Below are 57671 nucleotides of genomic sequence, written 5' to 3'. Positions count from 1 at the left end.
TGGATTCAAAGCGATACAGTGAAAATGAAATCCACAGTGGTAACACTTGCGGGATCACGCCATAAACAATCTCTTCAAGCTTGTTAGCGCCCGTTGCTCGCACCCCTTCAACTTGGCCGGGGTCGATGGCTTCAACGGCTTCGGAGTACAATTTTGCCAGTACCCCGGTGGTGTGAATAAATAACGCCATTACACCGGCAAATGGTCCCAGTCCCACGGTGACGACAAACAACATGGCAAAGACCATTTCGTTAATGGCACGCGCCGCGTCCATCAGTCGGCGGGTAGGCTGATAAACCCAAGCTGGCACCATATTTTCAGCGCACATTAAGCCTAGGGGCACAGACAAAATAATAGAAAATAACGTACCCCATAGTGCGATATGCAGGGTGATCAACATTTCTTCGAGGTAATAAGAAATGTTTTTAAAGTCAGGTGGAAAAAAGTCAGCAGCAAGCTCGGCCATGTTGCCGGCGTCTTTGACTATTTTCATTGGTGCAATTTCTGCCCCTTGCCATGACCAAGATAATACGGCGATAACGAGTGCCCACATGATCAAGGTAAACCAAGACGTACGTGGCGGTGATAAAGGGTCTGCGGCTGCTGAATTCATGATAACTGCCTTACTTGTCTAGATAACTTAAAGTCTAAAAAAGCCGAGCTGACGCTCAGCTTTTGGTTTGGCGATGGACTACTGCGCCATTGCCGTTAGTGCATTTTGTTGACGTGTTAGCTCTGCTAACTCGGTGTCGATAACGGCCAATTGAGTGGCTTTTTTCGCTTCATCAATCTCAGTATCGTTTGAGATTTGGATGCGGTTTTTGAACAACACTAATTGACGAATAGGCAGCAGTTGTAGGTCGCTAGAGGCTTTGAACGGTGCCCACTGCAGCGCTTTAAGAATGGCTAACTCTTTGGCATCACCTGTAGTGCCATAGCTCATGAAGAAGTCATAAACCTTGTCTTTGACGTTTTCAGGTAAGTTTTTACGCCATACGATAGGATCTGAAGGAATTAGCGGTGATTTCCAGATAACTTTCAGCTGAGCAAATTTGTCTGGCGCCGTCTCTTTAAGGCGATCCATGTTTTCAGTGTTGCCTGTGGCTACATCCACTTGCTTAGCCGCGGCGGCCAGTGCGTTAGCTTCGTGGCTTGAGTTCATTGAGCGTTTAAATTCTGAAACAGAGACATTGTTTTTTGCGAAAACATAGTAAGAAGGCACTAAGAAGCCAGAGGTAGAGTTTGGATCGCCGTTACCAAAAATGAGGTCTTGGCGATTGGCTAACACGTCAGCGAGGTTGTTTAATTTGCTGTCTTTATGGGTAACGAGCACGCTCCAGTAACCAGGGTTACCTGTTACATCAACTGTTTGCGCAAAAATTTCACCGCCAGCGCGGTCTACCGCTTCCATCGCTGATTTGTTGCCATACCAAGCCACATCCACTTTGTTAAAGCGCATGCCTTGGATGATGCCTGCATAATCGGGAGCAAAAAAAGCTTTTACCTTATAACCGGTCTTTTGCTCCATCGCTTCTAAAAACGGCTGCCATGAGGTTTTTAGGTTTTGCTGCGATTCAGTCGAAATGATACCGAAGTTGATGGTGTCCATTTGCTCTTGAGCATATACGCCAGTAGTTGTCGCAGCGCTTGCAATCAAGGTGGTGGCAATAGCGGTTTTTTTGATCAGCTTTAACATGTCTAACATTTCCTTTTTATTTTTAATTAGGCTGTTTGAGCCCAGAGTCGTGGTACAGGTTGGTTTGTTTCGATGCTTTTGGTTGGCGTGACTTTGGATCCATAGAGGGCGGCAAGGGTGCTTTGGTCGAGCTGCTCACTAGGCCCATCAAAAAACACTTCGCCTTTTTTTAACGCCACTACGCGAGGGCAATAGCGAACGGCGTAGTCAACTTGGTGTAAGGTCACCACTACCGCTATGCCTTCTTTTTTATTGATGTCACTGAGAATGTCCATCACGATGCGAGATGATTCAGGGTCTAGGGAAGCAATGGGCTCGTCAGCGAGAATGATTTTGGCTTGTTGCATTAACGCGCGGGCAATAGCGACGCGTTGCTGCTGGCCGCCTGATAGGTTAGAAACCCGTTGTGAGGCAAAATCAGCGAGGCCAACGCGTTCAAGGGCGTTCATGGCTTGTTGTTTTTGCGCTAAGGTGAAGCGTCCGGTTAAGCTACGCCATAGAGGTGTGCTGTTTAAGCCGCCAATTAGCACATTTTGTAGCACGCTTAGGCGGGTAACGAGGTTGAATTGCTGAAAAATGTAGCCAGTTTGACAGCGACTGGCGCGCACGGTGTTACAAAATTTTCCGTTTTTCTGTACTGGCACACCTAGCACTTCAATATAACCGTTACTTGGTTTGTCATTGAGGGTTTTGTCGCCGCAAACTAAGCCGTTTAAATGACGTAAAAGGGTCGACTTACCGGAGCCAGATGGGCCTAAAAGTGCAACCATTTCCCCTTGTTCAACACTTAAGTCCACATTTTTTAAGGCATGGTTGTTGGCAAAATGCTTGTTCAGTTGTTGTACTGAGATGACCTGCTTATTCATAACTCAATTCCGTCTTGGGTTTGGTTATAAACTAAGGGGGAAATATGACAGTGAGCTTATCTAGATAAGTCAGTTTGGTTAACGTTTTGTGGTGATTTGATGAAGGGAGCAGACTAAGCCAAAACTAACGTTTTGGCTGTAACAACCATGTGCAGGTTACATAATATGTATTTTTTTGGCCAACGCGGATGCGAATGCTTGATAGCCTTGGCTATTTAAATGCACCGCATCGGATTTCATTGCTTTGTTATCCAGCAAGTCACTTAATACATTAAGCTCTGCGACTAACTGATGGCGTTTGGCCAGCTCTTCATATAAAGGGACGGGCTCTAAAAAAATCGCTGGTTTAGGCACACCCACTAAGATGATGTCAGCTTGATAAGATTTGATCAGGTTAATCATTTGCTCTAAGTTGCGCGCTAAGGCGGACAAAGGCAATTTACGTAATAGATCGTTACCGCCATAGCAAAGGATCACTAAATCGGGCGCTGTCTCGTCAAGGATACTTTGCAAACGGGCTAAGCCTTGCGCACTGGTTTCACCTGAAATTCCTTTGTTGATAACCGTAATGCCGAGTTGCTGACTGAGTATACTTGGATAACTTTCACTGGTACTGGCGCCAACCCCTTGGGTTAAGCTATCACCGAAAGCCACAACAACACTGTCTCGGGTTAAGTTAATTTGCTGACCGCTATCAGAGCAGGCTGCAATAAAACAGCAAAGGCTAAGGATTAAATAGCGCCAAGTACTTAAGGTAAATCGAGTCATTTAGGCTCCGTCTGATTATTCTGCTTTAGCATGTAGCCATAATAACGCGGTGCGCTCGTCATGAAATGTTTTAATTTCACCGGAAATAAACCAGCTTCCAACTTTAGCTGCCAAGTCTTGCCAGTCTTTATGTCCAACAATGGCTATTTTACTAAATTGCGCTCCATGTTTGAGGCCAAGCTTAAAATCGTCCCATGCCGCTCTTAGCTCCCAGCCCTGAAACTGACTGATATCGGCCAGCACTTTAACATCGGCATTGGGCACTTGTTTTATCGCTGCCTCGAGCATGGGAGTGATCAACTCATAATCTTGGTGGGTTAATTTACCCGTGGCGGTTAAGGTCATAAATATTTGTTGGTCGATACGATCAATACCGATGGCTAGACCATGTTTTTGGGTTGGTTTGTTACTCATAGGGACCTCGTTTTACTGGTAGTTTAATGTTAAGCATAGTGCGCTTTGAGTGTTTGGCGCTGTGATTTAGTGTTGTTGTATTTGTGACATTTTAGCTCGTAGCGCTGTTCAGTAACTATACTAAGCAATATGACTAGAGGGGAAGTGACAGTGAAAAACGACACCGTACTCAGTGCGTTACAGGTTAAGCAAGCGGAACAAGCATGGGCAAACCAGCGTGGCGGCGAGACCTGGCCGCTAATGGTTTGTGCCAGTGAAAGCTTTGTGCGCCACTTTTTCCCCTCTATTTATCAACAAGGGAAACACAGCCCCTTACCTAAGATAACTATAGTGGTGGGTTGCGGCAATAACGGTGGTGATGGTTATTACATTGGTAAGCTGTTATTGGACGCAGGTGTTAATGTTAGCTTGATTGCCCCATTTGGTGCGCCCAAGGCTGGGATTGATGCAGAGCGTGCGGCGCAATGTTTTCGCGATGCAGGTGGCAGGGTGCTGTCTGAATTGCCTGAAACCTTAGATGATAACTCAGAGCATGTCGCCATTGACGCCTTGTTTGGCAGTGGCCTATCAAGCACCTTAAGTTCACAGTGTATTCATTGGGTGCAACAGATAAATAGCCAGTTTGCGACCATTTATTCGGTTGATGTTCCCAGTGGGTTAGATGCTGATACGGGACAAGCCATGCCCGTTGCTGTTAATGCGAGTGCCACTCGTAGCTTTATTGCTTGGAAGCCTGGTTTACTTACTGGTGATGGGCCTGCTTATTGTGGTCAGCTAACACTCGATAATTTAGGCATCACATCGACAGGTGACTGGAAGAGAAATTCTGCCGTAGTGCTACCAAATCGTTTTGGTAACACTTACAAGAGTAAATATGGCGAGGTCAGCGTTGTAGGTGGTCATCAGAATATGGCCGGAGCTGCGTTGATAGCCACTCAAGCCGCATTGAATGCTGGGGCGGGCAGAGTGTATATCCATTGTGACCCTCGTTATTTTGCTGCTAGCGTATCGCATCGACCAGAAATTATGTTGTTAGATCATATCGATCTTCATGACAGTCAATCCGTTTGGGTAATAGGTCCCGGTTTAGGGCGTGATTTAAATGCCACTCAAGTACTGAAACCTTTTGTGTACCCCGATCACCATTCAACAACTTGGCGTGGGGTGCTTGACGCAGATGCACTTAGATATATCGCAAAGGTAGCTAATTTTAATGCAACCAATTGGGTGTTAACGCCCCATGAAGGTGAAGCAGCTGATTTACTCGACTGGTCGATTGACTGCGTGCAACAAGATAGGGCAGCAGCGGCATTGGCGTTAAGCTTAAAGTATCAAACTGTGGTGGTGCTAAAAGGCGCGGGCACATTAGTATGTAAGGGGAAAAAGCTAATATTCTGCCACGTCGGTTCACCAGCCATGGCCACCGCAGGTATGGGCGATTGCTTAGCGGGAATAATAGGCGCTTTAATGGCGCAAGGCTTATCTGCGTTTGATGCAGCAGTTGCTGGGGTGAATTGGCACGCGAGTCTTGGTTTCGCCCTTGCCAAAACACAACGAGTGGTGCTTGCGAGCGATATTGTAGCAAAGCTTAAAAATAAGGTTTAACGGGTAAAGCTAGCAGAGAGTCAGTGCACGACTTATGCACAAATGGTTTAGCGGTACTCCTCATGATGGTGCAGCCTTGTCTGTGATTTTTTAAAAATCTATATAAATCAAAAGGTAGTATTTTGGCTTAAATATTGCTCCATGTTCTAAATATGGCTAATTTTTGTTGCACTATATTTGGGAGAGAACAGATGCAAGATACGCTAACAGTGGTTTTAGCTGGTGGAATGGGTTCGAGACTGAGCCCATTGACCGATGATCGTGCCAAACCCGCAGTGCCATTCGGCGGTAAATACCGGATTATTGATTTTACTCTGACCAACTGTTTGCATTCTGGCTTGCGCCGAATTTTGGTGTTGACCCAGTACAAATCACATTCATTGCAAAAACACTTACGCGACGCTTGGTCTATTTTTAATCCTGAACTGGGTGAATACATTACCGTGGTCCCGCCGCAAATGCGTAAAGGTGGTAAATGGTATGAAGGCACAGCCGATGCCATTTATCATAACTTGTGGTTGCTTTCACGCAGTGGTGCTAAGTATGTGGTGGTGCTGTCTGGCGATCATATCTACCGAATGGATTACGCGCCAATGCTTGAAGAGCACAAAGCGAATAACGCAGAGTTGACCATTGCCTGTATGGAGGTTGCAAAAGAAGAAGCAAAAGAGTTTGGCGTGATGGCGATAGATAACCAGCAGCGCATCGTGTCATTTGTTGAGAAACCTAGCAATCCACCGACCATGCCCAACGATCCCGATCGTAGCCTTGCATCAATGGGAGTTTATATTTTTAACATCAGCACGTTAACTCAAGCTTTGATAGAAGATGCAGAGAATCATCATTCTAGCCATGATTTTGGCAAAGATATCATTCCAAAACTGATTGATCGAGAGAGTGTTTATGCTTATCAATTTGGCAATGATAAAGGCAGGGTCGCGAAAGATTGTTATTGGCGTGATGTTGGAACCATAGATTCATTTTATGAAGCCAATATGGACTTACTTGAGCCCGTGCCCCCCTTGAACTTATATCAACCCGACTGGCCTGTACGCACCTTTGAAGTGCAATTTCCGCCAGCGCGAACGGTTTCTTCTGATACGGGTAACGAAGGTATTTTTATTAACTCAATTATCGCCAATGGCGTGGTTAATTCAGGAGCTTCAGTGCAACGGTCGGTTATTTCAACCAACGTTAGGATCAACGATGGTGCAACCATAGTAGACAGTATTCTATTTGATGGGGTGCGGGTAGGTAAGGGGTGTCAGCTTGCGAATTGTATTATCGATAAGCATGTTGATATTCCCGCCAACACTCAAATTGGTATTAATAAAGCGGAAGACGCTAAGCGGTTTAACATTTCAGAAAAAGGGGTGGTGGTGGTACCAGAAAGCTATCAGTTTGAAGAAGTTTAGCTATTTTAACAAAGGTGAAACTGTTGCAGCCTTTTTTCGTCAAGGCAACTTGTGCGGGTAGGGCTGTAAACCCAGTGCGCTTAACAAAACGACTGCGTTTTAGAAACCTTTAAGCAACATACCCGCAAACAACTTAGTTATGTTCTAAAACATTCTCGTTCATACGGCTGAGCGTGAGTGTGATGAATGCTTCAACTTATTGACTTTTATATATTTTAGATTTTATTGCCCGGTGGGTCACAGACTTATTTCGCTAAAAACGTCATGATGTTTTTTGTGGGTATTCTATCAGGGGGTAAGAAATGAAATGTAAACTGATGCTGTTAAGTAGTGCCATCGTGTTAGCTGCATGTGGTGGCGGTGGAGGAGGGAATGCGACCTCTACGCTCACAGAAATTGCTGGTCTAGAATACAGTGAGATTACCAGCACGCAAATGAGTTCAGACAATACCGATATAAAGCCTATTATCGATCGCGTTAAAGATTATGATTTAGTGAGCTTAGGCGAGCCATCTCATAATGGCTCTGTCGTGCATTTTATTAAAAGTCGAATTTTGCAAGGGTTGCATCAGGAAGGAAAACTCGATCTTGTTGTATTTGAGGCGGGTTTTTATGATGGACTGGTGGCTTGGGAGCAATACTTAACGGGCAAACAACCTTTAATTGAAGCCATCACAGGGCCTCATGCAAACTTTATGTATATGCAGCGGCATAGTAAAGGTGTATCGCAAATTGTTAATTATATTAACGATCTTGACCAAGTGAATTCACCGTTGATACTGGCGGGGTTTGATTCAAGAATAAACAGTGATCCTGCTTGCCTCGTTAAAGAAGGTGACGTAACTAGTATTATGTTACAAGAGCTTGACCAGTATTTGACGGACAGCAGCTTATCAGTAGACAACTTAATGGATGTTTACACTATTGCGCCAGTGATGATGTGCTCATGGCACAACCCGGATGTGACCTACAACCATAATCAAGCTTTACATCAACAACTCATGTCTGCCCTAGTCGCCCTTGAAAAGGTACTTGAACAACAAGCTAAACTGGAAGTCATCCCGGAGTATGATCCGACAACACCAAGAAATTTTCGCCAATATGCCAGTTTTTGGCTGCAAGTCGTTAAAGGTATGCAAGGGCACGCCCAAATGCAGGTCAATGATTTAGATTATGCTAAGGCTGATGTTCGCTCTGCAGATAACTTACGTTGGCTTCGAGATGTCTGGTTTAAGACTCGCGGACAGACTGCTATCTGGTCGCACAACATTCATATTACTAAAGTTGAGCATACGGTGCCGCAAGCACTGGTAAAACAGCAACCTGAAATGACTAGTTATGTAATGGGCGTGATAGATAATGGCGGCATGTATGCGCCTTACGTTCCGCAATATGAAACTTGGGCAGAGGATGCATTTGCTATAAGTCGTGATAAAGACACGGTCAACTATTTGCTAGGCTCTGCAGGGATCCCCAATGCGTTCATAGACTTCAATGAAACGAACAGTTCAAACCTGATATTTTCTGGCAAGTTTAAATTAGCTTTTCACGGTGGCGCTGCGCAATATGTTACACCTGCGGAGATCATGGATGGCATGCTCTTTATTCCAGTAGAAGAAGCAACCGTTTCTCGTTATTGAAGTGGGGCACAGCGAGGTAAAGTAATAAAGTAGCGCCCAACAGGGCGCCACTTTGGGTTAAATTAAATGCGTTATTTATTCAAATTCAACCAGTTTTTTCTCAAAATCGGCATGTTGCGCTTTAACCACTTCGTTAGGCTCAGCAGTGGCTAAACTTACGCCAATAATGGCCAGTGTTGAAAAGATAACCCCAGGAACAATCTCGTATACGTCAAACCAACCACCAGTAAGTTGTTTCCATATCACGATCGTTACCCCGCCAATGATGATCCCTGCCAACGCACCATTACGGTTCATGCGACGCCAGTACAAACTTAACACCAGTGCAGGACCAAATGCCGCGCCAAAACCTGCCCAAGCATAAGAGACTAAACCTAATACTGAACTATCGGGAGACATGGCTAAAGCCAGTGCAATTAAAGAGATAAGGATCACCGCGAAGCGGCCAACTTTAACAATCTCTTCAGTAGACGCATTTTGTTTAACCACTTGTTTGTAAAAGTCTTCAGCCAATGCAGAAGAAGAAACCAGTAATTGTGAATCCGCGGTACTCATGATGGCCGCTAAAATTGCGGCGAGTAAAATGCCTGCAATCACCGGATGGAACATGGCGTTAACCAGTATCATGAATATTTTTTCGCCATCGGCTAGCTCAATGGTGCCTGAATTAACATACACCAAGCCCACTAGTCCCACGAGCATCGCGCCGGTCATTGAAAGGGCTGTCCAAATCACCGCAATACGACGTGCCACAACAAGATCTTTGTTAGTGCGGGTGGCTTGGAAACGCGCCAAAATATGCGGTTGACCAAAATAACCTAAGCCCCAAGCTGCCAAAGAGATGATAGCAATGGCACTGAGAGGTTCGCCTTTGACGTCATTCCACAAAGTGAGCAATTCTGGATTGATGGCGGACAAGTCATTGGATAGTTGGCCAAAGCCCCCATCTAATGCAGCAATGGGGACAATAAGTAGTGCTGCTGACATCAACAAGCCTTGCACTAAATCGGTCCAAGATACGGCTAAAAAGCCACCAAACAAGGTATAGGACACCACGCAAGCCGTGCCAATAATGACGGCAATGCTGTAATCTAAACCGAAAACGGTTTCAAACAATTTCCCACCTGCTACTAAGCCTGAACTGGTGTAGAACAAGAAAAACAGCAATATGAAAAAAGCAGAAATGGTTTGAATCAGCTTCGATGTGTCATTAAAACGACGTGATAAAAACTCAGGCAACGTGATTGAATCAGTTGTAATGCTGTAAGTGCGCAAGCGTTTAGCATTAACCAGCCAGTTAGCCCATGTGCCGAGTAACAGACCACCTGCTAGCCAAAATGCTTCAACACCGGCGGCATAGGCGTAACCGGGTAAGCCCAGTAACAGCCAGCCACTCATGTCAGACGCACCAGCAGAGAGCGCGGCAGGCCAAGGGCCTAAACTGCGGCCGCCTAAGAAGTAATCACTTGAGTTTGATGTGCGCATATAGGCTATTGCACCTATGGCTAGCATCATTATCAGGTAGGCGATAAAGGTTGCCGTGATTGCAAAACTATTTTCTATCATTCGATAGTCCTCATTATGGTTAGTTGCTTTCCGTGCCCCAAGAACTCAATTTCAAACAGCTTGGTGTAAACCTCTGTTTTAAAAATCATACTTGGGCATTTACTCAGGCAGTTTAATTACGCCCAAGTAACCAAGAAAACTAGTGGGCAGCGCTACCAAGCTCAAGCAAGGTTGCATTGCCGCCCACCGCGGTTATGTTGATAGTGCGCGTGCGCTCAGTAATAAAGCGTAGCGCCAAGAGTGGATCGTGAGCGAGGGACATCGCTGGCAGATCCGTTTCGGATACTAAGCCGACGATAACACCGTCGCGCTTAGCCAGTTGCAAGTTGAGGCTTAATTCAACCTGTGATGATCCTATGTAACCCGCACTGCGAATATCACAACCTAGTAAAACCGGATAGGCGTCGAAAGCGATAATGTGCAGTAAATGCGCAGGTAATTGAGCTTGCTGCATGGCATTGTTAACAGCGTTATTAAATGTAATATCGTCACTGCATAGCAGTACAGCATTGCCAGCCAACAGGGCAGCACTGAGCATCGCCATCATACTTTGCTGAGCTTGCTGGCAATGGTCGGTATTGTCTAAAATGAGCAGGGCAACACCGCGCCCAGCGGTATAGAGTTCATTGGTTTCACCCGTTGGGCCGATTAAGCGATGAGGCTGGGCTAACCATTTTTTACCTTGTTCAAGGTGAAATTGACAAACCTTAGCCAAGGTTGCGTTACCTTGCTGTAAAGCCGCACTAAAAGCCTGTAATTGCGACAACTTATGGTCAAATGGGGCTAAGTTCCATTGTTCCCAAGCTTGCTGGGCATCGGTAAAACGTGTCACGTGATTGATCATGATATTGCTCCTGATGCCTTGGCTTCGCTAATGATTTGCTGCTCGGTTATGTGCTGTTCCGTGAAACGATACAAGTAATGCGGGCCTCCGGCTTTGGGCCCTGTACCCGATAGGCCTTGCCCACCGAAAGGCTGTACCCCAACTACCGCGCCTACTTGATCGCGGTTGATGTAACAGTTGCCGACTCGTGCGTGTTGCTCAATCCAGCGGTAGGTGGTTTCGTTACGGCTGTGTATCCCCATGGTTAAACCAAAGCCTGTTTGATTGATTCGTTCAACCACTTGGGCTAGCTCGCTGGCTTTAAAGCGTACTATGTGCAGTATTGGGCCAAAATGCTCTTGGGTTAAGCAACTGATATCGTCAATTTCAAAGGCCGTTGGTGGCACAAAATCACCTTCAGTGCAGGCATTATTCAATGGTAGTTGGGCTACTTTACGCTGGGTTTGGCTCATGTGCTCAATGTGAGTAAGCAGTTTTTGTTTGGCGTTGCTATCAATCACTGGGCCTACGTCAGTTTGATGTAAATAGGGTAGGCCGACGTTGAGTTCTTCCATCGCTCCTTTGATCAGCGCAATCACGCGCTCGGCAATGTCTTGCTGGATAAATAGTACGCGCAGCGCGGAGCAACGTTGACCAGCGGAAGCAAATGCACTGCGAATAACATCGCGTACCACTTGTTCAGGCAGCGCGGTACTGTCGACGATCATGGCATTTTGGCCACCCGTTTCAGCAATAAATGGCACTGGCTTAGCGACACGACTGGCAAGAGAGATATTAATGCGCTGGGCGGTGGGGGTAGAGCCAGTAAATGCCACACCAGCAATAGCGGGGTGACTCGTAAGGGCATGACCGATATCTGTACCGCGCCCCGGTAGGTATTGAATGACGCCAGCAGGAAAGCCAGCCTCGGCCATTAAGTCAACAGCGCGCGCGGCAATTAAACTGGTTTGCTCGGCAGGTTTAGCAACCACTGTATTACCCGCTACTAATGCCGCACTGATTTGACCAAGGAAGATAGCCAAAGGGAAGTTCCATGGGCTAATACAGACAAATACCCCGCGACCTTGACGGGTGCTGGTACGGGTAACGCCATCAAAACTCGTTAAGGTTTGCGGTGTTAGCTGCTGAGCTTGTTTGGCGTAGTAGCGGCAAAAATCCACGGCTTCACGTACTTCATCAATGCTGTCGTGAATGGTTTTACCGGCTTCTTGATGGCAAAGCGCAGTAAACTCTGCCAAATGTTGTTCCAGTAAGTCTGCCAGTTTTTCCAACATGGCTGCTTTTTCAGTCACTGGCGTCTGCTGCCAAGCAGGAAAGGCGGCTTCTGCTCCGGAGATGGCGGCGGTCACATGCTCTTGGCTAGCAAAGGCGACACTGCCGACTTGAATGCGGCGATCATAAGGAGCCGTAATGGTTTCAATATGAACGTCATTGGTTTGGAATAACTGATCAAACAGTGCCACACCATTAATGATCGGCCCTGCTGTCCATTGCTTGCTGAGTAAGTGATGGACTTGAGACTCAAATGGCTCGGCTTCACTGATAATATCGACATTGATACCCAGTGAGTTGGCGCGATCAGGGAACACTTGTCCTGGTAACGGGATCTGGGTGTTATTGAAGCTGTCATAGCTTGTCAGCATATCTACAGGATGCTGTGTTAAGGTGTCGATGGGACAACGTGCATCCACCAAGCGATGCACAAAAGAACTATTGGCGCCATTTTCAAGTAATCGGCGCACTAAGTAAGGCAGTAAGTCTTTATGGCTACCAACTGGAGCGTAAATACGCACAGATTGTTGATAAGCTGCCATGGCGTGGTTATAAAGGGCTTCGCCCATGCCGTGTAAGCGCTGAAACTCAAAATCTTTATGATTAGCCATGACCGCAATGGCGCTGACGGTTTGCGCATTATGGCTGGCAAACTGTGGAAAAATATTGCCACGCACAAGATCGCTTAACAAAAATCGAGCACAGGCTAAATACGCTACATCAGTTGCTTCTTTACGGGTGTAAACAGGGTAATTGGCATAGCCCGCTTGTTGCGACCATTTAATTTCACTGTCCCAATAGGCCCCTTTGACTAACCGTAGCGGGATCAAATCCCCTTGCTCTTTAGCTAACGCGTTGAGCCAAACTAAAACAGGTAAAGCACGCTTAGAATAGGCTTGGATCACCAAACCAAACTTACCCCAGCCCTTGACCACATCACTGCGATATAGCTTTTCAAATAGTTGCAGTGACAGCTCTAACCGATCGGCTTCCTCGGCATCGATGGTGATCGCAACATCTAGTTCAACGGCGCGGCGCAGTAATCGACTAAGGGTTTCATAAAGCTCAGTAAGAACTCGGGCTTTGTTCGCCACTTCATAACGCGGATGTAATGCCGATAGCTTTATGGACACCGACGGTGCAGGGCTGGTTTTACTGGTGTATTGATCTTTGCCAACGGCTTCAATGGCGGTTAAGTAATCCTGATAGTATTTCTTGGCGTCTGCGCTGGTTAACGCTGCTTCTCCAAGCATATCAAATGAATAGGTGAAACCTTTGTCTCGCATTGGGCGACCTTTGTGCTGCGCCTCATTAATATTGCGACCAAGCACAAATTGATGGCCCATCACCTTCATGGCTTGATGCATGGCTTGCCGGATCACTGGCTCAGACAGTTTGTTCACTAACTTATTGAGTGCTTGGGTGGGACTTTGTGGTGCCGGATTGCCAAGACCAATGACTTTGCCTGTAAGCATTAAGCCCCAAGTGGAAGCGTTAACAAAAACTGAGTCTGAATGGGCCAAATGCGATTGCCAATCAGCAACGCTGAGCTTGTCTTTAATCAGCGCATCAGCAGTCGCTGAGTCGGGAATACGCATTAAGGCCTCGGCCAAACACATGAGTAAAATGCCTTCTTGGGTGTCTAAGCTGTATTCCAGTAGCAGAGCATCAATCATTTGGATTGCGTTTTTATCGGCGCGAATAGCTTTGATGAGCTGGCTGGTTTTATCGGCGATTTGCGCTTTTTCTGCGGCCGAAGGGGTTGCTAAGGGTAACAGCTCAGTTAGCCATTGGGTTTCATCCACCATATATAATGGCGAAATCAGCGACCAAAGTTGGTCAAGAGGTTGCTCATGAAACGCTGCTTTTAACACATCCGTGGCAGTAAACATGCCTTCTCCTTTGATTTCACTATCGACTCGTTTAATAAACAAGCCGAGAAAATTACAATGGCTGTCAGTGTATTTTGGGTGGCAGAGTATTACTTGTCAAAAACTACGGTGTATTTGTCTGAAAGTACATTGATTAACAAAATTTAAACATAGTCACTAATTTAAAATTAACATTATATTTTGACATTTGTTAGCTAGCTGGGACTATATTGTTTTTTATACTGCGAAGGAGAGATACCCAAAGCACGTGTAAAGCGGTGAGTGAAAGAACTTTGACTTGAAAAACCGACCAGTTCGGATATTTGGCTTAAATTTAAGTGACCTTGGTTAATGAGTTTTTTGGCTAAATCAATACGTTTGTTCAATACGTATTGATGAGGTGTAATCCCCATTTGTTCTTTAAACATGAGATGAAACTGGCTTTCACCTAAGAACACACTGCCCGCTAATTGAGCAATGGAAATTTTATGACTAAGGTGTTGATTTATGTAACGGTCAAGGGTTTCTAAGTCAAAGCGCGACTCTTTTTTCCCGGTTTGAAATGCACTGATGTGGCGTTGTAATAAAGCGATAACGGTATCGTTACAAGCGCGGCTGAGCAATAAGTCATCAGGGTTAGATTGCATTTCTTGCACTAACATTTGGATTAATTTTTGGATTTGCGCATCGAGCTGAAAATAAGTGTCACAGTGAGCTAATTGATTGATTTTTTGTAGCATTAAGGGATCGTGCCGTTGTGGTGTCGGCAAGTTTAAAACCAATATATCCGATTGGCAGGCAATGCCGGCAAATGCGTGGTCAGAGCATGCCACTACGACACAACCTTGCCCTGGACCAACGATATTACCACGGCCAGCCACTTCAAATTCTACTTGTCCTTTAAGGCCAATAACCACTTGTGTGTATTGGTGATCATGGCAATTTTTATAACTAGGTAGCGTTATAATTTCAGCAGGCCGAGGTAATGGAATAGGGTTAGTTAGTGATTTTGAATCGGGCATAGGCGAACCGTTAGGCATAAATGTTGTAGTGAGTATAACTAAAATACCGACAGGGCACAGTGATAGCGACAAATGTTCTCGACTCAAAGATAAATCAAATACATGATAACGGCTCATGACTATCAAGGAGTAACCAATATGTTGACCAAAGAAAATTTGATTGGCCGTTGGCAACTTATCGCTGCTGAAATGACCATTGCCGATAAAATGACGGATAGCTTTGATCCTAACCGTGAAATGATCAAACATTTTACGGAATCGGGTCATTTTTACTTTTATTCTAAAACTGCCGACCGCGTTCCATTTAGCGCAAGTGTGACAGATGAAGAGCGCTTAGCAGCGAGTAAAACCTTAGATACAGGTGGAGGACGCTTTACTTTAGAGGGCGAAACCTACACCGAGTGGGTTGAATTTTGTAGCTACCCCAATTATGAGGGCAAAGCCATTAGCTTCTCTCTCTCCTTGGACGGCGACACACTGACCCAGCAAGGCCCTTATCCACTGCGTATGCTTGGTTTTGCTGAGCAAGACGGTTACGTTAAGGAAGTGTATAAAAGAATTGAAAAGTAACCGATAATTAGACCTTTATTTAGGCTGAGATGGCGGGGAGGACACTTGTCGTTTGAAATGAGCATGATTGGAATTGCGTTGCTGGTGGTCATCGGCATTTTATTGCACCATCCATCCAAAACCCTAGGGATCCCTTCGCTATTAATTTTTATGGTAGTGGGCTTAGCTTTTGGTAACGGCGAATTTGACTTTACTTATGACAACATAGTGCTTAGCTCGTTGATTGGCGGCATGGCTTTGAATGTGATTGTATTTGTTGGTGGCCTAAACACGTCAACCAAAAGTATTAGGGTGGCTTGGCGTGAGGGGGGCACTTTGTCGAGTTTAGGGGTGTTGTTCACTACATTAATTTTTGCAGTGATCTTGTATTATTTGCTCGATTTCGATCTCTTAACTTGCTTATTATTTGCTGCAGTGGTTTCTTCAACTGATGCGGCTGCAGTATTTTCAATTCTTCAATCTAAGCAATTAAAGCTAAAAGAAAATACTGATACCGTGTTGGAATTTGAGTCGGCAACTAACGACCCCGTGGCATTGTTAATGGTCATCCTATTAACGGACTTAATTGTGAATAGCACTGGCGTTAGCCCTAGCTTTGCCAGTATTGGTTTAATGTTAACCCAGCAAGTACTGGTCGGGGCGGGATTAGGTTTTGCGCTTGGCAAATCAGCCGTTTGGGTACTGAACAAAATAGAACTAGACGAAGTAGGATTGATCCCTGTTTATATCTTGGCCTGCTTTCTTATTGTTGTTTATAGCAATGAATTGTTGGGGGGCAATGTGCTAGTCGCGGTATATGTGGCTGGGGTCATTGTGGGTAATGAATTATTGCGGGGCCATGAAATCAGTAAACATTTTTATAACAGCCTCTCTTGGTTGGCGCAGTCGTTAATGTTTGTTGTATTAGGATTGCAAATATTCCCGCAAAACCTCGTTGAAGTATTCTGGCTGTCAGTTCTACCTGCAATTTTACTCATATTTGTTGCTAGACCCCTTGCGGTTCAGCTGTGCTATTTGCCTTTTGTTAACGCCAGTTGGAAAAAGCGTATATTTATCTCGGCGATTGGTTTAAAGGGGGCTACTCCGATAGTTTTTGCTCTGATCCCTGCAACCGCAGGCGTACCTGGTGCAATAGAAATGATGCACATGGTGTTTTTTATCGTGTTGTTCTCGGTCTTTATTCAAGGCGGGGCAATTGAACCATTGGCAAGGAAATTGGGTTTAGTCAAACAATAATCAGCTTACTTTCAGACCTGAATAAGGTTTATTAAAGCGCATTCGATGAGCTGTTTACGATATGGCTAAATGGCAATTTATCGCCACTTAGTTTAACTTTTAGCCGGGTTGGCCGATACTCTATGATAGGCTCACAACAGATGGGATAGCACGAGATGGCGATAAATCTTAATGCTAGTAAGAGTTATGACACTCGCGCAAGCACGGCGTTGACTAAGCAGGAAGAGCCGCTGCCAAAAGCTGATCTGCCAACACGTGAACTAGCGGGAGGTTTAGTCGCGCAGGGTGACAAAATTACCCTGTCAGATGAAGCGAAAGAGCGTTACGCTAATCAACAACAAGAGCATCTCGAACAACAAAAACAACAGGCCCTTGAACAAGCCAAAAACTTGTTACTTAATCGCGGAAAAGAAAGCGAGAGCACGAGCGGCTTGTCTCGGGAAGAGCAGTTTCGAGAAGCGCAAATAAAACAAATAAAAGAACAAATTAAAGAAGCGAAATCTGAGCTACAAAAATTAGCTTATAAACATACCGAAGCGGCGGATAAAAAACGTAGCATGCTGCATATGTCAGTGGTAATGATGACAGGGCAGTTACTAGAGCTGATGCGTAAAAAAATTGAAGACGCCCCCAGTGAATAGTACAGCATAGGCCTCATTACTCTTGGCTGGTATGAGTAATGAGGTGGTAACAAGCATTTTACTGCCAGCTGAATGTTCCGTCATATTCACTGCAGTTTGTTACTGAATTAGCAGCATCAGAAATATAAATTTGCTGTGTCTCTGAAACATCATAGGTCAAATACTCAGAGCATTTCGCACTCTGTCCGTTGCCGACAACGACTTTTGTACCCGGCTTAAGAGTGCAGCGAACGAGTTTATCTAATGGCGACCATTGGTAGCATATTTCATAATTTGAGCGGTAAGTCGATACTTTCCCATTGGGTTTATCAAACGCCCACCATTGGCCAAATTGGCTGTTTGGATTGGTACTATTCCACGCTCTAAATATCACGACCTCAGCAGCCTGACGGCTTTTGTAAACTTGTCCTTGGCACAACTTACCTTGTTCTGGTTCGCCTAGTGCACTCTCTAACAGAGCTTGATCTTCAATCGCTTCAAAATTGGCGGCAATATTTGTAGGTAAGGCGACACTTCCTTTACATTCTGTCGGTGGATGAGTGGATGTGCTTTCTTGGCTAGGCGTCAAGCTTGAACACCCGGTTAAACTCATAAACAACAAACTTGGTAATAGGATTCTCATTCAATACTCCGATGTTTAATAACATTTTTAGCTTATGAGGCTTGTTTCATTCTGCGATAGGTGTTTGCAATGTTAGGTTGCAAAACACTTACCTAACTAAAGCCCAGATGGTTAACATTCATAATCATCTAACTTTATTGACATAATTAACGATAGCTTCAGGTCAAAGTCAATGTAAACCTTACGTGTTTAACACCAGCCAGCTCATCTATACCCAATCAACTTGAAGATGCTGAAATCAAGCATCTCCAGGTTGATTGGGTATATCACTCTGCAATGCCGTTTTTGTGTCGGTACTATGCTGTGGTTGACTGATGTCACAGAGGCGGGATCGGCCATAATGGAACTTGTTAATGATAATAAGTATCGTTTTTACTTTTTTTTGTGGCAAAATACGCTTCTGCTTAGTTAATGGTTTGTTCAAATAGATGTCTAAAATAGCTCCCATCGTCACTGACCGTCCGCCTTTATCTCGCATCATTCGCGTTCTGGAATATATACATCAGCACTTGGATGAGCCTTTATCAGTTGAACAATTGGCGGCAAAAAGTTGTTGGTCTCGTTGGCAGTTGCAACGGGTTTTTTTACACGAAACGGGTTTTTCTGTAGCCAACTATGTCCGTGAAATTAAGCTTAGTCGAGCTGCCGAACTATTGGTGGCGACGGAATTACGCATGATAGACATTGCTTTGCTGCTGGGTTTTGGTTCTGAAATGAGCTTCAGTCGAGCGTTTAAGAATATGTTTGACTTAAGTCCAAGGGCCTATAAAAAAAGGGGGGTGTTAACTGGGCTAAGAAAACCATTAGAAGTGACAAAAGTGCATCACTTACCTAAAGGAGGGAAGCGCTTAACCCAAGTGCGAATTGAAACGCGAGCAGGATTTCATTTCATTGGCATTGACGTTGAGATCAGTGGGGTATTATCGCCACAGCCTAACTTCCAACAGCGCGTGCCTTTAGTGTGGCAACAATTTCATCATTCATTGGCAGATGTGAAAGACGCATGGCCATTTAAGCCAACTTATCTTGATGCGATGCTAGGAGTCATTGATACGACGCAAGTTAACCTTGCTGGCGGCAACCTTCGTTATTGGGCAGCACTTGGTCATTCTATGAGTTCAGCTGACATGTCTGCTATCGCCCAGATTATCACGCCGTTTAAAACCAAATATGTACCGGAACAAACGTATGCGGTGGTGACACATAGAGGCCCAATAAGGCAGTTAGCGGCGACTATTGAGTGGTTTTTATTAAATTGGCTACCGGAATCAGGCTATCGGGGCTTAGACGGTTATGAATTAGAAGTATATCCCGTCAAATATGATGGATCCGCTGAGCAGGCTTGCATGGAATATTGGCTGCCTGTGATGGCGAAAGGAGAGTCTCTAGGATAAATGTCGCAACATGCCCCAAATTGTTAACTTTTATTGGCGAATCTATATAGAATGCAAATGATATCTATTACCATTTATTCTAGTTGTTTAGAGGATGCACATGCCATTTCCCATCATTTATAAACGTACTGCCTTGGCGAGTATGATATCGACAATTTTGTATCAACCGCTAGTTTATGCTGAGCAGGGGACGACTAACAATGCCACAGGGGAGTCAGCTGAAGAGGTGCAAACCATGACGGTATTGGGTCAGGCCTACCGGAACACGGCAACAAAAACATCTCTAGACGTGTACGAAACGCCACAGGCTATTTCGGTCATTGATGCTGACATGTTAGAGCAGCGAGATGTTAGCTCAGTAGCAGAAGCATTACGCTATGTGCCGGGGGTTAATACAGAGTTACGTGGCGGCGCAGTGACCAGACTTGATTTATTTAATATTCGTGGTTTTGATAATTACCAAAACTTCTATGATGGCTTGCCTTTGATGTATAACGGCTGGAATTTACAGCCGCAGATCGATCCTGTGATGCTTGAGCAAATTGAAATATTCAAAGGCCCAACGTCTGTTTTGTATGGTAGTACGCCGCCTGGCGGCATGGTTAACATGATCGCTAAGTCGCCGCAACGTGAGGCGAAACACGGTATTAGTGTTAAGACAGGCAGTTATCAACGTAAAGAGTTGATGTTTGATAGTACGGGTCAAATTGCGCAAAGTAATTTAGCTTATCGCGTGGTGGGGCTAGTACGGCAAAAAGAGGGTCAAGCCGACACTTCAGAAGAAGAGCGCTGGGTATTCGCGCCATCATTAGATTGGCAGATGAGCGATAGCACTTTACTCAATGTGAACATGTATTACCAAAACGATCCCAGTGCTGGCATCTATACCACAGTACCTGCTGCAGGCTCGGTAAAGCCACATCCGATGGGAAACCTGTCGCCTAGTACCTTCTTGGGTGATGAGAATTGGAATACCTACGAGCGAGAAGTTTTATTGCTAGGGTATAAGTTACTGCATGATTTAAATGACAATTGGCAGTTTTTACAAAATACGCGCTACATGGATGCAAGTGCTTATCAAGAAAATATGTACAACAATCCCGCAGGTTTAGCCCTAGACCAAAGTACGATTGGGCGTCATGCCTATTTAACCGATGAAACCTCAAATAGTTTAGCCATTGATAACCAACTATCTGGTCGTATTGCGGTTGGAGAGATGGAGCATCATCTGTTGCTGGGTATTGATTACCAAGCATTGTCTTCCGATGTTATCTACAAAGATACCAGTGATGGCTACAGCTTGATGGTGGATGTGTTTCAGCCAAATCACCAGGCCATTGACCGCGATTCTTTAACCTTTAATTATGGTTCAGATGTAAAGCTGGAAACGCGCCAATTAGGCTTTTACGCACAAGACCAAATGCGTTTTAATCAGTGGGTTGTTATTGCTGGCGTTCGTTATGACAAGTTCACATCTGAGACAAAATCTAACTCGGTTTACAGCGGTAATGCAAGCTCAAGTCGTGACAAAGTTGACCAAGATAACCTCTCTTTCCGAGTGGGGGGATTGTATGAATTTAATAACGGCTTCGCCCCTTATATTAGTTATGCCGAAAGTTTCGAGCCAGTTTCAGGTATTGATAAAGCGGGTAGTGGGTTTGATCCAACGACCGGGCACCAGTGGGAAGCCGGGCTGAAATATAGCGATGAGAGTTTAGCGCACACAGCAAATTTGGCCGTATTTCATATCACCAAAGAGGATTCGCTGGTATCTGACCCGAATAATATTTACGGGCCGAAGATGCAATCCGGTGAGATTGTGTCAAAAGGCGTTGAATTTGAGAGCCAACATGAGCTGACCGATAACCTTGGGATCGCGTTTAATTATACTTGGATTGACATGGAGATCACCAAAGATACCACTGGTCTCCAAGGTAAAACACCGGTTTGGGTACCAGAACAAACAGCCTCTTTGTGGGCGAATTACCAATTCTATCAAGGTGCGTTAAGTGGCACGCAAATTGGTACGGGTCTGCGCTATGTCGGGGAAACGCAAATGGACTCGATGAACACCGACACAGTACCGAGTTATACCTTGGTCGATTTAACTTTGTCGTATGATCTGGCCAATGTCAGTACTTCGCTGGCTGGAGCGAAAGCTTCGTTAGCGGCGACTAATTTGTTAAACAAAGAATATTACTCTTGTTATGACCAAGCAAACTGCTGGTTTGGCGAAGAGCGTAGTGTTGAAGCGAGCGTGAGCCTGACATTTTAATGGTAAATAGTGTCCCTGACGCCAATGGTTATTGGCGTTTTAATTTGTGTTCCACTAGCGATGTGGTGAGTAAAGTATGACGAGTCAGCCAAAGGCTCTCTCCCGAGTAAATTCGACCGTTGCCAGTGACAGTCACGATCCTGCTCATGCTGCGTTAATTGCGCTAGCGGAGCAAATTGCCCCCCTAATGCAGGGCAGTTGCGGCGGTGAGCAACCGTTATTACGTGCTGTTTCGGCGACTGACGAGAAGAAGCAGGATACATCGGGGGCTTTGCTTTCGCAGCTTTATGGCTATTGGCAGCAACAACACCCAGAGGCAGGGCCGTTATACTGGTTAACGCGAAGTTGGACAATGTTAAGCTGGCAACCTATTTACTTGTCCTTGTTGAGTGTTTACGGCATCCAAGCCGTGCCCGAGTTACGCGCCTTAAGCCAAACCTTGCACCTTGAACAAGGCTTAGTGGCTGGTTTTTCCATCGCGAATGCCTCTGTATATCGAGGGGATCAGGCCATGTTGATCCGTAACGCTACGAATGAGTTATGGCAATTGTTGTCGCAATTACAGCAGCAATTTGACCAACAGATCCGTTTAAGGCCGGGGTTGATTAAATCCTTATTAGCCGATGATCTCGTTGCGAGTGCGTTAAGAATGCAGCACTTACGGGATGATTTGAGCCATAGCGAGCTAATGGATCAGATCGCTTGTTGGCAGAATGAGCTAAAGTTGCCGGCAACGCCGCCAACTGCTTTTTTTGTTGATCAAGCCACTCAAATGCTGGCATTCACGCGCAAAAGTTGCTGCATGCATTACCGGCGTAATGACGGTGATTATTGCGCCAATTGCCCGAAAGCTAATAAGGTATCGCGCTGTTTACCCACTTGAATTACTTGTATTGAAAAGAAGACGATCAGCCAATGTTCCAACTAAACCAAGTTAATGTTCGACGTGATGGACGAGACATTTTGTCTTTGCCTGAATTAACGATCGCCACGGATAAATTAACCGTTATTTTGGGCCACAATGGCTCAGGAAAATCGACATTGGTCAATATATTAGCCGGGCAATTAAAACCAGACTCTGGCCAAGTGTTACTCAATAACCAAGCTTTAGTGCACTTGTCAGCGCGAGCACTGGCGCAACAGGTGGCGTATTTACCTCAGCGTTTACCCGCGGCGTCCGGTTTAACCGTGGCAGAGTTAGTAAAATTGGGGCGTTTTCCTTGGTTAGGAACCTTCGGTCGATTTCGCAAACGCGATCAAGACATCATGAACCAAGCCATGGCCGACACCGACATATTGGCTTTCAAGCAGGTATTGGCCGATCAGCTCTCAGGTGGCGAGCGACAGCGGGCGTGGATTGCCATGCTATTGGCGCAGCAGTCGCCCGTTCTGGTACTTGATGAGCCAACTTCGGCGCTGGATGTGGGGCATCAATATCAACTGTTAGCGTTATTACAGCGGCTTAATCGCAGCACAGGCAAAGGGGTTGTCATTATTTTACATGATATTAATTTAGCATTGCGTTATGCCGATGCCGTGATCGCGTTAAAGCAAGGTAAAGTTGTGTTTCAAGGAGACCATTCAAGCTTACTTAACGAAGCGCAGTTGTCTGACTTATACCAAGCCAATATCCAACTTATTAATCACCCGACAAAAGATAAAAAGGTCGCTGTTGTATGCTAATTAAATACCTTGCACCTATTGACTGGCTTAAGTCAAAAAACAAGTTTACTCAATCTATTACGCTTGCCACTTTAGTGTTTTGTTTACTTTTTTCTTGGTCAATTAAGGCTGAAATTTGGGTTGAAGACAGTGATGGAAAGCACTCTTTTACCAGCCATCCTGTGCGTGTCGCCGCGTTAAATTGGGACATTGCGGAGCAAGTGATTGAACTTGGCGTAACACCGATTGCGATGCCCGATCTTACAGGTTATGAACAGTGGGTGGTGACGCCAGCCATACCCGAAGGCGTTGAAGATATAGGCGCTCGGATAGAGCCCAATATTGAAAAATTAATGGCATTAAAGCCCGATGTTATCTTGATTGCCGCACCGCAAAAAGATTTGGCGTCGCGACTTGAAAAAATTGCCCCCGTTTTATTTTACCAAACTTACAGTGAGTCTCATGATAACGCTGCCGCGGCTGTTGATAACTTTCGAAAAATAGCGCAACTGCTTGATAAAACCGCGCTGGCAGAGCAAAAATTGCAGGCGATGGAAGCGCGCTTGGATGAACTTAGATCAGCATTGCTAACGGCTTATGATGGCAACTTACCACAAGTGAAAGCCATTCGCTTTGCCAGTGTTAACTCGGTTTATGTATATGGCGAAAACTCTATTCCTCAGTATGCCTTGAGTAAATTGGGGGTGGTGGAATCAGAGGTGCAGCCAAGAACACAATGGGGCATCGCGCAAAAGCGGATCACTGCATTACAGCAATTTTCTCAGCATACTGTGCTGTATTTTGAGCCCTTTGAATACCGTGACAAGTTAGCGGAATCTAGAGTTTGGCAAGCCATGCCATTTGTACAACAGCAGCGCTTTAACCGGGTAGCAGCAACATGGAGCTATGGTGGTGCGATGTCTATCTTGTATAACGCCGAAGCATTAAGTCAAAGTTTATTGGAGCTTGCTCCCCGTTGATAATACGTTACACCATGACGCTGGTGGCCTTGTGCGTCATTTCTTTTCTCCACCTGCAGCTAGGTGGTATGGCCAGTGATACCTCTTTTAATGGTCATGTTCTGACATTGTTCGAACAAAGCGCACTTTTGTTTGGTACACCTGCTGAATCGTTTACCGAAATTAACTATTACTACGTGCAGTTACCGCGTTGGTTGATGGGGCTAATTGTCGGTGCAATGTTAGGTTTGGTTGGTAGCTTAATGCAGCAGCTAACACAAAACCCGTTAATGTCGCCCTTGACCTTGGGCACGGCGTCTGGCGCTTGGCTTGCGTTGGTGATTATCAATGTCTTTTTCCCAAGTTGGGTGGGAGAGTACAGTGCCATAGCGGCATTAATGGGGTCGGTTTTAACGTTGCTGTTGGTGCTGGCAATAGTGGGAATTCGTAATGTGAGTGGCCTGCCGATTGTATTGGCGGGCATGACGGTGAACATTTTATTGGGCGCGATAGCCAGCGCGATTATTTTACTTAATGATCAGTACGCGAAAAATTTATTTATTTGGGGCGCTGGCGATTTAGGGCAAAATGGTTGGTCTTGGCTACAGTGGTTATTGCCTAAAATTACCGTTGCCCTGGCTATCTTGTTGTTTGCCCCGCGTTTGCTAACGGTGCTTAAACTCGGCCAGCAAGGCGCAACTGCGCGTGGCGTAAGTGTGGTGCCAATGTTTCTTGGCTTTATTGCGATTGGTTTATGGCTCGTCGCGAGTGTGATCACCGCGGTTGGCGTTATTAGCTTTATTGGTTTATTAGCGCCCAATGTTGCGCGAATATTAGGTGCTCGCACCGCAAGAGATGAGCTTTGGTTTAGCTTAATACTGGGCGCGATATTACTCTGTGCTACCGATAGTTTGGCTCTCTGGGTAGGAGCTTACAGTGTCGACATTATTCCTAGTGGCACCGCGACCGCGATGATTGGTGCACCTGCATTAATTTGGATTGCTCGGCATCATTTTAGAGCGCAAGACAGTTTATCGATTAGCTTACCAGGCGGGCGCGCGCATTTGGGGCGTTATACGGGTTGGTTGTTAGGCGCATGCTTGGTGCTGGCAACATTGTTATATACCTTGTTTAGCTACAGTGGCAATGGCGTTTCATTGCTCTTGCCAAATGAATTTGTCTGGTCGGTTCGTTGGCCGCGAATGGTCACCACCTTAGCCGCTGGAGCAGGGTTAGCCATCGCGGGAGCAATGTTGCAACGCTTAGTGTACAACCCTTTAGCCAGCCCTGACTTATTGGGGATCAGTGCCGGTGCCACATTTACTTTAGTGGGCAGTAGTTTATTGTTTGGTGTCTCCATTCATGAATCCGGGCCATTGGTGGCATTCAGTGGCAGCATGCTGGTGCTGGCTTTGTTGCTACTCTTGGGCAAAAAGCACCAGTATGCGCCGTCAATGCTGATACTAACGGGCATTTCATTAACCGCCATGATTGAAGCATTGGTGCATTTTGCGCTAACACGCGGTGGTGAAGACGAATACGTTATTTTAACCTGGCTATCTGGCTCAGCCTATCGAGCGCAAGGCTCACACGCATTAATGTTACTTGCTGTGGTGCTGGTGTTAGCTGGATTGAGCATAAGCGCATCGCGCTGGCTTACGTTGATTTCTGTTGGACGAAGCTTTGCCACTGCTCGAGGGTTAAATGTAAGTTGGGCTTATGTCTTACTGTTGAGCTGTGTCGCCATGTTATGTGCGATTGTCACCACGACGATGGGACCCGTGGCATTTGTGGGTTTACTGGCTCCGCACATGGCCATCATGCTGGGTGCTAAACAAGTTAAGCCGCAACTAGTAGTTGCTGCATTATTGGGAGCATTATTAATGCTAACCGCAGATTGGCTAGGACAAATTGTTGTTTATCCGGGACAAATATCTGCCGGTATTTTGGTCTCGATAATCGGCGGTGGCTATTTTATTTTCCTATTAATGCGCAGTCGCTGATGTGAATGCTGTTTGGCATGATCAGCGATGGCGCATTTTACTCGTTAATATTTAAAAGTTAATCGGCTATTTAGGTCGCTCTGATTTAAATACACTGGCTAAATTTGCGTATTCTGCGCCGCCTAAACGGGCAAGGGGATCCAGTGCGAGGGCATCTATTTTATGGCGGCCATCTTCGCTAAGAGTGGCCACTTGCGGATCAAGATAAGCGCGTGTCACTTCCACAAACATCAGCTTCATTGGCAACTCGCCCATTTCTACTACCTTGTGTAGTTTACACGCGAAAGCAATTTTACATTGCTCAATACGCGGCAAACTTGAACCAGTGAATTCCACCAGATTAAGGTGGGTTAAGTTGGCTAGTTGTAACTCAGACTCATCGTTTGGCAATGAAGAGGCTGATTCGGTTACCACCGCGGCCAAGCTGGTATCGGCAATGTGGATCACTAACTCTTGGTTTAACTCCACATTGGTGGCGGAGTCTTTATATTCGCCAGTAGGTTTTTTACCCACGGCATACATCAAAATAGCGGGGTTTGAGCTAATGGCGGTGAAGTACGAAAATGGCGCTAAATTAAGCGTATCTTGAGCATTTTTCGACAACACCCAAGCTATCGGGCGCGGCACAATGGTTTGAGTTAAAGTGTGATAAATCTGATTTGGCGAAAGCTTAGCAAAGTCTAAAATCATAACCTTCTCAGTGAGTTAATTGTTCATCGCATTAGTCTAGGCGATTTAGGCGCGCGAGTCAGCAATGGCTTTATACTCCGCTGGAAATGTGGGAGTGATCAAGTCCCATGCTGAGTTAACGTATTCTATTTACATATCAGAGGTAAAATCGATTGGCTGCTTGGCTAACGCGGTAACGACCGAACATAATTTGCTCTGCAAACGGCTGAATTAAGTATAAATGTCGGCTTCGCGACACTTATACTTATGGATATGGATTTTTGAGCTGACTAATTGCCTGAAGCTTCTAAATGCTGAACGACATCAATTCGAAAACCGCTTGGGTCTTGTAGCATAAAATGTACTTGTCCCCAAGCTTCTTCTTTTAGCGCCATCGCAATCGTCAAATCCATTTTTTGTGCTTCGGCATATGCCTGAGCGGCATCTTTAACCTCTAGCGATATCACGTATCCCTCAGGGGACATCAGTGGCCGCAGAAACTCAGGTTGAGTTGCATGCTCCGGCCTTAAGAATCCAAGCTGGACGCCTGAGCTTGGTGATACCAAATGCAAGTAAAAGTCAGCGTCAAAAAACACAGCATTAAATCCAAACACAGATTCATAGAACGTTTTCACCGCTTCCAAGTTTGTCGTTACCATCACAGGGAACATCGCTTCAATTTCAATCATCTTACTTACTCTCTTTAACTGTTGATTAAGTGCAATACATTATTCTTCAATCAACAGAGAAGTGATTGTATAAAACGGACATCTTTAAAAACTGAGTAGGAGTTACCCCAGACAAACGTTTAAACTCGCGAATGAAATGCGGTTGGTCGTAAAAATGATCTAGGTATGCTTGGTTACACGCCAGTGTATTCATCCCTTTGAGAGTGCTCTGAAATTTCATTACCTTGCCAAAGTCTTTAGGAAGCAGTCCAAGGTGTTGCTTGGTTAACCTTCTTAGCTGGCGTGCAGACACGCCAAACTCAGCACACTGGCTATCTGATAGATCAAGGTGGGAGCTAACATTTTTGTAACAGTATCTGATGTAGCGCGCCAGACGAACATCAACATCGGCAAACTTGACTGCAGACAGCATGACTTTCGACAGGTTATTGCAACATTCGTCAAAGCACTTTGAATTTTCAAGGGACCCAAATACCGAACAAACAATCGCAGTGGGTAATAAGTCTGCCGCCTTTACACTACCTGCCATTCCCCACTCTCCTAATGGGATAGCAATCAGGCCACGATGGCCGAGAATTCGAAAACGAATGCCAAAAAAGGACGCCGGCCCGTCGATATGAAACAAGGTAGATGAGAGAAACGGTGGAACAAGAAAGTTATCGCTGGCGCTGTTTAGATTAATTATCCAATCTACACAGTTATCTGGCACGCTATGATATAAAAATTGACCTTTAGCTACTTTTAGCTGCCAGTATGATTGCACCCAACGATTTAATGGGGGGAGCGGTTGCCGCGTTATATACGCGCGATCATCAGCGACAGCGCCTTGCATTGGGTTATAATCTAACAACATTTTAAGATTGATTTACTAAACATAAGCTTTGTTAACCACTCGTTTTCTATTCGTATGGTGTGGTGCATAAAACCCGGCCTATCCTTCATCAATTTTACTGTTGCACAATAACGCCAACAATATTTGCTCATATTTTATTAAGATAAGTTCTCCCAATGAAAAATCAAGCGCGATATCATTTCATCATTACGGAGACAGAATAAGTAACCCGAGTTCTGGGTAAGCAAAATAGTATATTCCCCTGCAAAAACGCGGTAAATATGTCCCTATACGCTTTGCGTTTTCATCCCTGAAAAAGAAATTTTGCAGTAAAAATATACTTTATCCATTCGTAATAGGTTTAAGCAAAACTGAGGTTAAGTAACAGAGGGGTAAGCGTTAATTGATTGACTCTTGATGGTCGATGTATCTAATCAACGTGAAACATGCATCTTCAAGTAGATTGGGTATATACTGATACGTCGTTAAGGGAGCCTCATGATTACTTGGAAACATCAAATTGAGTCGATTAAACACCTTGTTGATTGGGTTTGGTACCTAGAGGTAAAGCAGGGCGAGTCGATAGCGTTTATGCCCCAGTTGATACCGAATGTGAACGCACATTACATTATCACGCCTTCAACTCAAACTTATGATTACCAGAACAAAGCGAGTCACTTTGTCGGGACCGGCTCCCATCTTATTACACCCAGTACACAAACCCTTATCTTAAATGATGACGCTCCATTAACTCGGTTGGGTATTCGATTTACACCAACGGCGCTATATCAGCTGCAACAGCAAGAGTCGGGAGTGATTGACCAATGTTTAGAGCTTGATTGGCTTGCTCATCTACTCTCGTCAAGTGATTACCAGTCACTGATTGTGGAGGGTGAAAAAGCGGCCATATTGGAGCGTGTAGAGCAAGATCTACAGCCGCTGATGAAATCGGTTCAAAGGGACAGGTCGGTTATTCTTGTTGAAAAAGCATTAGCCTTAATAGAGCAACATAATGGTTTATTTACCAGCGATAATTTGGCTCAACAGTGCTTTACAACAAAGCGAACGTTAGAGCGAGCGTTTAAGAAAACGGTAGGGATAGGCATTAAGCAGTATCAAAGCATCGTCAAGTTTGAAGCGCTGTTTATGCATTTGCATCAACAGCCAAATAAGGCCAATTGGGCTGAAATGGCAAGCCAGTTTGGTTTCAGCGATCAGCCTCATTTGATCAGGCAAATGAAGCAAGTTATTGGGGTGACACCATCAGGTTATTTGAATGCTCGAGACTTAGTGATTGATGCTTATGGTGATTTTGAGTAGGGCTGCTGTTATGTTGCGGGATAATTAGCCTTGCTGCAAATGTCGCAAATGTTCAATCCTCGACAACAATCGCCCATTATCCTTGGCCCATATTAAAAAGCCAAGGAAACAGCCAGTGTCTATATCACTATTCAAACAAGGTAAAGCCGTCCCGCTAAGTGACAAACTAACGATCAAGCTGATCACTCAAGACGATCTTAAAGACATCATTGCAATGTTGGATAACCCAAATGTAACTAAATATCTTTTTTTCGCACCCGCGCCAGTTGAATTATATGAAGGTTTTTTTAACCCGATCATCGAAAACGTACAACAAGCGATAGCAAAAGGCGAATGGCCTGAAAGTCCAACGGCTATCATTCGAGATCTCGATGGCGCTTATATGGGGATGGCAGGCTTACCTAAGGTTATGTTTATGCAAGGCAATTTTGAAGTGGGTTATCAACTTGCGGAGCATGCTTGGGGTCAAGGTATTGCGTCTTTAGTGTGTGCCTTTATGACCAAGCTTGCGTTTACAGAGCTAGGCGCCCATAAAGTAACCGCTGACTGCTACCTGAGTAATGTGGGCTCTTATAAAGTGATGGAAAAGTGTGGCTACACCTTAGAAGGAACACAAAAAAATTATTATAAAGTAGATACTGGCTTTGATGACCGAGTGTTATACGGCATAACAGATGCGCAGTTCAAGCAGCGCTAACCTGTTTGTGAAATGGCCTAACCAGCAGTTTTCATCGTCGATTTAATTTCCTCTGTCACCGCAACAGTAAGGCGCGTTGTTGGCAAACGCGCCAGTGCGACTAGTAAATTATTCCGGTACCAATTGCTCGCTGCGGAAAAAACCTTGTTGGTTGTCGCCAAGTAACTCAGCCAGCAGGGGCAAACAGGCGTCCATTTCCGCTTTTAGTTTCCATGGCGGGTTAATCACTATCATGCCGCTTGAGGTCATGCCGCGCTCAGTGGTATCTGGTTTAATCGCCAGTTCAAACAATTGAATGTTGCGAATACCACTGTTAATAAAGCCTTGCTCCATCTGCTTAATGCGATAACGCTCTACTACGGGATACCAAATGGCATAGACGCCCGTTGCAAAACGCTTATGAGCAGCAATTACAGTGCTCACCACTTTGTCGTAGTCAGATTTTATCTCATACGGCGGGTCAATTAACACAAAGCCGCGGCGCTCTTTAGGCGGTACTTTGGCAATTAAGCCTTTAAAGCCGTCGCCATGCTCAACCGCCGTGCGACGCTCACGAGGAAAGGTTTGTTTTAGTAATTCAATCTCAGTGGTGTGCAGCTCAAACAGGTTTAGTCTGTCGTGTTCACTCAGCACAGCTTTGGCAATGGATGGTGAGCCGGGGTAGTGGGCTAGTTCGCCGCCTTCGTTAAAGTCTTTGATTAGGTCAACGTAGTCTTGCAATGGCTCGGGTAAATTCCCTTGTTGCCAAAGTTTGGCAATGCCAGTGAGGTATTCTTGCGTTTTTTGTGCATGCTCAGAGTTAAGGGCATAACCGCCGGGGCCGCTGTGAGTGTCTAAATACAAATAGGGCTTAGGCTTGGCATTTAAATGACGAAAAATACGCAGCGCAACAAGGTGTTTTAGTACATCGGCAAAATTGCCAGCATGGTAGGAATGGCGATAGCTTAACAAGGGCACAACTCAAGCAATAAATAATAGCGCTATGATAACTTGAGTTGGGGGTGAGGTCTATTTGCAGACGGTAACTGACCTGTATTTTGTTGTTTAGCGGCAAAAGAATGATGAAACGGGTGGCCGTGACTTACCGTCTGTTTGATGTTTATTTATACAGGTGTAATGGAGTTTAGCTGGTTTTGCCAAATTTTGGTGCGGTAAATAAATAGTAAAAGTCTCGCTTTGTTCACACCTTGTTTCTAACACTTTGATATATAATCACAAAATGAATCAGCTGAATTCTTTATGGGGGCCAAATTTGATCTCGGTAAATACTAGGCTCCCTTTGTTTTCCCCTGTGTTGCTTGTTACGGTTAACAAAAGAGCATTTAACTGGCTGAATATTATTAATTTATTTTATGCGGAATGACGATTTTCGTGCGGTAACGTGCGGGATTTATACGGAATTCCGTATAATAAGCGTTATGAGTTTCGGTATGGAGATTTAGCATGGATTATACTTATGATTTTCGAGATTTAAGCAATGAGGATATTATTGAAATCATAGCCGAATTTGAAGATATTGACTTGCTCGATGACTCTGGTGATACCGTTCTTTTATGGGCTTGCAAAGAATACAATTTTGAGGTTCTTGAGTATTCGCTTAGTAAAAGAGCAAATGCAAACTTTATCAATGAGTGTGGTGAAGCTCCGCTTCATCAATTAATTGAAATGGGTGAGTATAAAGAAGAACTCGCAATCTCATTAATACAAAAACTGCTCGAATATGGAGCTGATATCGAGTTAAGAGCATATATGGACAAAACCCCATTTTTAAAAGCTTGCAGCCGCAATTCAATTAAGATTATTGAGTTTCTTGCTAATAACGGCGCTAATACTAAAGCCAATATCTCTGAATATGGAAAAATTCTAGACGGAAATTTTTTTGCAAATATTTTTGCTAATTCTCCAGATGTTAAGGAATGTATCAGAAATCTAGTCAACTCATAACAAGCCGTTCCAAAGGACTTTCAACACACCGCTCGGTTTAGGCTATACGCTGCGCGTATTTTAGCCTAAACTGTCGCTTGTGTTATCAAGCCTTTGAACTAGGCGTTAGCAGTAAGGTGTATATGGCTCGCATTCTAGTTATCTTATTGTTCCCAACTTTGTGCTTTGCAGGAGGGGATTACAGTGAAGTTAATATAAAGGAATTTGAAAGTAGCGTAGCTAGTGCGGATTTTACAATTGAATTTGTGAATGAACGTAAATTTTATGAAAGCTGTGACACACTAAAAGTCCACTTAAAGTATGAGAGAGTTCCTTGGTATTCTTGGTTACCATTTGTTCATTCTAGCCATCCAACCTCTAGCGATACGCAAAAATCGGTAGCATATTTGGAGGCGGCATTTGCAGATGATGAAACTGTAAACTTTGGTTACATGGGGTATGGCTTAAAACAAAGTGATAAGCCTTGTGAGTTTATTAGTAAAGGGCTTCGCTTAGATGGGATTGATGAATTTCATTATATTATGTCATTTCATGATCCCGTATAAATACTGCTAACAGATAAGAATAGGTGTCGTGAAGCCGACACCCCATGGCAAGTGATGGGACAGCCATCTTTTTTGCAGAGATTTGAGGACATCCATCACTTTTTGCACTAATTCACATCCTGAGCCATAGTTTAAAAACCACTTATTGAGCAGGATGTGGCCATGACTTTACCTCGCGGTCAGTTGGTCTGCCCTGAATCAACTCCGAAATTTGGTGGATGTCCCAACTTTCCCTGCCAGCTTTGCCACCAGCTTTCCTGTAAACCGATACCACAGTAGTATGGATGTGCGTTATTATAAATGTTTATTGAGTTTCATCCTGCTGGGTATGGTTACCTTAAGCGTACCTCGGTTAGAGGTTTGGGGAGGGGCCCAATGACTATCAAGGCGCGGCTATCAGACAATTTTTTTCGCTGCGCTTCAAACTAGCCGTAAATGTAGGCGTTACGTGGCAGTTTTAGCTAAGGGGTTTTGCTATCAAACAATCAGAAAATAAGCTGCAAGAGTTTTTGCTAGGGCAGTTTGCATCAATGTTATTTGCGCTGCCAACAACAGCATTACTTTGGCTTGCAACCAACAAGTATTTAACTTTTTGGGGACCTGAAAATGCATTTATAGGTAGCTTAGGTTTCTGGGTAATATTTGGTGTGTTTGCCTTTACCTCTTTATTTTATCCTCGCTTATTTCCATCGCTACTTGGTAAAGCGTGGAATGGCTTGATGAAAGCTGAAAAGTGGTTGTAGCTAGAACAGATAAGAGTAGGTGTCGCGAAGCCAAAGTGGGTATAAGAGAAGAAGAATGACAGGTGGTTACCAAACTGATATGACGAATTTATTTTGGGGTGGTGATGGTGGTTTACATACTACTCTTAATGATTTATTAAAATGGGATCAGCATTTTTACAGTCCAAGCTTAGGAAGGAATCCTGATAAATTAATTTCTTTATTGAATAAACCTAATAGTGAATTTTCTGCTTATGATGGCTTTGGCTTATATGCTAATGGGCAAGTAGTAACTAAAATAGATGGCTATGATGCCTATATGCATAGCGGGTCTTACTTAGGTGTTCAAACTATTTATATTCGGATTCCTGCTAAAAAACTATCGACGATAGTCCTATGTAATGATGCGGATAAAAGTGTATACCCTTACGCAAAAGATATTATTTCTTTATATTTGGATACTCATTAAAACGCACATAATAAACGACTATGGCGTCAACAACATATTTTTTACCTGATCTTATCCCACATAACACCGTATCTGGACATCTTATTCAGTGCCATGATCCAATTCTTCAGTAGGCGATGATCTCGCTTACCGACGATGTTGCCGCCAAGCAATGGCAAAAAACACCACCGCGCCAACTACGCCAGAGTATAAACAAAATTGGTGTAAAGCTTGGTGGCTGAGTAGGTTTAACAGTGGGTTGGTGAGGCTAACGGGGAAAAACGGCTCCACATCGTGATGCATGATGGCGTCGAGTACTACGTGGCTGGCACAGCCAATGGCGGCACTGAAAAAAGCGACGGGCCAGCTTATTTTTGTCGGCATAAATCGGTCTAGCTCGAGCCATCTCAAGCCCCATTCTGACAGATGTTTACCGCTGAGGGTCGCAACAACGGTGAGCAAGCTGGCGCCAACAAAGGTATGACTAAAACCATGTAAATGCCCCTCACCTGTGATCATCACTATCAAGGGTTGTAAGTCCATGATGATCTGCGCCCAGCCAAACACCATTAAGCTAAAGCTGCCTTGGAACAAGGCTTTAATGATTATTCCAGGGCCCATATGAAAGGGTGTAAAAGGCATAGATTGGCTCTCGTGATAAACTGGATTTATCAGTTAATTAGATTAAAATCAATGGACTATAGCATCAAAAGTGTATTGTGTTCTAGTTGAACCATGTTGCTTTTTGATGTTGTGTGCAACGAGGGGGGATTCCCAAGCAATTTAGGCCGAATATGCACCTTGTAATTGCTTGGGGGCAAATTAGCGTGCTAATTGCGCAGCAAATTGTTCGATGTCTTGTGCTATTAAGTCTAAGCTTTGCTGCCAAAAATCGGCTTGGCGAATATCCATGCCTAAATGTTTTTGCACTAGGTCTTCGGCGGTCATGGCGCCAGTATCGGCCAGTAGCGCCTTATAATCCGCGTAAAACTCATTGCCTTTGGCAGCACGCTGGGCATAAACCCCTTTGCTGAATAGGTAACCAAACAGGTAAGGGTAATTATAAAAACTCACCGAGCCAATGCTAAAGTGTAGTTTGCTGGCCCAAAACATCGGGTTGGTTTCGTCCATGGCATCGCCATACCAATCGGCCCAGGTATCAGACATTAGTTGGCTTAGCTGCGCTGGCGAAAGTTCACCTTGGCTGCGTTGAGTGTAAAAGGCCTGTTCAAATTCAAAGCGCACGGGAATGTTATTTAATAGGGCTAGTGCTGATTGTGCTTCTTCCCATAACATTTGTAATTTAGCCTGCTTATTAGTGGCTTGCTCCATTAATGCTGATCGCACTACGTTTTCGGCAAAAATAGAGGCGGTTTCTGCCAAGGTCATTGGGTAGTTTGCTAAAGTACGCGGTTGGTCCTTAAGCACCCAGTTATGAAACGCATGGCCGAGCTCGTGGGCGAGGGTGATCACATCTGACATGCTGTTGCCCCATGTCATAAACACTAATGGGGTACGACTATTTGCAAATTGGGTACAGTAAGCGCCCATGCGTTTATTCGGAGCAGGAGCGGCGTCGATTAATTGGTTTTCTACCATGTAGTCAACAAACTCGGCCATTTCTGGGTCGATCCCTGTAAAAGCTTGTTTAATGATGGTGATGGCTTGTTCGAAGCTGTATTGCTCTGCAATTTCACCTTCTGATGCGGGCATCGCGGCTTGCTCTTGCCAAGGTTTCAGGCAGGTTTGACCATAGCATTGCGCCATTAATTTACCCGCGCGTTGGCCTAAGGCACGATTGTTTTTCGTCACGCTGATCATGGTGTTTAAGGTTTGCGCTTCAATGCGGCTGTCAAACAAGGAGGGGTCTAAAAAATGCACTGGCGCTTGGCCTTTACTCACGGCAACGTCGCTGCGCTTGGCGTATTCCGTTAAGCGATCGCCTGCTAGCGCATTTAAGATGGCAGCAAAACTTTGTTGATGTTGCGTCATTGCTTGATTAATGGCGCGCCAAGCAGCTTCATGGCGCAGGGTATCGCTGCCATATAAAATGCTAGCGGCTTGGGATAAGCCCATGGTTTCTTGGCTGCCATCAGCCAGCGTTAAGGTAACTTGAATACTGCCGGTAAGGTTGTCGTATAAACGCGACCAGGCGTTGCGACCATTGACTTGCATGGCGCTCAGTAGCTGCTCTTCTTTCACCGTTAGGGAAGTTGCGCTTTTTAGGCGCTCGCGCTGATAGGTAAAGGCAAAATGAGCTAAGCTGCCTGTTTGCTCATTGCCTGCTAATACTTGTGCTAATTGCTCGTCACTACCGTGGATCAGTGCGTGTTGAATTGGGCTTAACTGTTGTTGCAGTCGTGAATATAAGCCGTCCATTTTAACGTCTAAGGCTTTGGCTGGTTCATTACTGGCATCCACAGAGGTAATACAGTTAGCAAAACTGGATAGGGTATGCAGTTTGACGCCGATAGCTTCAGCTTTTACTAAGGCTTGTTGTAGATGCTCAATCTTGGTTGGGTCTAACTGGGTTAAGCCTGCAATGCCTTGCTCAATATCAGCGATGTCGTGGTTGATCTGTGGATCAGTTAAGCCGTTGTAGGCTAGCGATAGGTTCCACGTTGGCGCAGTCATAAAGTACCTCTAATCAGATAAATAGAATTAGTTAATACTTGGATATGAACATAAAACCATCAGTACTGACAAGAAACTCGCCATAAAAACAAAAAGGCCAATATTACATTGGCCTTTGAGTCTCATAAGGTAGGCTTTTACACCGTTGAATTTAATGGTGATCCATTAGTTGAGAGTCTAAGCACCAAGATCACTAAACCTTAAAGGTTGCCACTAAGCTATCAAGGCGGTGAGACAACTCGGTTAGCTCTGAACTTGCCTGTGCAGCGGCTTGCGCTGTGTTCGCGGTGCGGTGAGTTATATCATTGATGTCATTCACATTGCGGTTGATATCTTCTACCACGGTTGATTGCTCTTCGGTGGCGGCGGCTACTTGCATGTTCATGTCACTGATCAGGGCGATACGTTCACTAATGCTGATCAGCGATTCACTGACGGCATCCACAGAGCTGACACCTTCATGAGAGCGACTCAAACTTAGTTCGGTGGCTTTAACGGCTTTGGCTGCCTCACTTTGGAGTTTGTCGATCATGGCTTGTACTTCGTCGGTGCTGGCGGCAGTGCGTGAAGCTAAGCTGCGTACTTCATCTGCTACTACCGCAAAGCCGCGACCAGCTTCTCCGGCACGGGCTGCTTCTATGGCGGCATTGAGAGCCAGCAAGTTAGTTTGTTCAGAAATTGCTCGGATCACGTCTAAAATAGTACCAATTGATTTTGTGTGGTGAGCGAGAGATTCAATCACTTCACCGACTTCAGATACATCGTTGGATAAGTTGTTAATTGTTCCTCGTGCCTGATCCGAGAGTTTTTGACCATCATTTGCTTGGTTGTCAGCATCTTTGGCTTCAATGGCCGCGTTTGCTGCATTGCTGGCGATCTCATTAACAGTAGCGCCCATTTCATTAATCGCAGTGGCAACCATCACGGTACGGTCTTTTTGTAATTCGCTGTCATTTAAGGTTTGCTGGGCTTGGCTAGCAACGTCACTGGCGGAGCTATTCAATAACTTACTGGTGCTGGCCACTTCAATCATTGATTGTTGAATTTTTTCGATAAAGCTATTAAAGCCACTAGCCAGTTGGGCAATTTCATCATTACCATTAACGGGTAAGCGCTGGCGCAAATCACCGCCACCGGCGCCAATGTCTTGTAGCATGTTAGCTACTTGCGCGATGGGCTTGCTGACTGAGTTGGCTAATACTGCTGCTAGTGCAATAAATACAGCAGCAATCAACAAGGTCCAGATCAGGATTTGATAGGCTGATTGATCGAGCATGGCAAATATTTCATTTGCAGGTACATAAGCAACTAAATACCAATCCATGGCTGGAATGTAGCTGCTTGCTACCAACATATCGACGCCGTTCACTTGCGTTTCAATAATGTTGAAATCATCTGGGCTCAATAAACTTTGCGTGTTGGCGTTAGGATAAATTTGGGCAAGGCTTTGTCCGCTACTTTGACCACCTTGATAATGAATTTGCACGTCGCCTTTAGCATTAACTAAGAATACTCGACCTGATTGCTCAATAGTGAAGCGTTGCAGTAAATTCACCATATCATCAAGGGATTTAGCTAAGCCGACTAAGGCTCGACCATTTGGCTGTTGGTAGTTAATAAATAATTTTACTTCGCCGTTAGCCTCGGTAAAGACATTGAGCATGCGCTCTTCACCACTGTCGCGATAATCATAAAACCAGCTATCTTGCTGTTTGTCTAATAAGCGTAAAAAACCTGACTGAGTGTAATAAGCACCTGTTTCTTTATCGGCATAGGAGGTTTGCACTAGATCATATTGCTGTTTCAATACCGCTAGCTGCTGGATCACCAATGGTGTTTGTTCTTCTGGGCGACCATTGTTGAGCCAAGCTTGCAAAAATGGATCGTTTGCTAATTGCTCAGCAGCATTCATTAATCCGCTAATTTCATGATCAACTTGATCGCGAATTTGCTTGGTAATACTGGGCATTTCTGAGTTAAGCATACGTTGTTGTACGACTTCTTTAGCACTCCTTTGACTGAGGAGGCCAACGAGGGCGGTGGACAGTAAAATAGCAATGACGACTGTCATTAATATTTTTTGTTTGATGCTAACATTGTTCAATTTCATATAGGTGCCCTAAACAAGCAGAAAATTCATAGAAGAGTATAATAGCGCAGCTTACTAGGTTTGCTAGTTTATTGTTCTTCTACTGTATCTAGGATTGTATATATCAGGCTATTATTATGTGTATAGATTATTAATTGTTAGTTGTAAAAAAATAGGTTGAAAATCAGATAATGGACAAGATTGTGATGTTTGTTCTAAATAATAGAATGTTTTAGCTTAAATTTAGCACTATTATTCAAGATTGTGAGGCTATAAAGTTGGCGTAAATATTCCTAGATGATAATCAAAAGGGCGCCAATAATGAAAAAAGCATTGCTATTACAATCAAGTATTTTAGGTGAACATTCTCAATCTTCGCTGTTGGTGGCGCACTTAGCTGCGCGCTGGCAGGCGCAAGGTGTGCGAGTAACGTTACGTGACTTAGTGGCGGAGCCTGTTCCTGTGTTAGATGGGGCCATTGCCACAGCATTACGCGGTGGTGATAATTTAGATATGCAGCAAACGCAGGCTTTGGCGCTATCAAATCAGTTGGTTGAAGAGTTGATGCAGCACGATACGCTAGTGCTTGCTGCGCCCATGTATAATTTTAGTGTTCCTACCCAGTTGAAAAATTGGTTTGATTTTATTGCTCGTGCTGGCGTGACATTTGCCTACACTGAGAAAGGGCCGCAAGGTCTTGTAACGGGTAAAAAGGCGATAATTATTACCACTCGTGGCGGTGCCCACAAAGAATCAGAGCATGATCATGTAACGCCTTATTTAAAAACGGTGTTGGGCTTTATTGGTATTACTGAAGTAGAAGTCGTTTACGCTGAAGCACTGGCGATGGGGCCAGAAAGTGCAGAGCAGGGGATTGCGTTAGCTAAGCAGCAGTTGAACGAAATTGCCGCGTAAAAAATGATTTAGGCGAGCTAACAAACAATGTTAACTCGCCTGATATAGCACTAGCCATCTTTCATTGTTACCCAAAGGGCATGAACCACACCTGGGAAAAACACGATTAAACACAGCACTATGTTGATCAGCAAATCAACGCCCACGCCCTTTTTCAAAAATACCGCAATGGGTGGCAATAATAACGACAAGATAATCAGTAGTAACTTGTTATCCATTTTCTTTTTCTCCATTCAAGTAATGTCTTAGCCAGTGTATAGGCTATATCAAATAAATGACATCTGTTAGGCTAGTTCAATGTAGATTTTGTTGCGTATAAAAGCGTTAGCGAAATATTTAAGCCAACTTTAGGTCATTGATGGTTATTCAATTAATGCAGGCTTGATGTGGCGTTAATGAAAACCAACCTCATAGAAACGGAGTAACTAGATACGATGGAAACAATACTGATCACTGGTGCTAACCGTGGTATTGGTTTGGCCCTGACTGAAGCATGTTTAAATAAAGGTTATGCGGTACTGGCCACTTACCGTGATGAAGGTAGCTGCGGGGCTTTAAAGGCGCTAGGCGGAGAGCATGCTGAGTTAAGTTTGATGACATTATCCCTTGATGATGAAGCGTCAATACTAGCCTTGGCTGAGGGGTTACAGGGCCGCAAAATTGATGTACTGATCAACAATGCGGGCGTCATGGGGCCGACGAATCAATCCCTAACAGACATGGACAGTACTGGTTGGTTAAATGCCTTTGCTATTAACACCATCGCACCTTTTACGTTAAGTCGATTGCTATTAGATAATTTGAGCCTCGCTGAACGGCCTCGTATTGTGACTGTTTCAAGTCAAATGGGCTCGCTTAACCGAGTAAGTAAGGGCGCATTTGCTTATCGTAGCTCTAAGGCCGCGGTGAATAAAGTGATGCAAGTAATGGCGCTAGAGCTCCAAGAGCAGGGCATTATTGTATGTCCAGTGCACCCTGGTTGGGTACAAACCGATATGGGCGGCAGCGAAGCCGAGATTACCGCGGAGCAAAGCGCGGTTGGGATCCTTGAATTAGTAGAAAAGCTACAACTTGAGCACTCAGGGCGTTTTTGGACCTGGCAAGGAGAAGAACATCCTTGGTAATGGTTGTTAAAATAGAGGGCGCGCCGACTTGGCTGCGCCTTATTTGACTTTAGTAACCTAATTATTCGAATAGATAGTAATAACCATAAGCGACCACAAAAGCGGGAATAGCAGAATAAAAAGTGGCGACCAGCGCCGCTTTGGGTGCTAGCGCTAAGGCCGGAAATAACGCATCACCATCGTTTGATATGCCATTGGCAATTTGACTTGAAAGGGGCACCGCGCTGCTGATGTATAAACTCGTCACCAAGATTTGCGGCCCACAACCGGGTAATAAGCCAATGATTAATCCCATTAATGGCATCCACGGCCCCCAGCCAGTGAGAGACTCAGAAAGATTAACACCTGCGAAATGAATTGTTAACTCAAAGCTGAGTAGCGCCACAATAACCCAAGCACTAACAAAGTGGGTATCTTGTGCAACTTTTTCCATTGGATGTATGCAAGTTTGTTTATCACTTTCAGCGACGGTGGATTGATAGTCACAGGTTTTCTTAGTTAATGCCCATAAGCTTAATGTGAGAAGCGACAATATTGCGCCAACCCATTCAATGCTATTACTCGGCAATGACAGTAACTGATTGATGTTGATTTGAAACGAGTTAAGTGCGGCAATGATAAGAGCTGGGACCATAAGTAGTTGCCAGAAAAGACCTTGTATGTTGATGATACTATTATTAGATGCTAACTCTCGGTTTTGTATTGTTGGGCCTAATGGGGTTGAATGAATACTTGGCCGTAAATAGTCGTCACTGTGAAAGAAGTTAATAATAATGCCAGATATCATGCCGACCGCAACGCCAAGTACTATCATAAACAGCCCTACTTGTGGCTTACTTGCCAATAGTAAAAAGGCGGCGTCGCCCATAGTTGCGGTTAGTACGGCCACCATGGCTGAAAACCCCACTTTTCCTTGGATAAATTGAGTGGTTACTATGATGGCGCCACCGCAGCCGGGCAGCGCGCCCATCAATGCAGCGAAAATGACTTGGTTTTGGCGTGAGTGTCGATATAACTGGCTGATCCTGCTGGTGTGATCAAATAACCTAGACAAATAATGGTAAAGGGTGAGGGTAAAAGCGACATAACAAGATACGGCCCAAAAAGCATCAGCAAGTGTTGCCACGATAATGGATTGCAAGTCGTCCTGTAGTAATAATGTTAGTAGTAGCACAGGAAGAAACAAACGTTTATGGGAAAGCGTAAATTGCTTTAAAGAAAAATACGTTACATTGTCAGTAGCGAAAAATTGCATCGAATCGGTCTCACAAGTGATATTAATTACCATTATATGCAAATGATAACTATTATCAATTGTGTTTTTCGATAGTATTCACGCTTGGTTCTTAAATGTTGAGATGAATCGTTCTTTTTAGTACCGTTTACAGCGTATGATGGATGGAGGAAACCACTATCTAATGGGCCCCCCTGAGTCAATAGGCTTTATCTTTCAGGTATTTACTCAATTTCCCCCTTAAATGCATTATGGAATTCACCATGTTTAATAATCAAACCCAGTATACAGACGAAACATTTGACCAACTCATTAGCCAACATGAGCATCATTCATTAACGTTTGAAGACTGCAGTTTTGAGCGGTGTGATTTTTCACAAGCGAGTTTTAATCGTTGTCAGTTTATCCGGTGTAACTTTTTACAGTGTAATTTGAGTAATGCTTCGATATTAGGCTGCCAGTTCAATCAGGCTTTGTTTACCGATTGTAAATTGCTCGGCATCGATTGGACTCAAGCCGTTTGGCTTGACTATGTGTTTGATCAAACGGTGTCTTTTAAATCATGTTTACTTTCGGATAACTCATTTTTCGGTTTAAGTCTTAATGAACTAACGCTGAAAGATTGTAAGGCGCATCGGGTTGATTTTCGAGAGGGGAGTTTTTGCCGTGCTGACTTTAGCGGCTCAGATTTCTATGGTAGTCAATTTAGCCAAACAAACTTAACGCAAGCTAACTTTGTTGGAGCAGAAAATTACCACATGGATATTACCCGAAATCGTTTACAAAAAGCTAAATTTAGCCGCTATGAGGCCATTTGCCTATTGTCGAACTTAGATATAGAACTGGTAGATTAGCAGTACTATCCCATTTATGAATGTGTTAGGGATAGAAAAATTTAATCATGTCAAATCATGAACATCTTCACGTTGTTGGGGCATTGTTCTTGGGTTATTTTGGCCATCGGGTATGATAAAAATTCGTTGCTGAACACGGATGTAGATAAATATTCATGGCTGGATTATTTGATGATGAGTATGTTCAATACGCAGCGCGTCAGTTGCTTGATGGTCATGAAGTAAATTTATCGGCTAAACGTTTAGCTGAGCTTAAAGGGTTGTTAACAGACAATCATTTCACCTTGTCAAAAGGGCAGCGCTTCTGGCTTAACCCGCAAGGTAAGGAATACATCAAGCGGCAGTTAGCGCAGGCGAAACCCATTGGTGTCTCCGATCCTGAATTGGATATTCAACAACTCAATATTCACCTTCCCGAGCAAGTTAACCAACATGTACTTCAAGCATTATTGAAAAAGGATGCGAAGAAAAAATTAGACGAGGCTGACCGGCAACGACTGATTGAAGTAGACATTAAAGTCACTAAAGATGATATTTTACGCCTTCGCTCTGCCCATGGCTTTAGTTTATATCTTAGACAAGGTAGCTTGCTTGATTTATCGAGTGTCTTTGCTTTATCTGACGAGTGCATTCTATCAGAGCGTTTATTAACGACAGTGACAAAGTTACTGCCGGGTGATGTCGCTTTTACTCATGTGATCACCGTTGAGAACCTTGGCGCATTTATTGAAATAGAATTAAAGCCGCAATGCTTGTTTATTTATGCCCCTGGCAATAATACACGATTAGCGGAATTATTAGTGGGAATGTTACCCGCTAATATTAGTTGGGTGCATTTTGGCGACTTAGATCAAGCTGGTATCGACATTGGTTTGCGGATGGCGGCTAATTTAGCGCGCCCTTATAAGCCTTTGTTACCACGAAATTTACATGACATAGCAGTGCGCTACGGTAGACCGGTTGAAAGCCGTAAGCCCGAGTTAGAGCAAAACAAAAGAGGTAAGCTACCTTGGCAAACCGCTAAGTTAAACCCAGAGCTGGCGGCGCGCTTGGCGCCGCTGATTGAACAAGATTTGTGGCTAGAGCAAGAGGTGATCGTGATGTGCTTGTAAAGTAATGGATTACCACTTCTTTTTAGGCTGAAACAGCACATCTAATTCATCGACCTCTTTCTCTTGGCGCTCTTTTAAATCGGTGTCACTGGCTGTTTTAAGCTGTGAATTCATTTCCGCTTTCATTGCTTCCATTTGCTCAAGCTTAGATTGTAAGTAAGCATCACGATCGGGTACGCCAGATAAAGTGGTAATGGCTTTATCTAATAATTGTTTGACGGTACCGAATTGCCTGTTCATTTTTGCTGTTTGCGCGCGCGCGATAGCATTCTCAAGATTAATTTTCAGCTGCATTAATTCTAAGCGGCGGTTTTCCATGACGTAAACAGGGGTTTCAACTTTACCTTTTGAATGCTCAGAACGAACAATGGCACGTATTTTTTTGATCACTTGTAGCATTAATAGTGCTTGCTTGTCGTTATCCGGTGAACGGTATGAGTCACTTGGCGGCGCTTGGTAATTTTGCTGAATGTTGCTAATTTGCCCGGTAATATCATTTAGCCTTTGCTTAACTTGACCCAGGGTTGGGTCAACTTGAGCAATGGCTTGTAAGGCGTTATAAACACGTTGGTGTAATATTAACAACAGCTCTTTGCTAAAGGGTAAGCGCGATGCCTGTAATAGCATTTCATCGGTTTCTTCAATAACCGCTTTTTGTTTGACGATAGTCGCGCGTTTTTCCGCTTCTACCTTTTGTCGATATTGCTGGAGGATGTTGTAACCTATGATCACAAACAAAAGTACACCAGCTAGAATTAATATTAATGGAAGAACCATAGTATCCTCAGGTCGAGATTAAAATGCGAATCGCCGAATATTTGAAATATTACAGTCATATATCTTATCAGGGTAAGGTTAGCATAAACTGACTACCGCCTAACTCACCGCCATTTTTCAAGGAAATGTGACCTGTATTGTTTTTTATCTCATGGGCTGCGGCGATTTTTTTCGCAAAAAACAGGCCTAAGCCAGTTCTGCCACGCGTTACATCAAAATCGGCCAACGTGTTTTCACCTATCTTAAGCATTTCATCGGGGTAACCTTGGCCATTGTCTTCAACCAAAATCTCTAATTTCATATTATGAATTTTGGCAGAGACGCGAACTTTATCTTTAGTATAGCGCAGCGCATTGACGAGAATATCGTTGATTAAGTAGGCGATTAGCTCGCCATCAAAATACCAGGAGAGATCGGGGTCAACGTTGAGGGATATGTCGACATTTTTATTTTGGTAAAAGGTTTGATTACGGCCTACTTGTTCTTCCAAAATATCGTAGACAAAGTGCTCGGCGATATTAATAGGCAGTTGTTCACGTTCGTACCGGTAGAGCGCCAAAATTTGCATTAAACCACTATTTAAGCGTGACGCCTCATAATGTAAGGTGGCAATTTGCTGACGCTTTTCTGGTGGATCATTCTCACTGTCCGCCGATAAGGTATCGATGGATTGCAACAACATAAATAATGAATTTTTCATGTCATGTACAGCTGTTGCGAGGACTGCTGCAAAATCTAAATTATCGTTTTGGGACATAAAAATTCCATAAAATTAATCCAAATCAATTAGTTTCAGCTTACCTTTTGCCATTAATGGGGTAAAGTAAAACCGTTTTTTCCTTATTCTGTTAAAATTTAGCAGAAGATGTTCATTTTAATATGGTGAAATAATGAAACTGCAGCAGCTCAGATATATTGTCGAAGTGCTCAATCATAGTTTAAATGTTTCCGCGACCGCAGAAAGTCTGTACACCTCGCAACCTGGCATCAGTAAACAAGTGCGAATGTTAGAAGACGAGCTGGGAGTGCAAATATTTGAGCGCAGTGGTAAACACCTTACCCAAGTAACTCCTGCGGGAAAGGATATCATTCGTATTGCTTCTGAAATATTAGGCAAGGTTGAAAGTATTAAATCCGTTGCAAGTCAGCACACTCACCCTGATGAAGGGACGTTGAATATTTCAACCACTCATACCCAAGCGCGTTATGCATTGCCTGATGTCATTAAAGGGTTTATTAAACGCTATCCCAAAGTTTCATTGCACATGCACCAAGGTACACCATCGCAAATCAGTGAGGCGGTCGCAAAGGGCACGGCTGATTTTGCTATTGCCACGGAAGCGCTGCACTTGTATCACGATTTGGTAATGTTGCCTTGCTATCACTGGAATCGCAGTGTGGTGGTGCCACGTAACCACCCTTTAGCGGATAAAAAACGTATTACGGTTGAGGACGTGGCTCAGTATTCTCTGGTTACTTATGTGTTTGGTTTTACCGGTCGCTCTGAGTTAGATGCGGCTTTTAACGCCGCCGGGCTTGAGCCAAAAATTGTGTTTACCGCCACGGATGCTGATGTTATCAAAACGTATGTTCGTTTAGGCATTGGTGTGGGTGTGATTGCCACTATGGCAATCGATAAACATCAAGATAGTGACTTAGTTGCCCTTGATGCCAGCCATTTGTTTGACTCAAGTACTACCAGCATTGGTTTTAGGAAAGGCACATTTTTACGCGGTTATATGTATGATTTTATGGAGCGTTTTGCGCCGCATTTAACGCGCGATGTAGTGGATAAAGCCATTATGTTGAAAAGTAATATTGAAGTTGAAAATATGTTTAAGGATATTGAATTACCCCTTAAATAAGGGGGCTTAAGGTAACTAACTCAAGTGGCGGTATAAGTTATCTAATATCGCTGCGGTTGCCCCCCAAATTAGGCGCTGCTGATAGCGGATAAAGACTAAATCGTGTGGCTTGTTTGCCAGTGTTACTTGGCAATGCTGCTTTTGTTTTATCTGATTCAGGGGCATAAAAAATATGTCTTTAACTTCGTTGGGGTCGGCTGTTAAGTTAAAGCCAGGCTGCAATTTAGCCAAAATTGGCGTGATCGTAAAACCACTGCCAGTGTGAAAAGTGGGCAGGGTGCCTAGCACATTAATAAACTCCGATGTTAAGCCAACTTCTTCCTGCGTTTCTCTTAGGGCGGTGTGCACCAAAGATGGATCCGTTGGCTCTACTTTTCCTCCGGGAAAAGATATTTGCCCTTTGTGATGACGTAAGTGTAGGGCTCGCTGAGTTAATAACACTTGCCATTGGTGCTGATGCCGATACAACCCAACGAGGACGGCAGCTGAGCGACCCCGTGGTGCTTGATGATTATGGGGCAGTGCTTGTTGTAGAGTAAAACGATGAAATATATGGCGCACCTCATTTCCCTCCAACTTACTCAACGTCACTGATTACACGGTCAGCAATGGTAATATTTTCGCCACTTTATCAAAGGTTTCTTGATATTCTGCAGCGACCTCTGAGTCTGCCACCAAGCCCCCGCCTGCCCAACAATAAAGCTGGTTGTGAACGCATACCACAGTGCGAATGGCAATGTTAGTATCCATGTTACCTTCAGCACTAATATAGCCCAAGCTACCACAATAATAACTGCGACGATGTGGCTCTAACTCTTCTATTATCTCCATGGCACGAATTTTTGGCGCACCAGTAATCGAGCCCCCCGGAAAACATGCTCTGAGTAAGTCTTCTGCTTCATAGGGCGGGGCTAACTCACCGGTTACCGTGCTGACTAAGTGATGCACCGCAGGATAGCTTTCAATTGCAAACAGCTCTGGTACCGCAACACTGCCAGGTGTGCACACTCTGCCAATATCGTTGCGTAGTAGATCGACTATCATCAGGTTCTCGGCGCGATCTTTTTCTGCTGTCGCTAACGCATGCCTCATGGCTGCATCCGCTTGTGACTCTGTCATTCGCGGCCTTGTCCCTTTTATTGGTTTTGTTTCTACCTTATTGTCTTCGAGTTTTAAGAAGCGCTCAGGAGAAATTGATAGCACGCAGCCTTGTGTCAGGCGCATGAAACAAGAAAACGGTGCCTGATTGGCTTGCACTAATGTTAAATAGGCTTGGTATTCATCACCACGATATTGCGCCATAAAGCGCTGCGCCAGATTAACTTGATAACAGTCGCCACTATGTAAGTAGCTTTGTACCTGCTCAAATTTTTCCTGGTATTGGCGTTGGCTCATGTTGGATTGCCAATCGGATTCAAGAGCGAACGGTACTGTATTTGTTTTATTAACGGTTAATTGATGCAACCAAGCTAAGCGCTGTTCAATAATCTGTGTTGCCTTTGGTCCATTAGCCACCAGATGAACTTGTTGTATTTGATGGTCAATAATCAAAGCCCAATCGTAGAAACCTACCGCCATGTCAGGCAAGGGCAAATCATGCTGTGCTTGATTAGGCATTCGCTCAAATTGACGACCTAAATCATAGCTAAAACAGCCCATGGCACCGCCGTTAAAGGGCAATTCTGTTAGCGGGAGGGCGTCATCAATTAAGCAACAAGGCTGACTTAAATCTTGGCTAAATAACTTCTTACGCCAATCTTGTACTAAAGCGAGTGGGTCTTGATTGGTGGTTAGCCGCTGCTGTTGATAGCTGACTTGGCTGGTTTTACCATAAGTTTCAATGCAAGCGATGGGCTCTGCGCTAATAATTTGGTAGCGATTATGTTGGCTTAGTGGCGGCTGGCCGCCCAAAATTATGGCCCAAGGTTGTTGAGATAGCGCAATTTTTATTCGATTTAGCGCTGCCATAGAGAAAGACAAGTTTTTTTTAACAACTAACGACATCTTTTTTCAAACCATACCAGAGTTTTTAACACACTTGCTGGATGCAAGGTTCGCGCAAGAGTATCATACGGGGTATAACAATAAAGCTAATTATGCTCCTAGGTTGGGGCAAGGAACAGTGAGGCAACGTCGATGTCAGTGATAAAAAAAGAACACCTTATTGAAAGTGTAGCGGATGCGCTGCAGTTTATTTCTTATTACCACCCGCTGGATTTTATTCAAGCGCTGGAACAGGCGTATAACAAAGAAGAAAGCCAAGCCGCTAAAGATGCAATGGCGCAAATTCTCATCAACTCGCGGATGTCGGCCGAAGGTCACCGACCAATTTGTCAAGACACTGGTATTGTGACTGCATTTGTTAAAATTGGTATGAATGTACAGTGGGAAAGTGATTTAACGGTACAGCAGATGATCGATGAAGGTATTCGTCGTGCTTATAACAATGCTGATAACCCATTGCGCGCTTCCATAGTGGCCGATCCTGCTGGCGCACGTAAAAACACCAAAGACAATACCCCAGGCGTGGTTCACATTGAAATGGTGCCGGGCGATAAAGTGGAAGTGATGGTAGCGGCTAAGGGCGGCGGCTCAGAAAACAAATCGAAAATGGTCATGCTCAATCCCTCCGATGATGTCGCAGCTTGGGTTGAAAAAACCGTACCGCTGATGGGGGCGGGTTGGTGTCCGCCGGGGATGTTAGGCATAGGCATTGGCGGTACGGCGGAAAAAGCCGCGGTAATGGCAAAAGAAGCATTAATGGACCCGGTAGATATTCATGAGCTTCGTGAGCGTGGCGCGCAAACCACAGATGAAAAGCTACGTTTAGATATTATGGATAGAGTCAATAACCTTGGTATTGGTGCACAAGGCTTAGGTGGCTTGACGACTGTTCTTGATATTAAAATCAAAAGTTGCCCAACTCACGCCGCCTCTAAGCCGGTGGTGATGATCCCAAACTGTGCCGCCACGCGTCATACGCATTTTACCCTTGATGGCAGCGGTCCTGCGGAACTTAAACCGCCACGTTTAGAAGACTGGCCTGAGGTAACATTTGAGGTGGGCGAGAATGCTCGTCGGGTTAACGTAGATACGTTAACCAAAGCCGAAATGCAAGAATGGAAGATGGGGGAGACAGTGTTACTGTCAGGCAAAATCCTTACTGGCCGTGACGCTGCCCATAAGCGTATTAAAGAATTGATGGAGTCGGGTAAAGGCTTACCTGAAGGAGTTGATTTCAATGGTCGCTTCATTTACTACGTTGGCCCTGTTGATGCGGTAGGCGAAGAGGTAGTTGGTCCAGCAGGCCCAACCACGTCAACGCGAATGGATAAGTTTACGGATTTCATGCTTGAAGAAACCGGATTGATGGGCATGATAGGTAAAGCAGAGCGTGGTCCAGCAACAGTTGAATCAATCAAAAAACACCAAGCTGTGTATTTGATGGCAGTTGGCGGCGCTGCATATTTAGTCGCTAAGGCGATTAAGCAGTCTCGTGTCGTAGCGTTTGAGGACTTAGGGATGGAAGCAATCTACGAGTTTGAAGTAGAAGACATGCCAGTGACGGTAGCAGTAGACTCAACCGGTGCTAATGCTCATGAGCAAGGCCCAGCTATTTGGCGTGCTAATATTGCTGATGCTAATGCATTAAAGTAAGTGAAAGTAGAATAAATATGCAAAAAGCCGGCAAGAGCCGGCTTTTTTGATCGACGAATACGGTTCGATAATGTGCAGATTTGTTATTGGTTTGTTATTAACATTCTTTTTTTCAGTTTTTTTGCCTGAAAAATAAAAAAAAGCAGTAAAATTACACCAAAATGTGACTTTCTACTTTGTTCGTAATTGGCGCAATGGTATAACTGAGTTGCAACTTTTAGTCATATTATTGAGGGATTACAATGTTTGAGAAGGTCGTTGAAGCTGCTGCAGATCCAATTCTTGGTTTAACTGAAGCGTTTAAAAAAGACGAGCGCGCAGAGAAAATTAACCTAGGTGTAGGTATTTACAAAAATGAAGATGGCCAAACGCCAATTCTAGAAACAGTTAAGAAAGCTGAAGCACGTCTTTTGGCTTCTGAGACGACTAAAAGTTACTTAAGCATTGAAGGTAATGTTGCTTACGGTAAAGCGGTACAAGCGCTGCTTTTTGGTAAAGACAGCGATATTGTTGTTAATCACCGCGCATTTACTGCACAAGCACCAGGTGGTACCGGTGCACTGCGTACAGCGGCAGATTTTGCTGTTAAACATTTACCTTCTAACAAAATTTGGGTCAGTAACCCAACGTGGGCGAACCACGGCAATGTATTTAAAACAGCTGGTTTAGAAGTTGTCACTTATGATTACTACAACGCTGAAACGCGCGATTTAGATTTTGCCGCTATGCTAGCGTCACTAGAAACAGCGCAAGCAGGTGATTTAGTGCTGTTCCACGGTTGTTGTCATAACCCAACGGGTATTGATCCAACGGCTGAGCAGTGGGAAATTTTAGCTAAGCTGTGCGCGGTTAAAGGCTTACTGCCATTATTCGACTTTGCTTACCAAGGTTTCGCTAAGGGCGTTGAAGAAGATGCGCAGGGTTTACGTATTTTCGCGCAGTACAATCAAGAGTTATTGATTGCGAATTCTTTCTCGAAAAACTTTGGTTTATACAACGAGCGCGTGGGTGCGGTAACGTTAGTTGCAGCGACTACGCAAGTGGCTGAAGTGGCCTTCAGTCAAGTTAAGAGCGGTATTCGTGCTAACTATTCAAACCCGCCAGCACACGGCGCGGCTGTGGTAACTGAAATTCTAAATGATCCTGAACTTTATGCTGAGTGGGACAAAGAAGTTGCTGAAATGCGCGACCGCATTCAAGAAATGCGTACCTTGTTTGTGCAAACGTTAAAAGACAAAGGCGTACAAGGCGATTACAGCTTTATTGAACGTCAAAATGGTATGTTCTCTTTCTCTGGTTTAACTCCTGAGCAAGTGGCGACATTAAAAGATGTTCACGGCATTTATATTGTTGGCTCTGGCCGTATCTCAGTTGCAGGTATGACCAAATCAAATATGGATGCATTGTGTGAAGGTATTGCTAAGGTGGTTTAATTCACTTTAGTACAAAAATAAACGCTGCTAATTGCAGCGTTTTTTTTGCCTGATGTTTGCCGATGTGCAGCATTAAAGTAATGTAAACGTGAATATATGTAATCGCGCTGTAAACAACATTGACATCAGCCTACGTTAATTCCGTTAATTACGTTAACCTAAGCCGCTGTTAAGCCTTGAAAGTCAGTAGAACCAATCTTGTAGAGCTTATGAAACATTAAGAAATACAATGCTTTAATCTTGAGTTTTTTAGACTAGGTGACAGCTATCACAGTATCTAAGAACAGAGACCTTGAATGCCTATTCGCGCTTTGTTTCAGTGGTACAATGTGGTAAAAAACACGGCGTTAGAAAAGGATTTTTTCACAGGGAAGCTATCAGGTTGTTGGGCCTTGTGAATATCAGCTTTTATTTATTATTGAAAAGTTGTTATTTCACGGTGTTTTGATTTAGACACTAATTAAAAGCAACCATTATGATACAAAGTGATTTTTAACTTTTAGTTTTATTTTTTTGCGAGTATCACATTTTGGTATTTTGGAAGCACCAAAGTACGCAACATAAGTAAGGATGGATAATAAATGAAATACGGTTTTTTTGATGATGCAAATCGAGAGTACGTGATCACGCGTCCGGATACACCGGCGCCGTGGACCAACTACTTAGGTACAGAAAAGTTCTGTACTGTTATCTCTCACAATGCTGGCGGTTACTCTTTCTACAATTCTCCTGAGTACAACCGTGTTACTAAATTCCGTCCAAACGCGTCTTTTGACCGCCCTGGACATTACGTTTACTTACGTGATGATGAAACAGGTGATTACTGGTCTATCTCATGGCAGCCAGTAGCGAAAAGCCTAGACGAAGCGAAGTATGAAGTTCGCCACGGTCTTTCTTATTCAAAATTCAAATGTGAATATAACGGCATCACAGCGACTAAAACATTATTCGTACCAAAAGGCGAAGATGCAGAAGTATGGGATGTGGTTATTGAAAACACGGGCGATAAGCCACGTACTATCTCAGCTTTCTCTTTTGTTGAGTTCTCTTTCTCTCATATTCAGTCAGACAACCAAAACCATCAGATGTCTTTGTACTCTGCAGGTACGTCTTACACTGAAGGTGTGATTGAATACGACCTATACTACAACACTAATGATTTCGAAGGTTTCTACTACCTAGCATCAACGTTTAGCCCTGACTCATACGATGGTCAACGTGATAACTTCCTAGGTGCATACCGTGATGAAGCTAACCCAATTGCGGTTGAAAACGGTAAATGTTCTAACACAGTTAAAACTTGTTACAACCACTGTGGTTCTCTGCACAAGCAGTTCGTTATCCAACCTGGTGAGAAAGTACGTTTTGCCTTTATTCTTGGTATCGGTAAAGGTAACGGCGATCGTCTACGTGAGAAATACCAAGACCTAGCTAATGTTGACGCAGCTTTCCAAGGTATTCTTGATCACTGGGAAGAGCGTTGTAGCAAATTCCAAGTTAAGTCACCAAATGCTGGTCTTAACTCAATGATCAATGCTTGGACCTTATACCAAGCTGAAACTTGTGTGGTTTGGTCACGTTTTGCTTCATTCATTGAAGTAGGTGGTCGTACTGGTTTGGGTTACCGTGATACTGCGCAAGACGCTATCTCAGTACCTCATGCTAACCCGAAAATGACACGTAAGCGTCTTGTTGACTTATTACGTGGTCAAGTTAAAGAAGGTTACGGCCTACACTTATTCGATCCAGATTGGTTCGATCCAGAAAAAGCGGACGTTAAACCATCTAAATCACCAACGGTAGTACCTACACCGTCTGATGATGACAAAATTCACGGCATCGAAGATACGTGTTCTGATGACCACTTATGGATCGTTCCTACGATTTGTAAATACGTAATGGAATCTGGCGAAGAAAGCTTCTTCGACGAGCAAATTCCTTACGCAAACGGTGGCACAGCGTCTGTTTACGACCACATGAAAGCAGCGTTAGACTTCTCTGCTGAATATGTTGGCCAAACGGGTATCTGTAAAGGTCTTCGCGCCGACTGGAACGACTGTCTAAACCTAGGCGGTGGTGAGTCAGCCATGGTTTCTTTCCTTCATTACTGGGCATTACAAGAGTTTATCGACCTTGCTAAATACCTAGGTAAAGAAGATGACGTTGCTAAGTACACGGCAATGGCGCAAGGCGTGCAAAAAGCCTGTGAAGAGCACCTATGGGACGAAGAGGGTGGCTGGTACATCCGTGGTCTAACTAAAGACGGTGACAAAATTGGTACTGCGCAACAAGCTGAAGGTCGCGTTCACTTAGAGTCAAACACACTGGCTGTGCTTTCAGGTGCGGTTTCGCAAGAGCGCGGTGAAAAAGCGATGGATGCGGTTGATGAGAACTTATACTCAGAATACGGCTTACACCTAAATTCACCTTCGTTCTCAACGCCAAACGACGACATCGGTTTCGTTACTCGCGTTTACCAAGGTGTTAAAGAAAACGGTGCAATCTTCTCACATCCAAACCCATGGGCTTGGGTAGCGGAAGCGAAACTAGGTCGTGGTGACCGTGCGATGAAGTTCTACGATGCACTAAACCCATACAACCAAAATGAGAATATGGACAAACGTGTTGTTGAACCATACTCATATGTACAATTTATCATGGGTCGTGATCATGAAGATCATGGTCGTGCTAACCACCCATGGTTAACAGGTACTTCTGGTTGGGCTTACTTTGCGGTAACTAACTTTATTCTGGGTGTGCGTTTAAGCTTTGAAGGCCTAATTGTTGACCCATGTGTACCAACTAACTGGCCTGGATTTGAAGTACAACGCGAATGGCGTGGTGCTAAGTTCAACATCAAAGTTGAAAATCCAAATGGCGTAAGTAAAGGTGTTGCCTCTGTAACCCTTAATGGTGTTGCCGTAGAAGGTGCCATTCCTGTTCAGGCTGAAGGCAGCGTGAACGAAGTTGTTGTGGTAATGGGCTAAGCCTCAGCCTCAATCATAATGTGATTTTTAAGGGGCGGGCAGTCATGCAGCGCCCCTTTTTTGTTTTTATTTTTAGAGTGTAGGGAAAGTAATGATTAAATTTGGAACAGGCGGCTGGCGTGCATTTATTGGTGAAGAGTTCACTAAAGATAATGTACGTTTAGTTGGCCAAGCACTATCTAATATTATTAATACAGAAAATGCAGCGGGTAATGGTTTTGTCGTTGGTTTTGACCGTCGTTTTATCTCGAAAAAAGCGGCGACTTGGCTAACGGAAGTGCTTGCTGGTAACGGTATTACCGTTAGTTTCATCGATAAATATGTACCGACTCCGATCGTGATGTTTAAGTGTCGTGAAATGGGCTGTCAATATTCAGCCTGTATTACTGCTTCTCATAACCCTGCTGATTACAACGGTATTAAAGTGTTCATTGAAGGCGGCCGCGATGCTGATGAAGTGATCACACAAAAAATTGAAGCACAAATCGCTAACTTAACCCTAGCTGATGTGAAATCATTGGATATAGACGTAGCGATTGCAGATGGCAAAATATTGCTAATCAACCCAATGAATGAATTTGTTGACTCAATTTTGAATTACTTAGACGTTGAATCAATCAAAAAAGCAAATTTAAAAGTGTTGATTGACCCTATGTTCGGTGTAGCAAAAAATGCACTGCAAACTGTGTTGATTTCAGCGCGCTGTGAAGTTGACGTGATCAACGATGGTGAAAACCCAGGTTTTGGTGGTTTAATGCCAAGCCCAAGTGCAGCCACCTTGTACCGACTAAAACACCTTGTTGCGCATGAAGGTTACGACATTGGTATTGGCACTGATGGCGATGCTGACCGTTTAGGTATCATTGATGAGAAAGGTAACTTTATTCATCCAAATGAAGTACTGCTGCTGTTGTATTACTACCTACTTGAATATAAAGGCCTTAAAGGGTCTGTGGTACGTAATATCGCGACGACGCACCTATTGGACAAAATTGCTGCGGATCATGGTGAAAAGAGCTTTGAGGTTCCAGTGGGCTTTAAACACATTAGTTCGCAAATGGAAGCTGACGATTCCCTTATCGGTGGTGAGAGCTCGGGTGGCCTAACTATTCGTGGCCATATTAAAGGTAAAGATGGCGTATTCGCGTCAAGCCTATTAGTTGAAATGATCTGTGTAACAGGTAAAAAACTAGGCGAGTTACTAAAAGAAATCTACGGCAAGTACGGTTACGCTTACACCGCAGAAGGCGACTGTACGTTTAAACCTTCTGCTAAAGAAGCGCTATACAAGCGTATTTATGAAGATAAAGAGCTGCCAGAGTTTGCTTACGAAATCGAAAAAGTCAGTTATGAAGACGGCGCGAAAGTGTACTTCAAAAATGGCGGTTGGGTGATTGCTCGTTTCTCTGGTACTGAGCCTTTACTGCGTATTTTTGCTGAGATGGAAGACCAGCCAACGGCGGAAGCCGTGGTTGCACAAGTTAAAGCATTCCTGAACGTGTAATACTTAGTGTTATCAAAAAGCTCCGAAAGGGGCTTTTTTTTTAACTGAAACGACCTAAAAAATCATATTTGTTTTGGTAATTTGCGATAAAGGTGAATAGTTAAACAGATGATTTGTAAATAACTTGATATAATATCGCCGCTTTTACAACATTGAGTATAAGAATTTTGGGCATGATGGACAGAATCAATCGAAGTTTAACCTTTATAGCTGAGCAACCCTTTCTGATCAGTCATATCAGTGATATACAGTTTTTGTATGAGGCTGCTGAATTCAGAAAGTGCATTCTCGCTTCGATCGCTAATGCCAAGCATCGTATTTATTTGACCGCTTTATATCTAGAAGATGATGAGGCCGGACAAGAAATTTGGCACGCACTTAATCAAGCGAAGCAAAGTAATCCAGCACTAGAAGTAGTGGTGCTTGTTGATTTCCATCGCGCACAGCGTGGTCTTATTGGCCAAGCAGCGGATTCCACTAATGCGACTTTTTATCAACAGTTTGCACAAACCTTTAATAGTGACTTTAATATTTATGGCATACCAGTTAAAAGCCGTGAATTATTTGGCGTGTTGCATTTAAAAGGGTTTGTGTTCGACGACCAAGTGCTTTACAGCGGTGCAAGTTTAAATAACATCTATTTGAATAAGAAAGACCGTTATCGCTACGATCGCTATTGTCTTATTAAGCACAATGAATTGGCCGATAGTTTTGTTAACTATATCGACGATCTAATCAAAGGTGACTTTGCGGTCGTGCCGTTAAATATTGCGCCAATCCCCACGTTGACCGAGATGAAAGGGCAGCATAAGCAGTTGCGTCGCCATTTGAAAAGAGCCCAGTATCAATATTCCGGCCACGTGTTGCCGAAAAAAATCGAACCTGATTGCATTGGGGTTGCACCATTAGCTGGTTTTGGTGCTCGCGGTAATAAATTAAACCAAATGATACGCCACATCTTTCACAGCACACGTCGTGAATTGATCTTATTTACACCTTATTTTAATTTTCCTGCGGCATTGTCGCGTGATATTGCCGCCATGTTAAAACGCGGCGTTAGCATCACCTTGGTTGTTGGCGATAAAACGGCTAATGACTTTTACATTCCGCCATCTGAGCCCTTTAAAACCATTGCTGGTTTACCGTATTTGTATGAAGTTAACTTACGCAAGTTTGCCAAGCGACATAACAAATATATTGATCAAGGTAGCCTTAATATTCATTTATGGCGCCATGAAACTAACAGCTTCCACCTTAAAGGAATTTATTCAGACAGCCA

The 57671-nt window shown here is 44.1% G+C and carries 51 protein-coding genes (2 of these 51 running past the window's edge); 28 read left to right on the top strand and 23 right to left on the bottom strand.

Annotation, left to right across the window (positions count from 1 at the left end; translation table 11 throughout):
• The 5 genes from phnE to K1M91_RS08665 form a co-directional block, all read right to left on the bottom strand.
• Positions 1-613, bottom strand: the 5' portion of a protein-coding gene (phnE, locus tag K1M91_RS08685) for a phosphonate ABC transporter, permease protein PhnE (RefSeq protein ID WP_232801353.1). Its footprint begins 176 nt before the window's first position; the window shows 613 of its 789 coding nt (coding positions 1-613); it begins with the start codon at positions 611-613; its stop codon lies beyond the left edge, outside the window.
• Between the two features lie 78 nt (positions 614-691).
• Positions 692-1696 (bottom strand): phosphonate ABC transporter substrate-binding protein, encoded by a 1005-nt coding sequence (gene phnD, locus K1M91_RS08680; RefSeq protein WP_232801352.1) that lies wholly within the window; start codon positions 1694-1696, stop codon positions 692-694.
• Positions 1697-1722: 26 nt separating this feature from the next.
• Positions 1723-2562, bottom strand: coding sequence for a phosphonate ABC transporter ATP-binding protein (gene phnC, locus K1M91_RS08675; protein WP_232801351.1), 840 nt, complete (start codon positions 2560-2562; stop codon positions 1723-1725).
• Between the two features lie 156 nt (positions 2563-2718).
• Positions 2719-3330 carry a GDSL-type esterase/lipase family protein gene (locus tag K1M91_RS08670; protein WP_232801350.1) on the bottom strand — a complete coding sequence of 204 codons (612 nt, stop codon included), beginning with the start codon at positions 3328-3330 and terminating at the stop codon, positions 2719-2721.
• A gap of 15 nt (positions 3331-3345) precedes the next feature.
• Complete coding sequence (locus K1M91_RS08665) at positions 3346-3744, bottom strand: STAS/SEC14 domain-containing protein (RefSeq protein ID WP_232801349.1); 399 nt, start codon at positions 3742-3744, stop codon at positions 3346-3348.
• 150 nt (positions 3745-3894) lie between these two features.
• Between K1M91_RS08665 and K1M91_RS08660 the strand changes: the two genes are divergently transcribed.
• The 3 genes from K1M91_RS08660 to K1M91_RS08650 all read left to right on the top strand — a co-directional run bounded on the left by K1M91_RS08660 (position 3895) and on the right by K1M91_RS08650 (position 8404).
• On the top strand, positions 3895-5349 hold the full coding sequence (locus K1M91_RS08660; RefSeq protein ID WP_232801348.1) for an NAD(P)H-hydrate dehydratase: 1455 nt from the start codon (positions 3895-3897) through the stop codon (positions 5347-5349).
• Positions 5350-5540: 191 nt separating this feature from the next.
• Positions 5541-6764, top strand: a complete 1224-nt coding sequence (gene glgC / locus K1M91_RS08655) for a glucose-1-phosphate adenylyltransferase (protein WP_232801347.1) — start codon at positions 5541-5543, stop codon at positions 6762-6764.
• Between the two features lie 302 nt (positions 6765-7066).
• Positions 7067-8404: an erythromycin esterase family protein gene (locus K1M91_RS08650; protein WP_232801346.1), complete on the top strand. Its 1338-nt coding sequence runs from the start codon at positions 7067-7069 to the stop codon at positions 8402-8404.
• A gap of 75 nt (positions 8405-8479) precedes the next feature.
• On the opposite strand, the gene putP is transcribed toward K1M91_RS08650, so the two are convergent.
• The 4 genes from putP to K1M91_RS08630 all read right to left on the bottom strand — a co-directional run bounded on the left by putP (position 8480) and on the right by K1M91_RS08630 (position 15096).
• Positions 8480-9970 (bottom strand): sodium/proline symporter PutP, encoded by a 1491-nt coding sequence (gene putP, locus K1M91_RS08645; protein ID WP_232801345.1) that lies wholly within the window; start codon positions 9968-9970, stop codon positions 8480-8482.
• A 139-nt stretch (positions 9971-10109) separates the two neighbouring features.
• The gene (locus tag K1M91_RS08640) at positions 10110-10814 is read right to left on the bottom strand and encodes a hypothetical protein (RefSeq protein ID WP_232801344.1); all 705 of its coding nucleotides are present in this window, start codon (positions 10812-10814) and stop codon (positions 10110-10112) included.
• A complete protein-coding gene (gene putA / locus K1M91_RS08635; RefSeq protein WP_232801343.1) occupies positions 10811-13978 on the bottom strand; it encodes a bifunctional proline dehydrogenase/L-glutamate gamma-semialdehyde dehydrogenase PutA in 3168 nt (1055 codons plus the stop codon). The genes K1M91_RS08640 and putA overlap by 4 nt, the downstream gene beginning before the upstream one ends.
• A gap of 194 nt (positions 13979-14172) precedes the next feature.
• A complete protein-coding gene (locus tag K1M91_RS08630) occupies positions 14173-15096 on the bottom strand; it encodes an AraC family transcriptional regulator (protein ID WP_232801342.1) in 924 nt (307 codons plus the stop codon).
• Between the two features lie 21 nt (positions 15097-15117).
• Here K1M91_RS08630 and K1M91_RS08625 point away from each other — a divergent pair, with 21 nt between their 5' ends.
• From K1M91_RS08625 to K1M91_RS08615, 3 genes are all read left to right on the top strand, one after another.
• On the top strand, positions 15118-15549 hold the full coding sequence (locus tag K1M91_RS08625; protein ID WP_232801341.1) for a lipocalin-like domain-containing protein: 432 nt from the start codon (positions 15118-15120) through the stop codon (positions 15547-15549).
• Positions 15550-15594: 45 nt separating this feature from the next.
• Positions 15595-16785 carry a potassium/proton antiporter gene (locus tag K1M91_RS08620; RefSeq protein ID WP_232801340.1) on the top strand — a complete coding sequence of 397 codons (1191 nt, stop codon included), beginning with the start codon at positions 15595-15597 and terminating at the stop codon, positions 16783-16785.
• A gap of 155 nt (positions 16786-16940) precedes the next feature.
• Positions 16941-17426 carry a hypothetical protein gene (locus tag K1M91_RS08615; RefSeq protein WP_232801339.1) on the top strand — a complete coding sequence of 162 codons (486 nt, stop codon included), beginning with the start codon at positions 16941-16943 and terminating at the stop codon, positions 17424-17426.
• A 58-nt stretch (positions 17427-17484) separates the two neighbouring features.
• On the opposite strand, the gene K1M91_RS08610 is transcribed toward K1M91_RS08615, so the two are convergent.
• Positions 17485-18048 (bottom strand): hypothetical protein, encoded by a 564-nt coding sequence (locus K1M91_RS08610; protein ID WP_232801338.1) that lies wholly within the window; start codon positions 18046-18048, stop codon positions 17485-17487.
• A gap of 428 nt (positions 18049-18476) precedes the next feature.
• Between K1M91_RS08610 and K1M91_RS08605 the strand changes: the two genes are divergently transcribed.
• From K1M91_RS08605 to fhuB, 6 genes are all read left to right on the top strand, one after another.
• Positions 18477-19442 carry an AraC family transcriptional regulator gene (locus K1M91_RS08605; RefSeq protein WP_232801337.1) on the top strand — a complete coding sequence of 322 codons (966 nt, stop codon included), beginning with the start codon at positions 18477-18479 and terminating at the stop codon, positions 19440-19442.
• A 100-nt stretch (positions 19443-19542) separates the two neighbouring features.
• On the top strand, positions 19543-21717 hold the full coding sequence (locus K1M91_RS08600) for a TonB-dependent siderophore receptor (RefSeq protein ID WP_232801336.1): 2175 nt from the start codon (positions 19543-19545) through the stop codon (positions 21715-21717).
• A gap of 76 nt (positions 21718-21793) precedes the next feature.
• A complete protein-coding gene (locus K1M91_RS08595) occupies positions 21794-22600 on the top strand; it encodes a siderophore ferric iron reductase (RefSeq protein ID WP_232801335.1) in 807 nt (268 codons plus the stop codon).
• Positions 22601-22632: 32 nt separating this feature from the next.
• Positions 22633-23400, top strand: coding sequence for an ABC transporter ATP-binding protein (locus tag K1M91_RS08590; RefSeq protein ID WP_232801334.1), 768 nt, complete (start codon positions 22633-22635; stop codon positions 23398-23400).
• Positions 23394-24359 carry an iron-siderophore ABC transporter substrate-binding protein gene (locus K1M91_RS08585; RefSeq protein ID WP_232801333.1) on the top strand — a complete coding sequence of 322 codons (966 nt, stop codon included), beginning with the start codon at positions 23394-23396 and terminating at the stop codon, positions 24357-24359. The genes K1M91_RS08590 and K1M91_RS08585 overlap by 7 nt, the downstream gene beginning before the upstream one ends.
• Complete coding sequence (gene fhuB / locus K1M91_RS08580) at positions 24356-26341, top strand: Fe(3+)-hydroxamate ABC transporter permease FhuB (RefSeq protein WP_232801332.1); 1986 nt, start codon at positions 24356-24358, stop codon at positions 26339-26341. Before K1M91_RS08585 ends, fhuB begins: the two co-directional genes overlap by 4 nt.
• A gap of 66 nt (positions 26342-26407) precedes the next feature.
• Here the strand turns inward: fhuB and K1M91_RS08575 are convergent, their stop codons facing one another.
• The 3 genes from K1M91_RS08575 to K1M91_RS08565 form a co-directional block, all read right to left on the bottom strand.
• Positions 26408-27031 carry a flavin reductase family protein gene (locus K1M91_RS08575; protein WP_232801331.1) on the bottom strand — a complete coding sequence of 208 codons (624 nt, stop codon included), beginning with the start codon at positions 27029-27031 and terminating at the stop codon, positions 26408-26410.
• 269 nt (positions 27032-27300) lie between these two features.
• Positions 27301-27699, bottom strand: coding sequence for a VOC family protein (locus K1M91_RS08570; RefSeq protein ID WP_232801330.1), 399 nt, complete (start codon positions 27697-27699; stop codon positions 27301-27303).
• Between the two features lie 46 nt (positions 27700-27745).
• Positions 27746-28552 carry a helix-turn-helix domain-containing protein gene (locus K1M91_RS08565; protein WP_232801329.1) on the bottom strand — a complete coding sequence of 269 codons (807 nt, stop codon included), beginning with the start codon at positions 28550-28552 and terminating at the stop codon, positions 27746-27748.
• Between the two features lie 477 nt (positions 28553-29029).
• On the opposite strand from K1M91_RS08565, the gene K1M91_RS08560 reads away from it, so the two are divergent.
• Positions 29030-29851: an AraC family transcriptional regulator gene (locus K1M91_RS08560; RefSeq protein ID WP_232801328.1), complete on the top strand. Its 822-nt coding sequence runs from the start codon at positions 29030-29032 to the stop codon at positions 29849-29851.
• Between the two features lie 115 nt (positions 29852-29966).
• Positions 29967-30548 (top strand): GNAT family protein, encoded by a 582-nt coding sequence (locus tag K1M91_RS08555; protein WP_232801327.1) that lies wholly within the window; start codon positions 29967-29969, stop codon positions 30546-30548.
• A 108-nt stretch (positions 30549-30656) separates the two neighbouring features.
• Here the strand turns inward: K1M91_RS08555 and rlmJ are convergent, their stop codons facing one another.
• Positions 30657-31499: a 23S rRNA (adenine(2030)-N(6))-methyltransferase RlmJ gene (rlmJ, locus tag K1M91_RS08550; protein ID WP_232801326.1), complete on the bottom strand. Its 843-nt coding sequence runs from the start codon at positions 31497-31499 to the stop codon at positions 30657-30659.
• Between the two features lie 492 nt (positions 31500-31991).
• Between rlmJ and K1M91_RS08545 the strand changes: the two genes are divergently transcribed.
• The 4 genes from K1M91_RS08545 (at position 31992) to K1M91_RS08530 (ending at position 34228) form a co-directional block, all read left to right on the top strand.
• A complete protein-coding gene (locus tag K1M91_RS08545) occupies positions 31992-32492 on the top strand; it encodes an ankyrin repeat domain-containing protein (RefSeq protein ID WP_232801325.1) in 501 nt (166 codons plus the stop codon).
• A 122-nt stretch (positions 32493-32614) separates the two neighbouring features.
• Complete coding sequence (locus K1M91_RS08540) at positions 32615-33037, top strand: hypothetical protein (protein ID WP_232801324.1); 423 nt, start codon at positions 32615-32617, stop codon at positions 33035-33037.
• A gap of 530 nt (positions 33038-33567) precedes the next feature.
• The gene (locus tag K1M91_RS08535; RefSeq protein WP_232801323.1) at positions 33568-33780 is read left to right on the top strand and encodes a hypothetical protein; all 213 of its coding nucleotides are present in this window, start codon (positions 33568-33570) and stop codon (positions 33778-33780) included.
• A gap of 55 nt (positions 33781-33835) precedes the next feature.
• The gene (locus K1M91_RS08530) at positions 33836-34228 is read left to right on the top strand and encodes a hypothetical protein (protein WP_232801322.1); all 393 of its coding nucleotides are present in this window, start codon (positions 33836-33838) and stop codon (positions 34226-34228) included.
• A 126-nt stretch (positions 34229-34354) separates the two neighbouring features.
• Here K1M91_RS08530 and K1M91_RS08525 read toward each other — a convergent pair whose 3' ends face one another.
• The 3 genes from K1M91_RS08525 to K1M91_RS08515 all read right to left on the bottom strand — a co-directional run bounded on the left by K1M91_RS08525 (position 34355) and on the right by K1M91_RS08515 (position 38951).
• Positions 34355-34849, bottom strand: coding sequence for a hypothetical protein (locus K1M91_RS08525; RefSeq protein ID WP_232801321.1), 495 nt, complete (start codon positions 34847-34849; stop codon positions 34355-34357).
• A 180-nt stretch (positions 34850-35029) separates the two neighbouring features.
• Positions 35030-36841, bottom strand: a complete 1812-nt coding sequence (locus tag K1M91_RS08520; RefSeq protein ID WP_232801320.1) for a M3 family oligoendopeptidase — start codon at positions 36839-36841, stop codon at positions 35030-35032.
• A gap of 193 nt (positions 36842-37034) precedes the next feature.
• Positions 37035-38951: a methyl-accepting chemotaxis protein gene (locus K1M91_RS08515; protein WP_232801319.1), complete on the bottom strand. Its 1917-nt coding sequence runs from the start codon at positions 38949-38951 to the stop codon at positions 37035-37037.
• A 300-nt stretch (positions 38952-39251) separates the two neighbouring features.
• Here K1M91_RS08515 and K1M91_RS08510 point away from each other — a divergent pair, with 300 nt between their 5' ends.
• The gene (locus K1M91_RS08510) at positions 39252-39845 is read left to right on the top strand and encodes an FMN-dependent NADH-azoreductase (protein ID WP_232801318.1); all 594 of its coding nucleotides are present in this window, start codon (positions 39252-39254) and stop codon (positions 39843-39845) included.
• 50 nt (positions 39846-39895) lie between these two features.
• Here the strand turns inward: K1M91_RS08510 and K1M91_RS08505 are convergent, their stop codons facing one another.
• Entirely contained in the window at positions 39896-40063 is a 168-nt protein-coding gene (locus K1M91_RS08505) for a YqaE/Pmp3 family membrane protein (RefSeq protein ID WP_232801317.1), read from the bottom strand.
• Positions 40064-40279: 216 nt separating this feature from the next.
• Between K1M91_RS08505 and K1M91_RS08500 the strand changes: the two genes are divergently transcribed.
• Positions 40280-40969, top strand: coding sequence for an SDR family oxidoreductase (locus tag K1M91_RS08500; protein WP_232801316.1), 690 nt, complete (start codon positions 40280-40282; stop codon positions 40967-40969).
• A 61-nt stretch (positions 40970-41030) separates the two neighbouring features.
• Here the strand turns inward: K1M91_RS08500 and K1M91_RS08495 are convergent, their stop codons facing one another.
• A complete protein-coding gene (locus K1M91_RS08495; RefSeq protein WP_232801315.1) occupies positions 41031-42224 on the bottom strand; it encodes a putative manganese transporter in 1194 nt (397 codons plus the stop codon).
• 242 nt (positions 42225-42466) lie between these two features.
• On the opposite strand from K1M91_RS08495, the gene K1M91_RS08490 reads away from it, so the two are divergent.
• Together K1M91_RS08490 and K1M91_RS08485 are read left to right on the top strand one after the other, a co-directional pair.
• Complete coding sequence (locus K1M91_RS08490) at positions 42467-43057, top strand: pentapeptide repeat-containing protein (RefSeq protein WP_232801314.1); 591 nt, start codon at positions 42467-42469, stop codon at positions 43055-43057.
• 155 nt (positions 43058-43212) lie between these two features.
• Complete coding sequence (locus K1M91_RS08485) at positions 43213-44169, top strand: Wadjet anti-phage system protein JetD domain-containing protein (protein WP_232801313.1); 957 nt, start codon at positions 43213-43215, stop codon at positions 44167-44169.
• Between the two features lie 9 nt (positions 44170-44178).
• Here the strand turns inward: K1M91_RS08485 and K1M91_RS08480 are convergent, their stop codons facing one another.
• Both K1M91_RS08480 and K1M91_RS08475 read right to left on the bottom strand, forming a co-directional pair.
• Positions 44179-44946, bottom strand: a complete 768-nt coding sequence (locus K1M91_RS08480) for a hypothetical protein (RefSeq protein ID WP_232801312.1) — start codon at positions 44944-44946, stop codon at positions 44179-44181.
• A gap of 67 nt (positions 44947-45013) precedes the next feature.
• Positions 45014-45703, bottom strand: coding sequence for a HAMP domain-containing sensor histidine kinase (locus K1M91_RS08475; protein ID WP_232801311.1), 690 nt, complete (start codon positions 45701-45703; stop codon positions 45014-45016).
• 133 nt (positions 45704-45836) lie between these two features.
• Between K1M91_RS08475 and cysB the strand changes: the two genes are divergently transcribed.
• Positions 45837-46811: an HTH-type transcriptional regulator CysB gene (gene cysB, locus K1M91_RS08470; RefSeq protein ID WP_232801310.1), complete on the top strand. Its 975-nt coding sequence runs from the start codon at positions 45837-45839 to the stop codon at positions 46809-46811.
• Positions 46812-46826: 15 nt separating this feature from the next.
• Here the strand turns inward: cysB and K1M91_RS08465 are convergent, their stop codons facing one another.
• Together K1M91_RS08465 and pabB are read right to left on the bottom strand one after the other, a co-directional pair.
• A complete protein-coding gene (locus K1M91_RS08465) occupies positions 46827-47372 on the bottom strand; it encodes a CoA pyrophosphatase (protein WP_232801309.1) in 546 nt (181 codons plus the stop codon).
• A 33-nt stretch (positions 47373-47405) separates the two neighbouring features.
• Complete coding sequence (pabB, locus tag K1M91_RS08460; RefSeq protein ID WP_232801308.1) at positions 47406-48815, bottom strand: aminodeoxychorismate synthase component I; 1410 nt, start codon at positions 48813-48815, stop codon at positions 47406-47408.
• Positions 48816-48947: 132 nt separating this feature from the next.
• Between pabB and K1M91_RS08455 the strand changes: the two genes are divergently transcribed.
• The 5 genes from K1M91_RS08455 to pssA all read left to right on the top strand — a co-directional run.
• Positions 48948-50468, top strand: a complete 1521-nt coding sequence (locus tag K1M91_RS08455; protein ID WP_232801307.1) for a fumarate hydratase — start codon at positions 48948-48950, stop codon at positions 50466-50468.
• Positions 50469-50710: 242 nt separating this feature from the next.
• On the top strand, positions 50711-51901 hold the full coding sequence (locus tag K1M91_RS08450) for an amino acid aminotransferase (protein ID WP_232801306.1): 1191 nt from the start codon (positions 50711-50713) through the stop codon (positions 51899-51901).
• A 581-nt stretch (positions 51902-52482) separates the two neighbouring features.
• Complete coding sequence (locus K1M91_RS08445) at positions 52483-54888, top strand: N,N'-diacetylchitobiose phosphorylase (protein WP_232801305.1); 2406 nt, start codon at positions 52483-52485, stop codon at positions 54886-54888.
• A gap of 91 nt (positions 54889-54979) precedes the next feature.
• A complete protein-coding gene (locus K1M91_RS08440) occupies positions 54980-56392 on the top strand; it encodes a phosphoglucomutase/phosphomannomutase family protein (protein ID WP_232801304.1) in 1413 nt (470 codons plus the stop codon).
• A gap of 173 nt (positions 56393-56565) precedes the next feature.
• Positions 56566-57671, top strand: the 5' portion of a protein-coding gene (gene pssA, locus K1M91_RS08435) for a CDP-diacylglycerol--serine O-phosphatidyltransferase (RefSeq protein ID WP_232801303.1). The gene runs 259 nt beyond the window's last position; 1106 of the gene's 1365 nt are visible here — the first part of the coding sequence; it begins with the start codon at positions 56566-56568; the stop codon falls past the right edge of the window.

It is taken from the genome of Motilimonas sp. E26 (genome assembly GCF_021278025.1).
Taxonomy (GTDB): Bacteria; Pseudomonadota; Gammaproteobacteria; order Enterobacterales; family CBDFNC01; genus Motilimonas.
This window is presented reverse-complemented; position numbering and strand designations above follow the sequence as displayed.

Bases quoted from the DNA above. Each gene is read 5' to 3' on its own strand.
- phnD (WP_232801352.1), bottom strand. From the start codon at position 1,696: ATGTTAAAGCTGATCAAAAAAACCGCTATTGCCACCACCTTGATTGCA.
- phnC (WP_232801351.1), bottom strand. From the start codon at position 2,562: ATGAATAAGCAGGTCATCTCAGTACAACAACTGAACAAGCATTTTGCC.
- K1M91_RS08670 (WP_232801350.1), bottom strand. From the start codon at position 3,330: ATGACTCGATTTACCTTAAGTACTTGGCGCTATTTAATCCTTAGCCTT.
- K1M91_RS08665 (WP_232801349.1), bottom strand. From the start codon at position 3,744: ATGAGTAACAAACCAACCCAAAAACATGGTCTAGCCATCGGTATTGAT.
- glgC (WP_232801347.1), top strand. From the start codon at position 5,541: ATGCAAGATACGCTAACAGTGGTTTTAGCTGGTGGAATGGGTTCGAGA.
- K1M91_RS08650 (WP_232801346.1), top strand. From the start codon at position 7,067: ATGAAATGTAAACTGATGCTGTTAAGTAGTGCCATCGTGTTAGCTGCA.
- putP (WP_232801345.1), bottom strand. From the start codon at position 9,970: ATGATAGAAAATAGTTTTGCAATCACGGCAACCTTTATCGCCTACCTG.
- K1M91_RS08640 (WP_232801344.1), bottom strand. From the start codon at position 10,814: ATGATCAATCACGTGACACGTTTTACCGATGCCCAGCAAGCTTGGGAA.
- putA (WP_232801343.1), bottom strand. From the start codon at position 13,978: ATGTTTACTGCCACGGATGTGTTAAAAGCAGCGTTTCATGAGCAACCT.
- K1M91_RS08630 (WP_232801342.1), bottom strand. From the start codon at position 15,096: ATGAGCCGTTATCATGTATTTGATTTATCTTTGAGTCGAGAACATTTG.
- K1M91_RS08625 (WP_232801341.1), top strand. From the start codon at position 15,118: ATGTTGACCAAAGAAAATTTGATTGGCCGTTGGCAACTTATCGCTGCT.
- K1M91_RS08615 (WP_232801339.1), top strand. From the start codon at position 16,941: ATGGCGATAAATCTTAATGCTAGTAAGAGTTATGACACTCGCGCAAGC.
- K1M91_RS08610 (WP_232801338.1), bottom strand. From the start codon at position 18,048: ATGAGAATCCTATTACCAAGTTTGTTGTTTATGAGTTTAACCGGGTGT.
- K1M91_RS08605 (WP_232801337.1), top strand. From the start codon at position 18,477: ATGTCTAAAATAGCTCCCATCGTCACTGACCGTCCGCCTTTATCTCGC.
- K1M91_RS08600 (WP_232801336.1), top strand. From the start codon at position 19,543: ATGCCATTTCCCATCATTTATAAACGTACTGCCTTGGCGAGTATGATA.
- K1M91_RS08595 (WP_232801335.1), top strand. From the start codon at position 21,794: ATGACGAGTCAGCCAAAGGCTCTCTCCCGAGTAAATTCGACCGTTGCC.
- K1M91_RS08590 (WP_232801334.1), top strand. From the start codon at position 22,633: ATGTTCCAACTAAACCAAGTTAATGTTCGACGTGATGGACGAGACATT.
- K1M91_RS08585 (WP_232801333.1), top strand. From the start codon at position 23,394: ATGCTAATTAAATACCTTGCACCTATTGACTGGCTTAAGTCAAAAAAC.
- K1M91_RS08575 (WP_232801331.1), bottom strand. From the start codon at position 27,031: ATGATTTTAGACTTTGCTAAGCTTTCGCCAAATCAGATTTATCACACT.
- K1M91_RS08570 (WP_232801330.1), bottom strand. From the start codon at position 27,699: ATGATTGAAATTGAAGCGATGTTCCCTGTGATGGTAACGACAAACTTG.
- K1M91_RS08565 (WP_232801329.1), bottom strand. From the start codon at position 28,552: ATGTTGTTAGATTATAACCCAATGCAAGGCGCTGTCGCTGATGATCGC.
- K1M91_RS08560 (WP_232801328.1), top strand. From the start codon at position 29,030: ATGATTACTTGGAAACATCAAATTGAGTCGATTAAACACCTTGTTGAT.
- K1M91_RS08545 (WP_232801325.1), top strand. From the start codon at position 31,992: ATGGATTATACTTATGATTTTCGAGATTTAAGCAATGAGGATATTATT.
- K1M91_RS08540 (WP_232801324.1), top strand. From the start codon at position 32,615: ATGGCTCGCATTCTAGTTATCTTATTGTTCCCAACTTTGTGCTTTGCA.
- K1M91_RS08535 (WP_232801323.1), top strand. From the start codon at position 33,568: ATGTTATTTGCGCTGCCAACAACAGCATTACTTTGGCTTGCAACCAAC.
- K1M91_RS08530 (WP_232801322.1), top strand. From the start codon at position 33,836: ATGACAGGTGGTTACCAAACTGATATGACGAATTTATTTTGGGGTGGT.
- K1M91_RS08525 (WP_232801321.1), bottom strand. From the start codon at position 34,849: ATGCCTTTTACACCCTTTCATATGGGCCCTGGAATAATCATTAAAGCC.
- K1M91_RS08520 (WP_232801320.1), bottom strand. From the start codon at position 36,841: ATGACTGCGCCAACGTGGAACCTATCGCTAGCCTACAACGGCTTAACT.
- K1M91_RS08515 (WP_232801319.1), bottom strand. From the start codon at position 38,951: ATGAAATTGAACAATGTTAGCATCAAACAAAAAATATTAATGACAGTC.
- K1M91_RS08510 (WP_232801318.1), top strand. From the start codon at position 39,252: ATGAAAAAAGCATTGCTATTACAATCAAGTATTTTAGGTGAACATTCT.
- K1M91_RS08505 (WP_232801317.1), bottom strand. From the start codon at position 40,063: ATGGATAACAAGTTACTACTGATTATCTTGTCGTTATTATTGCCACCC.
- K1M91_RS08500 (WP_232801316.1), top strand. From the start codon at position 40,280: ATGGAAACAATACTGATCACTGGTGCTAACCGTGGTATTGGTTTGGCC.
- K1M91_RS08495 (WP_232801315.1), bottom strand. From the start codon at position 42,224: ATGCAATTTTTCGCTACTGACAATGTAACGTATTTTTCTTTAAAGCAA.
- K1M91_RS08490 (WP_232801314.1), top strand. From the start codon at position 42,467: ATGTTTAATAATCAAACCCAGTATACAGACGAAACATTTGACCAACTC.
- K1M91_RS08485 (WP_232801313.1), top strand. From the start codon at position 43,213: ATGGCTGGATTATTTGATGATGAGTATGTTCAATACGCAGCGCGTCAG.
- K1M91_RS08480 (WP_232801312.1), bottom strand. From the start codon at position 44,946: ATGGTTCTTCCATTAATATTAATTCTAGCTGGTGTACTTTTGTTTGTG.
- K1M91_RS08475 (WP_232801311.1), bottom strand. From the start codon at position 45,703: ATGTCCCAAAACGATAATTTAGATTTTGCAGCAGTCCTCGCAACAGCT.
- cysB (WP_232801310.1), top strand. From the start codon at position 45,837: ATGAAACTGCAGCAGCTCAGATATATTGTCGAAGTGCTCAATCATAGT.
- pabB (WP_232801308.1), bottom strand. From the start codon at position 48,815: ATGTCGTTAGTTGTTAAAAAAAACTTGTCTTTCTCTATGGCAGCGCTA.
- K1M91_RS08455 (WP_232801307.1), top strand. From the start codon at position 48,948: ATGTCAGTGATAAAAAAAGAACACCTTATTGAAAGTGTAGCGGATGCG.
- K1M91_RS08450 (WP_232801306.1), top strand. From the start codon at position 50,711: ATGTTTGAGAAGGTCGTTGAAGCTGCTGCAGATCCAATTCTTGGTTTA.
- K1M91_RS08445 (WP_232801305.1), top strand. From the start codon at position 52,483: ATGAAATACGGTTTTTTTGATGATGCAAATCGAGAGTACGTGATCACG.
- K1M91_RS08440 (WP_232801304.1), top strand. From the start codon at position 54,980: ATGATTAAATTTGGAACAGGCGGCTGGCGTGCATTTATTGGTGAAGAG.